This window comes from Halalkalibacter sp. HAAS-P013, assembly GCF_056619925.1.
In genome coordinates, this window is sequence record NZ_JBWQTU010000018.1 from 1 (window position 1) to 56,271 (window position 56,271).

Below are 56,271 nucleotides of genomic sequence, written 5' to 3' on the forward strand. Positions count from 1 at the left end.
TCTTTGAGAGTAAACGCATGCGCGTTCAATCTATTACCCGGTATTAGCACCGATTTCTCGGTGTTATCCCGATCTACAGGGCAGGTTGCCCACGTGTTACTCACCCGTCCGCCGCTAACATCATAAGAGCAAGCTCTTATGATGTCCGCTCGACTTGCATGTATTAGGCACGCCGCCAGCGTTCGTCCTGAGCCAGGATCAAACTCTCCATAAAAATGGCAAGCTGATTAGCTCAAAATGTATCGCTAACGATACTTCATCGTTTTAATAAAAACGATGAGAAAAATTGACGAGATATCATGTATCTCTATTTCGCTTGGCTTTTGTTCAGTTTTCAAAGAACTAATTGTCGGTCATTAGCGACCTGTTTTACTATAACACAAACAGTTTTATTGGTCAACACCACTTTTTAAGAACTATTTGCGGCAAGAAATAATATACCATCCTGCCTACAATGAAGTCAACACTAAATCGAAAATTAATTTAAAAACTAAACAGTCACACCTTTTTGTATTATTTCTAACCCGTAACAATAAGAACCAGCACACAAATTACTGTGTGCTGCGTTTGTTTAGAACATATTTCATGGTTTCCTTAGGAGGTACGAATCGTTTATAGATTTTAAAAACAATCTGGTACTTTTCCTCCATTGCACGTTTTACTACATCATCAATCCGCGGATCAGATAGGTCTAATAGTAACTCTTCCATTTCTCTTTTTAACATATATTCTACTTCTTGTACCTCTTTTTCGTTTAAAATAACCCCTAACAACAAAACCACCTCGACTATTGTGACTAACAACTACAAAAATCTTTCTACATGATGATCTCCAGTTCTTCTCTCAAAAACTCTTTTAAATTATTTTCAATTTGTTCCAATTTTATTCATATCTTCTATGTTTACACCATAGATTGGTCATAACAATGGACAAGGAGGGTAAGAAATGAATTTCTTTTGGATCTTTCATGCCAAACGAATTAAGCAATTATCACTAATTATCATCGCTGCCTTTTTTACGGCTGGTTTACTTTTTGTAGAACGTTCCCAAATAACCGTCTTCTCTACCCCAGATGGACCGCAAGCTTTTTATAAGGCTGAGACTAATGACAAACAGGTAGCGTTAACGTTTAACATAAGTTGGGGAGAAAATCGTATTGGTCCGATTTTAGACATTCTAGACCAAAAAGAAGTAGATCATGCAAACTTTTTTGTTTCTGCTTCCTGGGCAGAGCGCTATCCTGATGTTGTAAAAGAGATTAAAGAAAGAGGCCACACTGTTGGGAGTCACGGTTATCAATATAAAGACTATACAAGTTGGGATGATGAAAAGATAAGAAAAGATATCAATCAGAGTACTCAAATTTTATCTGAACTTATCGGGGATAAACCTACGCTTTTACGTCCTCCGAATGGTTCATTTGACAAGCGTGTATTAAGCTTGGCTGATAAACAAGGCTATAGCGTTGTTCACTGGAGTGTTAACTCAAAAGACTACCAAAACCCTGGTGTTGATGCAATTGTAAATGCAGTCGTACCTGAAACAAGTTCTGGAGACGTCATTTTGTTTCATGCTTCTGATTCTGTCAAACAAACGCATAAGGCTCTACCTATTGTCATTGATCAACTTCGAGGCAAAGGATTTTCTTTCACGACAGTTGAAGATTTAATTGCAAGTACAATATCAGAAAACGAAGAAATCAAATAACAAAGAGGGCACCCTGTATAAAGACAGAGTGCCCTCTTTCGATTAAATTCTACTAATTTTCTTTTTTTGTCAAACGATGTAGGGTTAAGAGTTGCCATGTATTCGCTGTAATTAAAGGAGTAAAATAAAGCCATAACCATTTAGGATCATTTACCGTTAATGCTGGAACCCATTCAATTGAAGTAACGACAACAATAAAGAATAAGGCAGGGATAAACGCACCTTGGTTTGTATCTTTGGCCTTTAAATAAGCAATCAGAAGTCCGTAGATGAGTAACAAGATTGGCATGATCATGTAATGAAAGATCGTTTCACCTGGTTCAGCAAACGCAATGTACCTGAAATAAATTAAATCAAAAACAACAAAACCAACAAGAATCATTTGTACATAATTCCATAGCTTCTGTGATTTAAATAATGCAAGACCAAATCGGTGAACCGTTAAATATGCAAAGAAGCCCATTTGACTAATTAAACTAAACGCGGCACAAATACCAAGTAACCATAGTAACCCAAAAAATAAATTCAAAAACGAACCTTCTGTATATACGTGGAAATCCAATATAAATCCAACAATCGCACCACTAATGCTACCAACTAAAAGAGTGGAAAAAAACAAGTAAACAACTTTTCGACTGTTCACAGACAAATCCCCCATTATTCAATTATGCTTACATGATTGTAACAATCTCCTAAAAAAAATGCTAGAACTTCTCTAATTGTCATGAATAATTACAAGACAAATATCTCAAATTAATGACAAAATGACCGAAAGGAGCCGCACAGCATGAGACAAACTTTATCTGTAATTGTTATTAGTTTCCTTCTTATTACTCTAGCTAGTTGCGCAGCAGCAGACAATAGCGGCGGTAATAACAATCCTGATTACGACACCACAAAAAAAATGATGGTTGATATGCTGCAAACTGATGAAGGAAAAAAAGCAGTACAAGAAGTTTTATCAGATGAAGAAGTAAAAAAAGAAATCGTCATGGATACAGATTTCGTAAAAGAAACAATACAAACAACTCTTACGTCTGAGGAAGGTAAATCATTTTGGCAAGAAGTGATGAAAGATCCTGAATTTGCTCAAACATTCGCAGAAAGCATGCAAACGGAAAATGAAAAAATGCTTAAGAGTTTGATGAAAGATCCAGAATATCAAGCTATGATGATTACCGTGCTACAAGACCCAGAAATGGAAGATGCCTTTTTAGAAACAATGAAATCAAAGGAATATCGCACACAAGTTATGGCTATCATGTCAGAGTCTTTTGAGAGCCCTTATTTTACAGCGAAGATAAACGAAATACTCACAAGAGTCGCCGAGCAACAAATGGAAAAACAAGACCAGCCTGCTGAAGGCGGTGGAGAAGGTGGTGGCGGGGGGGGGTAACTAGCTTCAGAGTTACACATTACCCTCTTTCAACATAATTCCACAACCTAACTTGCTAACTCAACAAAAAAAGCCCAATGAGGAGGCCACTGAAAAAAGGTAAAAACCGTACCTTTTTCAGTGGCCTTACAATGAGTTTTTTTTGTTAGCTTGTTTTTTCAATAACTCTTTTAGAAATCTGTTCATAAATTTGTCCAATTGGATGATCCGCAGCATAGACTGATGGAGCAAAGTCATCTTTATTAATCTCTGGCTGGCCTAAAGGAATTTGTCCTAATAAATCAGTCTTTAATTCCTCTGTTAGCCTTTCGCCTCCACCCGTACCAAAAACATACTCTTTTTCACCTGTTACACGGCTTTCAAAGTAAGCCATATTTTCAACAACACCTAAGATTTCATGATGTGTTTTAATCGCCATTGTTCCTGCCCGTGCAGCAACAAATGCCGCTGTAGCATGAGGAGTAGTTACAAGTATCTCTTTTGAATGCGGAAGCATCGTATGAAGGTCTAATGCTACATCACCTGTTCCAGGCGGCAAGTCTAATACTAAATAATCCAGATCTCCCCATTCTACTTCCGTGAAGAATTGATTTAACATCTTTCCAAGCATTGGACCTCTCCAGATAACAGGAGCATTATCTTCAACAAAGAATCCCATTGAAATGACTTTTACATCGAAACGCTCAACGGGATAGATTCGATCGGCTATAACTTTCGGACGCTCCTCAATTCCCATCATATCAGGTACACTAAACCCGTAAATATCAGCATCTATGATTCCTACTTTTTTACCTAAACGGGCAAGGGTCGTAGCTAGGTTTACTGAAACGGTCGATTTTCCTACTCCGCCTTTTCCGCTTGTTACGGCAATAAATGTTGTTTTGCTACTAGGCGCTAAAATTTGAGGACCTTGAAAAGCAGGTTCATTCACGCCCCCTAACTTTTGAAGCTCCTCATCTGATAGCTCTTCAAATCTAAGACCTACTGAAGTAGCCCCTTCCCCCTTTACAACATTAACGATCTCTTGCTGTACTTCCATTTGTTCAGCAGTTCCTGTTTTTGCTAAGGCAATTTTCAAGCTGACATTGCCTTCCTTTATCTTTATTTCACGGACGCCACCCGTTTCGACAAGATTTTTATTTAAGTCTCGATCTTTTACTCGTTTTAATGCTTCGATGACTACTGCTTCTGTTACCAATACGGACACCTTCCTTTTTCCAGTTATATCCCTAGTATATCACAGGAGTAAAGAAGAACGTGAATCCGGTTCCACATAGTTTATTTTGGAACTTTTTCATCTGTATAGTAACGTAAGATCCCCTGATAAATCGATGCTGCTACCTTCTGTTGATATTCCTCTGTATTTAATAACTCTGCTTCCGTTGGATTCGATAAAAAACCAGCTTCAATCAAAACACCAGGAATAGATGCTTGTTTTATTAAATAAACGTTATGAATCGGCTTAGCTTGTCTTGTCGTATTTTCTAAATTACGAATGACTTCATCTTGGACGAGTTTAGCTAGACGCTCATTTTCTGGAATCGCTCGGTTGTAGAACGTCTGTGCGCCACTCCATCTAGGCGAAGGAATAGCATTTAAATGAAGACTTACAAACATATCAGCATCTGAATCATTTACAATTTCTGCACGCCGTCTTAAATCTTCATTTTTCCTTTGTCTTACCTTTTTTGTTTCTGCATTCGCTAAATCATGATCATCTTCTCTCGTCATCAATACAAGCGCTCCTGCTTCTTGTAAATAGTCTCTAAGCTGCTCACTTATTAATAACGTAACATCCTTTTCAAGAATTCCACTTTTTGAAACAGCCCCGCCATCAATTCCTCCATGCCCTGGATCAACTACTATTATTTTACCTGATAACGGTAAGTTCCAAGTAGACCATGAATCATTACTTACAAATTGATATTGAATAATAAATAACAAACTAACTACACCTAGAGCAAATGCCCCACCTTTTAACCACTTTATCAAATTCACTATCATCCCTCCTCGTCCATTTATATATATTGGGACAAGGAGCAGAATATGAAAGAGGAATACAAAAAGGAGATGTTTTCGAGGGCACTAAAAAAGGCGGTTTTCCCTTTTTCAGTGCCCTCTATGCAATGAGCGAAACCGTTGCAATTTTTTTAAGCCTGCTATGAGTGGGTTTCTCGTAGCAGGCGTGCAACGTGTGTAGCCATTGCCGCTTCCTTGAGTAACATTTAAGAAGTTTTTCAGCGGCCTCATGTTTTTCCCTTTTTTGTATTCCTCTTAATGTAATAGCAAGTATGTTATTTAGAAAAAATCATTTATTAATGCAACCTCAAGCGGTATCTTTTCTCCCCTTCAATAAAACCTTTTGTCCACCAATGATCAACAAAGGCTTCAGTGGCAACCTGTAAGGAATCAAGCAAATAATCAGATTCAATTAACCATCCTTGGAGAAGATTAAAAATACAATGGGTTATTTCTGTAACATCTTCATCACATCTTTGCTTCACGTCTGCAATGGATTCACCTAAATAACCAAACTTTCCATATTCAGCTCCTAATAAGTAAGCATCAATAGCCATATCCATACATGGATCTAATAAAAAAGGGTGGGAAAGAAAATGAAAAGGAACAACATTCTTAAAATGCTCTTTAACATTTGCTTGAAGCTTCTTCAAAGAAAGACTTCGAAGTACACTTCGTTCAAATTTCCATTGCTTTTCCCTTCGTTTTTCTGAAAGCAAAGTTACGGTCATTATCCTCCGCTCCTTTCATTTCATTTTCTTTCTAATTAGTATGAGAAGGAGAAACTAGGAGCATGCAGTGGAAATACTGTCGATATTGTCCAAGTGTTTGATAATTTAAAATCATTAATTCAATGAAGTCTCTGTCTAGTTGCCAATAAATCATCCTCTTCCTTTATCGAAAGAAACACATTGCATTTCCATTTGGTCAAATTCCTCAGACATAATGAGTCAGCTTATCGAATAAAATATTTCTGATGAGTTAATATGTTATGTAGAATGATATTTATCCTACTTGCGCAAGGAAAAGCAAGTACAAAAAAGACCCCCAAGCAAATAGCTTGAGAGCCTTGAAACGTAGATATATTAACGTTTTGAGAACTGAGGTGCACGACGTGCTGCTTTAAGACCGTATTTCTTACGCTCTTTCGCACGTGCATCACGAGTTAAGAAACCTGCAGTTTTAAGAGCAGGACGGTTGTCAGGATCTACTTGAAGTAGAGCACGAGCAACACCATGACGGATAGCACCCGCTTGTCCTGTGTAACCACCACCATCTACATTAACGTGAACGTCGTATTGACCTTCTACGCCAACCTCAACAAGTGGTTGTTTAACAATAAGCTTTAAAGTTTCAAGATTGAAGTATTCATCTAATTCGCGACCGTTAATAACGATACGGCCATCACCTGGTAATAGGCGTACGCGAGCAACAGAGTGCTTACGGCGACCTGTACCATAATATTGTACTTGTGCCAAAATAATACCCTCCTATCGATTAACCACGAAGCGTATAAGCTTCTGGTTTTTGAGCTTGATGTTTGTGTTCTGGTCCTGCATATACATGAAGTTTCATGCCTTGTGCGCGTCCAAGAGTGTTCTTTGGAAGCATTCCTTTGATAGCAAGCTCAAGCATGCGCTCTGGCTTGTTAGCACGCATATCAGCTGCTTTCGTTGCTTTTAAACCACCAGGGTGATTTGTATGACGGTAGTAAATCTTGTCATTTAATTTGTTACCTGTTAGTTCAATTTTCTCAGCGTTAATGATGATTACATGATCACCAGTGTCAACGTGAGGAGTAAAAGTTGGTTTGTTCTTACCACGTAGGATAGAAGCAACTTCTGAAGCTAAACGACCAAGCGTTTGACCTTCAGCGTCTACTACATACCACTTACGCTCAACTTCGTTTGGCTTTGCCATATATGTTGTACGCATGTATTTCCCTCCTAAAGAAACGATCACTTTCGTATTTTCAAAAATAAAATCTAAAATGTTAAAACCAATGTCTAATGTAACATTCCGAACCCGGGGCTAGTGGGTTTTGGAATTACCATCTAACATCATATAATATTCAAAACCCAATGTCAACAAAATGTTACACTAGGCATCGTTGTTATATGATTTTTTTTATAAGCCTAATATATTTCACTAAAAATATGCTCTGCGTAGGATACTTTCCAAAGAAATAGTCCAGTTCCAGGAGCTGTCTTTCCTGCAATTGTTCGATCTTTTGCAGCAAGAATTGAAGCAAGTTCGTTCACTTCTCGTTTGCCTGCACCAACTTCTAACAAAGTTCCCACAATTATTCGAACCATGTTGTACAAAAAACCACTTCCAACCAACTTAAAAACGAGCTCATCATGCTCTTTCTCAATGGAAATAGCAAATAATGTCCGCACTTTGTCTACCACACTCGTATTAGCGGCACAAAAAGACGAAAAATCATGCTTTCCAATAAGCGTTTGAGCCGCATCTTTCATACGAGATACCGAGACCTGATACGGCACATGGTGAGTTACATTCCGTCTGAACACATCGCCTTCTTGCCCAAGTAAAACACGATAGCGATATTCCTTTTTTACTGCATGATAGCGAGAATGAAAGTCCGAAGCGACATAACTAGCTTCTATCACACGGATATCAGCCGGAAGACAAGCATTTAACGCTTTAGGCCAACGAGCAGCAGGGATGGCTAATGTTGAATCAAAATGAACAACCTGTCCTCTTGCATGCACCCCAGTGTCTGTGCGGCCAGATGAATGGATGCGGATCTGCTCGCCTTTATGAATTCGAGAAACTGCCCTCTCTATTTCTTCCTGGACGGTTCGACTATTAGGCTGAACTTGATAACCTGAAAAGTTCGTACCTTCGTATGTGACCCATAAAGCAACTCGCTTCACCTTCATCCTCCCTTTCATATGAAACGTAATAAAATGATTACTGTACCAAAGCTAACACAAAAAAGAAATGCAATTGTATCTCTCCACTTCCAAAGAAGTAATCTATATTTGGTACGCCCCTCGCCTCCACGATAGCCACGTGACTCCATAGCAAGAGCTAAGTCCTCTGCTCGGTTAAAGGCACTAATAAATAAAGGAACTAATAGCGGCAGTAAGGCCTTAATCCGTTGTCCAATAGGACCCGATGTGAAATCGACACCCCTTGCCATCTGAGCCTTCATAATTTTTTCCGTTTCCTGCATAAAGGTTGGGATAAATCGTAAAGCTATTGACATCATTAGAGCTAGCTCATGCGCAGGTAGACGAATTTTCTTTAATGGGCTAAATAAGCTTTCAAGCCCATCTGTAAGATCAATCGGCCTTGTTGTCAGAGTTACGAGTGAAGTAAGCAAGATAATCGTTATTAAACGAATAGCAATTGTAACCCCTTGTCGCAGCGCTTCCTCATAAAGAGTAAAAAAACCTAATCTAAAGAGCACTTCTCCTTCTCTTGTTAAAAAAAGATGAAGAATAAAAGTGAACAAAACTAGCCAAAGAATTGGCCGAATCCCTTTATAAATAAACGAAAGTGGTACACGTGATAAAGTTACCATACCAATTGTAAATAAAATAATTAATGTATTTGTTAGCCAATTATTCGCAAGAAATATAATGAGAACTAATAAAAAAACACTAATTAACTTTGACCGTGGGTCTAGACGATGTAAGATCGAAGAAGTAGATACATATTGTCCAATGATGACATTTTGTAACATTGATCTACTCCCCTTTATGCTTAAATAAATTTCCTAAGAAATGTGAAGTACCTTTTGTATCAAAATGCATAGGTACCTCATCTAAGCCAAACTTCTCTTTTATGCTTTGTAGAAAACGGACAGACTTAGGCAGGTCGAGTCCTATTTCATGCAATCTTGCCGCCTGTTCAAAAATAAGTTCTCGCCCCCCAACCATTTCAATGGAACCATTATGAAGCACAATAATTTGATCTGCATACTTAGCCGCATCCTCCATATGATGAGTGACAAGAACTGTCGTCGTTTCGTTTGTTTTATGATAGTCATAAAACAGCTTCATCATTTGATCCCGCCCCTCTGGGTCAAGACTGGCAGCAGGTTCATCTAACACAAGCACCGCTGGTTGAACAGCTAGCACTCCCGCTATCGCAACTCTGCGCATCTGACCACCGCTTAATTGAAAGGGAGAGGTTGATAGAATGTCTTCTTTAAGACCAACGAGCGGAAGAAGATCCTTCGCCCGTCTGATTGCCTTCTCTTTAGGTAACCCAAAGTTAATAGGACCAAAGCAAATATCTTTTTCTACCGTTTCTTCAAATAGCTGATGCTCTGGGTATTGAAAAACTAATCCTACCCGTTTCCTCAAGCCTCTTAAATCTACTTTCTTCTCGCCAGCTATCAACTCATAGTTACCTACCTTAACTGAGCCAGCACTAGGACGTAGCAATCCATTAATATGTTGAATAAACGTTGACTTACCAGAGCCGGTATGACCGATTACAGCGGTAAAAGAGCCTGACGGAATGGTTATAGAAAAATCTTTGAGCGCTACCTTCTCAAAGGGTGTCCCTTCCATATAGCGATATTCTACTTTGTTGAATACAATGTCCATAACTCATTCATCAGCTCACTTTCACTCAGGCAAGTATTACGTAATGTAATTCCTTCTTCTTCAAGCTTATGCTGCAATTCAACCGAAAAAGGAAGAGATAACCCTAACTCTGATATTCTCTCTTTTTGAGAAAACAACTCTTCTGGGCGCCCTTCTAATGCCAGCCTTCCTTCATGAAAAAGAAGCAACCGACTAGCAAGCACGGCTTCATCCATGTCGTGCGTAATCGATATAATCGTAACCCCTCTTTGATGCAACATTTGAATCGTATCCATCACTTCTTTTCTACCAATCGGATCAAGCATGGAAGTGGCTTCATCAAAGACAATTACTTCTGGCTCCATAGCCATAATCCCAGCAATGGCAACTCTCTGTTTTTGACCACCAGATAAACGATGTGGTTCAGATTCAAGAAGATGAGAGATTCCGATTAATGAGGCGTACTTTGTAATTCTCTCTTCCATGATTTCACGTTTGACACCTAAGTTTTCTAATCCAAATGCTAAGTCATCTCTTACAGTCGTGGCTACGAATTGATGATCGGGGTTTTGAAAAACCATCCCTACTACACTACGAATGGACCAAATGTCACTTTCGTTTTTAGTAGACATTCCAGAGACCATTACCGTACCTTTAGTAGGTAAGTGCAATCCGTTTAGAAGGCGACCAAACGTTGATTTACCTGACCCATTCCGGCCAAGTATAGCAACCCATTCATTAGCTTCAATACTGACAGTAAGATCGATTAACGCGTAATCACCGGCATTTTCATACTGAAAAGTGACTTTGTCTAAAGAAATTAAAGCGGACACATCTTCACCCTCTTAGAAAAATGGGCAAACAAAAAAGGGCCCAGAGTCAGAGCATACGTGCTCAGATCTGATTTGCCCTTTGTCGCCTCATCTATTCACTCATGTATCAATTCAATTATACAAGCTCGATAATAACCATAGGTGCACCGTCACCACGACGAGGACCCATTTTAAGGATACGTGTATAACCACCTTGACGCTCTTCATAACGAGTTGCAATATCAGAGAAAAGTTTTTGGATTGCGTCTTCGCCAGTCTCTTCATTTGCTACTTCTCTACGGATAAAAGCAGCAGCTTGACGACGTGCGTGTAAATCTCCACGCTTTCCAAGTGTAATCATTTTCTCAACGATTGAACGAAGCTCTTTTGCTTTCGCTTCAGTTGTTTCGATACGCTCGTTAATGATAAGATCAGTTGCTAAATCACGGAATAGAGCCTTACGACCAGCGCTATCACGACCTAATTTTGCGTATGCCATGTTCGTTTCCCTCCTTTGTTACCTGCTCGATTACTCGAACAACACTATATAAAACGTAATAGAAAAGTTGAGGGGTAGTACTATTCTTCTTTACGAAGACCGAGTCCTAGCTCTCCAAGCTTCTCTTGAACTTCTTCTAATGACTTACGACCAAGATTACGAACCTTCATCATGTCTTCTTCAGACTTATGAGTTAATTCTTGAACCGTATTAATCCCCGCACGCTTTAAACAGTTGTAAGAACGAACCGATAGATCAAGTTCTTCAATTGTCATTTCAAGAACTTTCTCTTTCTGATCTTCTTCTTTTTCAACCATAATTTCAGCATTTTGTGCTTGGTCCGTCATTCCAACAAAAATGTTTAAATGCTCAGTTAAGATCTTAGCACCTAAAGAAACAGCTTCTTCAGGACGGATGCTTCCGTCAGTCCAGACATCAAGAGTTAGTTTGTCATAGTTGGTTACTTGACCGACGCGTGTATTCTCAACTTGATAATTCACACGTGAAACTGGTGTGTAAATCGAATCAATAGGAAGAACTCCAATTGGTTGATCATCATTCTTATTGCCCTCAGCAAGAACATAACCACGACCACGCTTTGCAATAAGTCGCATACGAAGATGAGCGCCTTTTGCAAGAGTTGCAATGTGAAGATCAGGATTCAGAACTTCAACATCGCTGTCGTGTGTTAAATCATTTGCTGTTACAACACCCTCACCTTGGATGTCGATTTCAAGGGTCTTCTCTTCATCAGAATAGATTTTAAGAGCAAGCTTCTTTAGGTTCAAAATGATTGTCGTTACATCTTCTACAACACCTTCGATTGTAGAGAACTCATGTAATACAGAATCAATTTGAACAGATGTTACAGCAGCGCCTGGTAAAGAGGAGAGAAGAATACGACGTAAGGAGTTACCTAGCGTAGTACCATACCCACGTTCTAATGGTTCTATCACAAACTTCCCATACTTTGCGTCTTCACTTACTTCAACCGCTTCAATATTTGGCTTCTCAATTTCTATCATTAAACAAACCCTCCTTCAAAACGTCGAACTCCGGTAGACTGCAAGGATTGCCTTACCGGATAACCAGCAGGCAATTCCTAAGCTTACACCAATTTTGCCAACAGGACTGTTATCGCTCTATCCAGTATTGACAAAGCCAGGAAAATCTATACAAAGATTTTTTCCGTTATACTCTGCGACGTTTTGGTGGGCGACAACCGTTGTGAGGAACAGGAGTAACATCTTTGATCATGTTAACTTCAAGTCCAACAGCTTGTAAAGAACGGATTGCCGCTTCACGACCAGCACCAGGTCCCTTAACAGAAACCTCGATAGTTTTCATGCCATGCTCCATTGCTGTTTTACCAGCAGTTTCAGCTGCCATTTGAGCAGCGAATGGAGTTGACTTACGAGAACCTTTGAATCCTAATCCACCAGCACTAGCCCAAGAAATTGTATTACCATGCGTATCTGTAATTGTCACGATCGTATTGTTGAAAGTTGAACGAATGTGAGCAACTCCAGTTTCAACATTTTTACGTTGACGACGCTTTGGACGAGTATTCGTTTTCTTAGCCATTTTTTATGCGACCTCCTTTACTACTTTTTCTTATTTGCTACTGTACGACGAGGACCTTTACGCGTACGAGCATTGTTTTTAGAATTTTGTCCACGAACAGGTAAACCACGACGGTGGCGGATACCACGGTATGAACCAATTTCAATTAGACGTTTAATATTAAGTGAAACTTCACGACGAAGGTCACCTTCTACTCTATAGCTTTCAACTGCTTCACGAATGCGTCCTAATTCTTCTTCTGTTAGATCACGAACGCGAGTATCTTCAGATACACCTGCTTTCGCTAGAATTTCAGACGACTTAGCTTTGCCGATCCCGAAAACATACGTAAGTGAAATTACTACGCGTTTGTCACGAGGAATATCGACGCCTGCAACACGTGCCATGTGCAGCACCTCCTTGTTATTTAGCCTTGTTTTTGCTTATGCTTAGGGTTTTCACAAATAACCATTACCGTCCCCTTACGACGGATAACTTTACACTTTTCACAAATAGGCTTGACTGATGGTCTTACCTTCATTTTTTTTACCTCCTATATGGTACGGAGTCCTCTGATTACAACTAATCAGATTAAAGCAGGACAATCAAAGATTATCATGCTAGTCGCTCTCGCAACGTATTATTTGTATCGATATGTGATTCGTCCACGTGTTAAGTCATAAGGAGAAAGTTCAACAGTCACCTTATCACCAGGAAGAATTCGAATGAAATGCATACGAATCTTTCCAGAAACGTGGGCAAGAATCTTATGACCATTTTCTAATTCAACACGAAACATTGCATTTGGAAGAGGTTCAATAACTGTACCTTCTACCTCAATAACATCTTCTTTAGCCATGGGCTCACTCTCCTTCCTTCAGTAAATCAGAATGATGCTCTAAGAAATTCGTTATAGCGTAACGTAATTTTCCATTAGTAACACGTCCTGTTTCAACAAAGCTGCTCTTCACTTCATCAGCAATGTAATCTAATAACTCTAGGTGATTCATGTTCTTTTTCTTCATTCGGTCAACTTTTCTTCTATCACCATCAGCGATTTTCACAAAGCGATCATCAATTAGTTCAACTATAATCCCTAATTGACCTTGATCACGGCCTTTTGTAATCAGAACAATTTGACCAATCTCCGGAGAAGAACCAGAGTCTTGCATAGACATCATCACCTACATTTAAGCTTTCGTTAAGATTTCAAAACCTGACTCCGTAATAGCAATTGTATGCTCAAAGTGTGCACAATTCTTTCCATCAACTGTCACAACTGTCCAGTTATCAGAAAGAGTACGTACATACCGTGTACCAGCATTAATCATCGGTTCAATAGCCAAAACCATTCCTGGTTTAAGTCTTGGACCTTTGCCTGGCGGACCGTAATGAGGAATTTGAGGGTCCTCATGCAAGTCTTGCCCAACACCGTGTCCAACATACTCACGAACGATCGAATATCCTAATGGTTCTGCATACGTTTGAATCGCATGTGAGATATCTGATAAGCGATTCCCTGGTTTAGCAAACTCCAAACCTTTAAAAAGGGACGTTTCTGTAACATCAAGCAATTCTTGATCTTTTTTAGAAATCTCGCCTACTGCATATGTCCATGCTGAATCTCCGTGATAACCATTATAATAAGCTCCGATGTCAATGCTAATGACATCTCCATCTTTAAGCACTCTCTTTCCAGGAATACCGTGTACTAGTTCCTCATTTACCGAAGCACAGATGCTGCCTGTAAACCCATTATAACCTTTGAATGAGGGAGTTGCTCCGTGAGAACGAACCAACTTTTCAGCAATCTCATCCAACTCTTTTGTAGATATGCCAGGCTGAATATGTTCTTTTAACGCTTGATGCGTTAAAGCAACAATTTTACCGGCTTCGCGCATGATTTCAATTTCTCTATCCGTCTTACAAATGATCATGCATGAAGTCCTTTCAACAGCTGATCAATATCTTCAAATACTTTATCTATATCTTGATCACCATTTATATCACGCAGGTAGCCTTTTTCTGTGTAGAAATCTACTAAAGGCTTTGCTTGCTTTTGGTTTACTTCAAGACGCTTTTTCACTGTTTCTGGCTTATCATCATCACGTTGAACTAATTCTTTTCCGTCAACATCACAAATCCCTTCCACTTTAGGTGGATTGAAAATGACATGATATGTTCTACCAGAAGTAGGAGAAACACGACGTCCAGTTAAACGATCCATTAAAAGCTGTTCAGGAACATCAACGTTTAAGACATAATCAATCTTACGTCCAAGAGATACTAGTAACTCTTCTAACGCTTCTGCTTGAGCAACTGTACGAGGAAATCCGTCTAACAAGAAACCATTTTGACAGTCATCTTCTGCTAAACGATCTCTTACAATCCCGATTGTTACTTCATCAGGTACAAGTTCGCCAGCATCCATGAAAGATTTAGCTTTTAAGCCAAGTTCGGTTTCACCCTTAATCGCAGCGCGAAACATATCGCCCGTTGAAATATGGGGAATGCCGTACTCCTTAACAATTCTCTCAGCTTGTGTGCCTTTACCAGCACCAGGTAATCCCATTAAAATTAGATTCATTCCAATCTCCCTCCATCGCTCCGATTTAACAACAGAAGGCGAACGGGAAGAAAACGACTTCCCAGATCCCCTTATTACTTAATAAATCCTTTATAAGAACGTTTAATTAGCTGACTTTCAATTTGCTTCATCGTGTCTAATGCTACACCAACAACGATTAATAATCCAGTACCACCAACCTGTACAGCAGGTGGTAAATCCATCAATCTAGTGAAGAATACAGGAATAATGGAAACAATAGCAAGAAAGAGTGCACCAACAAACGTTAATCGATATAAAATACGTGTTAAGTAAGTCTGTGTAGTCTTACCGGGACGAATGCCTGGGATATACCCACCTTGCTTTTTGAGGTTGTCAGCCATTTTTTCCGGATTAACTTGGATAAACGTATAGAAATACGTAAATCCAATGATAAGAAGTGCATAAACGACCATACCAATTGGTTGAGTATAATCAAATACTCTTGTTACCCAAGCAGCGATCTGATTATCAGTTCCAAAGAAACCAGCAACGGTTGGCGGAAAGATAAACAAAGAGAGTGCAAAGATAACCGGAATTACACCTGCAGCATTTACCTTTAACGGTAAATGTGTAGACTGGCCGCCTACAGGACTACGCCCTACTAAACGCTTAGCGTATTGCACTGGTACTTTTCTTAATGCTTGTTGAACGAAGATAACAACGACGATGATCGCTAATACAGCAAGTGCAATAAGAAGGACGGTAACAATACTTAGGAAAAGTTGCTCCCCAGCACCTTCAATTTGAGTAGCATAGATTTGGTTAACTCCATTAGGGATCCCCGCAGCAATACCTGCAAAGATAATAATTGAAATCCCGTTACCTACACCCTTTGCTGTAATCTGCTCACCTAACCACATTAAGAAAGCAGTACCTGCAGTTAACACTAAAGCGATAAATAAATAAGTTGGAACACTAGGATTAGGAATTAAACCTGGAAATAAGGAGTTAAAGCCAATAGACATTCCTAATGCTTGAATAAAACCTAACACGATTGTTCCATAACGGGTAAACTGAGCTAATTTACGTCGACCAGCTTCCCCTTCTTTCGCCCATTCAGCAAATTTAGGTACGACATCCATTTGTAATAACTGCACAACAATCGATGCAGTGATATATGGCATAATACCCATTGCGAAGATCGAAAAGTTCCCTAAAGCTCCACCACCAAACGTATTCAAAAACCCAAATGCATTCGCTTGATCGTGAAAATTTAGTACATCCTTGTTCGCTCCTGGAACAGGGATAAAACTTCCGATACGAAAGACAATGAGCATAAGGAGGGTGAAAATCACCTTTTGGCGTAAATCACCCACGCGCATAATGTTGGAGATAGTCCGGAACATTAAATCACCTCAGTTTTACCGCCAGCAGCTTCGATAGCTTCTACTGCAGACGCTGAGAACTTATGTGCTTTAACAGTTAAGTTTTTCTCAAGATTTCCATTACCTAGAACCTTGATACCAACTTTTACGTTTTTCACTGTACCCGACTCAATAAGAAGCTCAGGTGTAACCTCAGTACCCGCATCAAAGCGGTTTAGCGTATCAAGGTTAACTACTGTATACTCCTTACGAGTTGGGTTTGTGAACCCACGTTTCGGTAGACGACGGTATAAAGGGTTTTGACCACCCTCAAAACCAGGACGTACTCCACCGCCCGAACGAGCGTTTTGTCCTTTATGTCCTTTTCCTGCTGTCTTACCGTTACCAGAACCGATTCCGCGACCTACGCGGTTGCGAACTTTACGTGATCCTTCTGCAGGTTTCAACTCATGAAGTTTCATGTCGACACCTCCTCGTATTTAAATATTATCAATTAAGCTTCGATCTCTTTTACAGTTATAAGGTGAGATACCTTGTTTACCATACCGCGAATCGCAGCGTTATCTTGTTGAACTACTGTTTGGTGCATCTTACGCAAACCAAGTGTGTTCACAGTAACGCGTTGGTCTTCCGGGCGCCCGATAAGACTACGAGTGAGGGTAATTTCTAATTTCTTAGCCATTTACTTTCCCTCCTTATCCTAACAGTTCTTCCACGGATTTGCCGCGAAGTTTAGCAACCTCTTCAGCACGTTTTAAACCTTTAAGACCTTCCATAGTTGCACGAACCATGTTGATCGGGTTGTTTGAACCAAGAGATTTTGAAAGAATATCACCGATACCAGCTAACTCTAGTACCGCACGTACTGGTCCACCAGCGATGATTCCTGTACCTTCTGAAGCATTTTTAAGTAGGACACGTCCTGCACCAAAATGTCCAACAATCTCATGAGGGATTGTTGTGCCAACAACAGGTACTTCAATTAAATTTTTCTTTGCATCTTCTACAGCCTTACGGATTGCTTCTGGTACTTCTTGAGCTTTACCCATACCGAATCCAACGTGGCCATTTTTATCGCCAACAACAACTAATGCAGCAAAGCGGAAACGACGTCCACCTTTAACTACTTTAGCTACACGATTGATAGCTACTACTTTTTCCTCAAGTTCCAACGTATTAGGGTCAATACGACGCATTCGTTTTCCCTCCTTTTTTTCTTAGAATTGCAAGCCAGCTTCGCGAGCTGCATCTGCTAGTGTTGCAACACGTCCGTGATATAAATAACCACCACGGTCAAATACAACTACTTTATGTCCATTTTCAATCGCGCGTTTCGCAACGAGTTCACCTACTAATTTTGCCGCATCTGTTTTCGTTGCATCTGCAGCTACCTCTGAATCAAGTGTAGATGCAGAAGCAAGTGTAACACCATTTACATCATCAATTAATTGAGCGTAAATATGTTTAGATGAACGGAAAACATTTAGACGAGGACGTTCAGGTGTTCCTGTAATCGCACGACGAACATGTGCATGTCGCTTCTTACGAGCTACGTTTTTATTACGCTTCGTAATCATTGAACGTCATTCCTTTCCGTGAGTTAGTGATTATTTACCAGTCTTACCTTCTTTACGACGAATATATTCGCCTTCATAACGGATACCTTTTCCTTTGTAAGGCTCAGGTAAACGAACAGAACGAATGTTAGATGCTAGTGCACCTACGCGTTCCTTATCAATTCCTTTAACAATTACTTTCGTGTTAGAAGGAACTTCAACCTCAATTCCTTGCTCAGGAACGATTTCAACTGGATGAGAGTAACCAACGTTAAGAACAAGTTTCTGACCTGACTTAGTAGCACGGTAACCGACACCGACAAGTTCAAGTGAACGTTCGAAACCTTTTGTTACACCTTCAACCATGTTATTGATTAAGCTACGAGTTGTACCGTGTAGTGCACGATGTTCCTTGTTATCAGAAGGACGCTCAACCGTCACTTGATTTTCTTCAATATTGATTTTCATATCTTCGTGAAGATTACGCTTCAATTCGCCTTTAGGACCTTTAACAGTCAAAAACGTTCCATCAAGGGAAATAGTAACTTCACTAGGGACTTCTACTGGTTTTTTACCAATACGAGACATTCTTTTGCACCTCCGTTCAATTCAAGGATTGTCTTACCAAACGTAAGCTAAGACTTCGCCACCAATTTGTTGTTGACGCGCATCCTTGTCTGTCATTACGCCTTTTGATGTTGACACTAATGCGATACCAAGACCACCTAGTACACGTGGAAGCTCTCCAGCTTTCGCATAAACGCGAAGACCTGGTTTACTAATACGCTTAAGTCCAGTAATTACACGCTCATTTGTAGCACCATATTTTAAGAAGATGCGGATTACACCTTGCTTGTTATCTTCAACATATTCAAAATCACGGATGAAACCTTCACGTTTAAGGATTTCTGCGATTTCTTTCTTCACCTTAGAAGCAGGTAATTCAAGCTTCTCGTGGTGTACCGTGTTTGCATTACGAATGCGAGTAAGCATATCTGCAATTGGATCTGTCATGACCATATTATTTACCTCCTTCCCGTTCTTGGGATTACCAACTAGCTTTTTTCACACCAGGAATTTGCCCTTTGTGAGCAAGTTCTCTGAAGCAAATTCTGCAAAGTTTAAACTTACGTAATACTGAATGAGGACGACCGCAACGTTCACAGCGAGTATATTCCTGAACTTTATACTTCTGTGTGCGTTTTTGCTTTGCAATCATTGATTTCTTCGCCAACGTTTTCCCTCCTCTTCGAAACGACTTCGATTATTTTTGAAATGGCATTCCCATTTGTGTTAATAGTTCACGAGCTTCTTCATCTGTGTTAGCTGTAGTTACGATAACAACATCCATACCACGAACTTTATCCACTTTATCGTAATCAATTTCAGGGAAGATCAATTGCTCTTTTACACCTAAAGTGTAGTTTCCACGACCGTCGAATGCTTTTTTAGAAACACCGCGGAAGTCACGTACACGTGGTAGTGATACAGAAATTAACTTATCAAGGAAATCATACATACGCTCTCCACGAAGTGTTACTTTCGCGCCAATTGGCATACCTTCACGTAGTTTGAATCCTGCAATTGATTTTTTTGCCTTAGTAACTAAAGGTTTTTGACCTGTAATTTCAGTTAATTCTTCAACTGCTTTGTCAAGTGCCTTTGCATTTGATACTGCGTCACCAACACCCATGTTAACAACGATCTTCTCAAGCTTCGGCACACCCATAACAGATGAATAGTTGAACTTCTCTACTAGAGAAGGAACAATTTCACTTGTATACTTTTCTTTTAATCGACTCATACGATTGACCTCCTTTCACACACTGACTTACTTATCTAAAGATTCGCCAGACTTCTTAGCAATACGTACCTTTTTACCGTTCTCTACCTTATGACCTACACGAGTAGGTTCACCAGACTTAGGGTCGATAGGCATAACGTTAGAAGAATGAATTGGTGCTTCTTGATTCAAGATTCCACCTTGTGGGTTATCTTGAGAAGGTTTAGCATGTTTCTTAACAATGTTTACACCTTCAACAAGTACACGGTTCTTCTTTGGGAACGCCTCAAGGATTACACCTTGTTTCCCTTTGTCTTTTCCAGAGATGACCTTAACAGTATCACCTTTTTTGACATGCATATTTGCCATGTTCGCACCTCCTTGACAGGGCCTTTCAATAATCTTCTATTAAAGAACTTCCGGAGCAAGAGACACAATCTTCATGAATTGGTTTTCACGAAGTTCACGTGCAACAGGTCCAAAAATACGAGTACCACGTGGGCTCTTATCATCACGAATAATTACTGCAGCATTTTCATCGAACTTGATGTAAGAACCATCATTACGACGAGCACCGCTCTTTGTACGTACGATTACTGCACGAACGACGTCACCTTTCTTGACAACGCCACCTGGTGTTGCTTGTTTTACCGTACAAACAATAACATCACCAATGTTAGCCGTCTTACGGCCAGAACCACCTAATACTTTAATACAAAGTACTTCACGAGCACCAGAATTATCTGCAACTTTTAAACGGGATTCTTGTTGAATCATACAAACTTACCTCCCTTCAAAACCAATATTCTATTAGATAATAACCGCTTCTTCTACAATTTGTACTAAGCGGAAACGTTTGTCTTTAGAAAGCGGACGAGTCTCCATGATTTCAACGATATCACCAATTTTAGCGCTATTGTTTTCATCATGTGCTTTAAACTTTTTAGAGTATTTTACGCGTTTTCCATAAAGACGATCTTTCTTGTAAGTTTCAACAAGAACTGAAATTGTCTTATCCATCTTATCAGAAACAACACGTCCTCTGTAAACTTTACGTTGGTTGCGTTCCATTTAAGCAAACCTCCTTTTTAGCCGTTGTTAATTCCAAGCTCACGTTCACGCAAAACAGTCTTTGCACGTGCGATTGCTTTACGAACTTCACGAATACGGGCTGGATTATCTAATTGTCCAGTCGCTAGTTGAAAGCGAAGGTTGAACAACTCTTCTTTAAGTGATTTCGTCTTTTGCTCAATTTCAGCAGTGGTTAAGTTACGAATATCATTAGCTTTCATTTGCGTCACCACCCACTTCTTCGCGTTTTACAAACTTACATTTAACCGGTAATTTATGAGAAGCAAGACGTAAAGCCTCACGAGCAACTTCTTCAGAAACACCAGAGATTTCAAACATAATCTTTCCAGGCTTGACAACTGCTACCCATCCTTCAGGAGCACCTTTACCAGAACCCATTCGAACTTCTAACGGCTTAGCTGTGTATGGTTTAGAAGGGAAGATTTTGATCCAAACCTTACCACCACGCTTCATGTAACGAGTCATTGCAATACGAGCAGATTCGATTTGACGGTTAGTAATCCAAGAAGCATCTAATGCTTGTAAACCGTACTCACCAAAATGTACTTCAGTACCGCCTTTCGCACGACCGCGCATATTTCCACGGTGTTCGCGACGATATTTAACACGTTTAGGCATTAACATAATTAGTTGCCTCCTTCCTCTTTTTTCGTTCCTTTCGTTGGAAGGACTTCACCACGATAAATCCAGATTTTGATACCTAGCTTACCGTATGTTGTATCAGCTTCAGCTGTACCATAATCGATATCAGCACGAAGTGTGTGAAGTGGAACAGTTCCCTCACTGTAATGTTCTGCACGAGCAATATCAGCACCACCAAGACGGCCAGATACTTGAGTTTTAATACCCTTAGCACCAGAACGCATTGTACGTTGGATAGCTTGTTTCATCGCACGACGGAACGAAATACGATTTTCTAATTGACGAGCAATATTTTCAGCGACAAGTTTCGCATCTAAGTCAGCTTGTTTAATTTCAAGAATGTTGATATGAACTCTTTTGCCAGTTAAAGTATTAAGTGCTTTGCGTAACGCTTCAACTTCTGAACCGCCTTTTCCGATCACCATACCTGGCTTAGCAGTAGAAATTGTGATGTTAACACGGTTAGCAGCACGTTCGATTTCTACTTTAGAGACAGATGCATCTTTTAAACGTTTTTCTACATATTCACGAATTTTAATATCTTCGTGTAATAAATCAGCGTAATCTTTATCAGCGTACCATTTTGACTCCCAGTCTTTAATAATACCAACTCGAAGTCCAGTAGGATTAACTTTTTGACCCACGTCTTATCCCTCCTTCTTTTCAGTTACAACTAATGTAATATGACTAGTACGTTTGTTGATTCGGCTTGCACGACCCATCGCACGTGGACGGAAACGTTTCAGTGTTACACCTTCATCAACATACGCCTCACTAATTACAAGGTTGTTTGGCTCCATTTCATAGTTATGTTCAGCATTCGCAATTGCAGAGTTTAAAAGCTTTTCTACAACTGGAGAAGCAGCTTTAGGTGTGTGACGTAGAATAGCCACAGCTTCACCAACTTGCTTTCCACGAATTAAGTCTATAACTAAACGAACTTTACGAGGAGCAATACGAACTTGTTTTGCTACCGCTTTAGCTTGCATAGGATTGACCTCCTCTCTTACTCACCTATTAACGTCTTGTTTTCTTATCATCAGCTGCGTGACCTTTATACGTACGAGTTGGCGCGAATTCACCTAGTTTGTGACCTACCATGTCCTCAGAAACGTAAACAGGTACGTGCTTACGGCCATCATATACTGCGATAGTGTGACCAATAAACTCAGGGAAAATTGTTGAGCGGCGAGACCAAGTCTTGATAACTCGTTTGTCCTTATCAGTTCCTTCGTTCATTGCTTCAACCTTTTTCATCAAATGATCATCGACAAAAGGTCCCTTTTTTAAACTACGACCCATGAGAAAACCTCCCTTCGTGATTACCCACGGTTCTAATTAGAACCGCAGTGCAATCCCGTTATTTTTTACGACGACGTACAATATACTTATCAGATGCTTTGTTCTTCTTACGAGTCTTGTATCCAAGAGTTGGTTTACCCCATGGAGACATCGGAGACTTACGTCCGATTGGTGAACGTCCTTCACCACCACCGTGTGGGTGATCGTTAGGGTTCATAACAGATCCACGAACAGTAGGGCGCTTGCCTAACCAACGTGAACGACCTGCTTTACCAATGTTCACAAGTTCATGCTCTAGGTTACCAACTTGACCGATTGTAGCTCTGCAAGTAGCTAAGATGTAGCGAGTCTCACCAGAGTTTAAACGAACAAGAACGTAATCGCCTTCTTTACCTAATAGCTGCGCTTCAGTTCCAGCAGAACGAACTAATTGTCCGCCTTTTCCTGGCTTAAGCTCGATGTTGTGAATAACAGTACCTACAGGGATGTTTTTAAGTGGTAAAGCATTACCTACTTTGATATCCGCTTCAGCTCCTGATTCAATCATCATATCAACTTTAAGACCTTTTGGCGCTAAGATGTAACGTTTTTCACCATCAACATAGTTGATTAGTGCGATATTCGCAGAACGGTTTGGATCATATTCGATCGTAGCAACGCGGCCTGGAATACCATCTTTGTTACGTTTGAAGTCAATAACACGGTATTGACGTTTATGACCGCCACCTTGGTGACGAACAGTTAATTTACCTTGGTTGTTACGTCCGCCTTTTTTGTGTATAGGTGCTAGTAACGATTTTTCCGGCTTATCCGTTGTGATTTCGGCAAAGTCTAATACAGACATACCACGACGACCGGCACTGGTTGGTTTATACTTTTTAATCGCCATTTTCAGTTCCCTCCTTCGCTAGTGTTTTTATACACCTTCAAAGAACTCAAGTTCTTTGCTCTCAGGTGTTAATGTAACGATGGCTTTTTTACGACGAGCAGTGTAACCCGTGTAACGACCAAAACGTTTTGATTTACCTTTGTAGTTCATTGTGTTTACTTTATCTACTTTAACTTCAAAGATTTCTTCGATCGCATCTTTGATTTGAGTTTTGTTAGCACGTACATCTACTTCGAACGTATATCTTTTTTCACTCATTAGATCTGTTGAACGTTCAGTAATCACAGGGCGCTTAATGATATCACGAGCGTTTGACATTACGCAAGCACCTCCTCTACCTTTTCAACGGCATCTTTCGTAATAACAAGCTTATCATGCTTAAGCACATCAAGCACGCTTACACCGTCGGCTGTAACGAATGTTACACCAGGTAAGTTACGCGCAGATAGAGCAACAGCTTCATTGTAATCAGCAGTTACTACTAATGCTTTACGATCAGCAGATAGGCTTGAAAGAACTGCAGCCATTTCTTTTGTCTTTGGTGCATCAAATGCTAAGTTCTCAAGTACTACGATTTCCTCAGCTTGCACTTTACTAGAAAGAGCAGATTTGATAGCTAAACGACGAACTTTTTTAGGTAACTTATAGCTGTAGCTTCTTGGTGTTGGACCAAATACTACACCACCACCTACCCATTGAGGTGAACGGATCGACCCTTGACGCGCACGACCAGTTCCCTTTTGACGCCATGGCTTACGACCACCACCACGTACTTCAGAACGTCCTTTAGTTTTGTGTGTTCCTTGACGAAGAGATGCTTGTTGCATAACTACAGCGTCATGAAGCACACTTTTGTTTGGTTCAATTCCAAATACAGAATCATTTAGTTCGATATCTCCAACTTGTGAACCTGTTTGGTTAAATAATGCTACTTTCGGCATGATGTGTCCTCCTTTCTTTAATCTTTATTTTACTTTAACCGCACTATGGATAGAGACATAGCTTTTCTTAGCTCCAGGTACGTTACCTTTTACTAATAGAATATTGCGTTCTGTATCTACTTTTACGATTTCAAGATTTTGTACTGTGATTGTTTCTCCACCCATACGTCCAGGAAGTAATTTCCCTTTAAATACACGGTTTGGAGCAACTGGTCCCATAGAACCTGGGCGACGGTGATAACGCGATCCATGAGACATCGGTCCGCGAGATTGGTTATGACGCTTAATAGCACCTTGGAAACCTTTCCCTTTCGATGTTCCAGTTACGTCTACTACATCACCTTCAGCAAATGTATCTACCTTAACTTCTTGACCTACTTCATACTCGTCAAGATTTACGTTACGGATTTCCTTGATGAAGCGCTTAGGAGCCGTGTTAGCTTTCGCTGCGTGGCCTTCAGCTGGCTTATTTGTGTTTGCTTTCTTTTGGTCAGCAAATCCTACTTGGATTGCTTCGTAACCATCAGAGTCAACAGTCTTCTTTTGAAGAACAACGTTTGGTTCAGCTTCAATAACTGTTACTGGGATTACTTCACCATTCTCAGCAAAAATTTGAGTCATGCCAATTTTTCTACCTAAGATTCCTTTGGTCATCCGTTACACCTCCTAATAAAAATCATATTTTTATGCCATTTTTCATATCATAATAATGAGCTAACTACTCATTAGTTAAATTAAATGTAAGTACTAAAGCTTAATTTCGATATCGACACCAGACGGTAAATCCAAACGCATTAAAGCATCCACAGTTTGTGGTGTTGGATTCACAATGTCGATTAGACGCTTGTGAGTACGCATTTCGAACTGTTCACGAGAATCTTTGTACTTGTGAACCGCACGAAGGATTGTGTATACAGACTTCTCAGTTGGAAGTGGAATCGGACCCGATACACTTGCACCTGAACGTTTTGCTGTTTCTACAATCTTTTCTGCAGATTGATCAAGGACTCTATGATCATATGCTTTCAAACGAATGCGAATCTTTTGCTTTGCCATTATAGCCCCTCCTTTTTCGTCCATTTTATAAACAGACATACTCCGTGGAAATTTCCTACACCCTGCCATGGCAATGGGGCCGGGTGTGTCAGCAACCTTCCACATCATCGCTGCCAATGACCAACATTCCACATTATACACAAAAATAAAAATCAGTGCAAGTGGAAAACCTACGCTGATCACACTTTTACTATTATATAGCCCTTTTACATAAAAATCAACTTCTTTATGCAATGTATTGTTAAGTTTCTTATAGCAAATGTTGTAAAGTATTATTGTGTCGTTTTATTTGCATTGATTATAGGAGGTTTTATGGATCGTTCTGTTCGTTTACTTTGGATTTTGTCGTTAGCGCAATTTTTTGTTATACAAGTTTGGTTTAACTATTCTTCTATTATTCCTATAATTGAGGTTGAGTGGGGATTAACATCAAGTCAGTCAGGATTTATTTTAGCTTTCTTTCACATTGGCTATGTCTTGGCTATCGTCTTTTATAGCTTTTTAATAACAGCTTACAATCCTAAGTATTCTTTTGTATTTGGTGCTTTTCTTGCTGGAACCTCGGGGATTGCGTTTTCATTGTTTGCAGATGGCTTTTGGTCTGCGTTGTTACTTCGAACATTGTCTGGTATAGGCGTTGCAGGAATTTACGTTCCTGGAATGAAAATTGTAGCTGAATTATTTCCAGTCAAAAAACGCGGACGAGCACTCGGCATTTATGTTGGATCTTTAGTTGTCGGCTCTGGTAGTTCTCTTCTTATATCTGGTTTATTCATTAATTGGATTGGCTGGCAAGGAGTCATTCTCTTAACATCATCTTTAAGTATCATTGCTGCCATACTTATTCTATCTATTCGAATACCCTCATCTATTAGAATAGAAGGATATAATTTAACGCTCACTAAAATTAGAAGTGTATTTAAGAAGAAGAATCTACTTATTAATGGAGGGTACACCGGCCACTGCTGGGAACTATACGCAATGTGGTCGTGGATCGGCCCGTTTTTAGTTTTTTATTTCAGTAATAAAGGTTATGAAGGAGAAACCGCACTACAGTTAGGCAATACAACCGGTGCTTTAATTATTATAATTGGTGGAATTGCTACATACTTAGGCGGAAGACTTTCGGATAAGTTTGGGCGAGGTCAAATGGCAACTGTGTTTCTTCTTATTAGTATTACTTGCTCACTTTTTATTGGTTGGCTAACGTTTGTTCCTATAGTTATTATGTTAGTGATAGCGTTTATATATGGATTTACTATTGTTGCAGATTCCCCTATCTATAATACGGCAATAACAGAAGTGACTGATCCTGAGTTGTTAGGTATTGCTTTAGGGATTCAATCAGTATTAGGGTTTAGTGCGACAATCTTTGCACCTTTAATCTTTGGAATTATCTTAGATTATTATTCATGGGGAATAGCCTTTACAGCAATTGGGCTGGGTACAATACTAGCTCCGATCTGTATGATTTTTCTAATTAAAGAGCGTAATAGTAGAGTTAAAACATCGTAGTTGAAATGAGGTGTATATAGTCCAAGCTTCCTATACTTTATTTTTTCTACTATATTAAGGGATCGCCTATCACTCTTTTCCCACGTTTCTCATTTCTTGGGTACCCGATTGTCTTTTGGTGTCCTTTACTCTCTCTAATCTCGAAATAGTGACGTCAAAGAAACAATATAATTTATAAGCACAAAAAAACACCTTGGAAAATTCCAAGGTGTTTTTATACATATTATTACTTTTGAATTGATGCAACAACGCCAGCACCAACAGTACGTCCACCCTCACGGATAGAGAACTTAGTACCTTCTTCGATAGCAATTGGAGCGATAAGCTCAACAGTCATCTCGATGTTGTCACCAGGCATTACCATCTCAACGCCTTCTGGAAGTTGAACGATTCCAGTTACGTCAGTTGTACGGAAGTAGAACTGAGGACGGTAGTTTGTGAAGAATGGAGTGTGACGTCCACCCTCTTCTTTTGAAAGAACATAAACTTCAGCTTTGAAGTTAGTGTGTGGAGTGATTGTACCTGGTTTAGCAAGTACTTGACCACGTTGTACTTCATCACGAGCAACCCCACGAAGAAGAGCACCAATGTTGTCTCCAGCTTCAGCATAGTCAAGAAGCTTACGGAACATTTCTACCCCAGTACAAGTAGTTGATTTTGGCTCTTCAGTGATACCAATGATGTCGATAGTGTCACCAACGTTAAGTTGTCCACGCTCAACACGACCAGTAGCAACTGTACCACGACCAGTGATAGAGAATACATCCTCAACTGGCATCATGAATGGCTTTTCTTTGTCACGCTCAGGAGTTGGGATATAGTCATCAACTGCAGCCATAAGCTCGATGATTTTTTCTTCCCACTCAGCATCTCCTTCAAGAGCTTTAAGAGCAGAACCTTGGATAACTGGAACGTCATCACCAGGGAAATCGTACTCAGAAAGCAGGTCACGAACTTCCATTTCTACTAACTCAAGAAGCTCTTCGTCGTCTACCATGTCACATTTGTTTAAGAATACAACAAGGTAAGGTACACCTACTTGACGAGATAATAGAATGTGCTCACGAGTTTGTGGCATTGGACCGTCAGCAGCAGATACTACTAGGATTCCTCCGTCCATTTGTGCAGCACCAGTGATCATGTTTTTAACATAGTCAGCGTGTCCTGGGCAGTCAACGTGTGCATAGTGACGGCTGTCAGTTTCGTACTCAACGTGTGCAGTTGAGATTGTGATTCCACGCTCACGCTCTTCTGGAGCACCATCAATAGCGTCATACGCCATTGCGTTACCTTTACCAGATCTTTTAGCTAATACTGTTGTGATTGCAGCAGTAAGTGTTGTTTTACCGTGGTCAACGTGTCCAATAGTACCAATATTGGCATGCGTCTTGGAACGGTCGAATTTTTCTTTAGCCATGATTCATTTCCTCCCTTAATTGAACATAAGTATAATGTAAGTAATTTTTATGGATAAGAAAGGTGAAATATCGTATTGAAATTCACACCTTTCTTAGCTTACAACAAAAAGACATTAGAAACAATTATAAACAAAAATTATTGTCCAGTTTGTTTCTTGATGATCTCTTCAGCAACACTCTTAGGTACTTCCTCATAATGATCAAAGAACATTGAGTATGTTCCGCGACCTTGTGTACGAGAACGAAGTGAAGTCGCATAACCAAACATTTCAGCAAGTGGAACAAATGCTTTAACGATTTGTGCGTTACCGCGAGCTTCCATACCTTCAACACGTCCACGACGAGCTGTAACATCACCCATTACATCTCCCATGTACTCTTCAGGTACAACAATTTCAACTTTCATTAATGGCTCAAGTAACACTGGAGCACATTTTGATTTTGCATTTTTAAGTGCCATAGAAGCAGCGATTTTAAACGCCATTTCACTTGAATCGACGTCATGGTAAGAACCGTCATAAAGCTTCGCTTTAATGTCGATAACTGGGTAACCAGCGACCATACCATTAACTAGTGCTTCTTCGATACCTTGTTCTACAGAACCAATGTATTCACGTGGTACAGATCCACCAACGATTGCATTTTGAAATTCAAAGCCTGCGCCCTCTTCGTTTGGTGAGAACTCAACCCATACATGACCAAATTGTCCACGACCACCAGATTGACGAACGAATTTACCTTCAACCTGAGCCGTTTGACGAATTGTCTCACGGTATGATACTTGAGGAGCACCAACGTTAGCTTCAACTTTAAATTCACGCTTCATACGATCAACAATGATATCAAGGTGAAGCTCACCCATACCAGAGATGATTGTTTGACCAGTTTCTTCGTTTGTCTCCGTACGGAACGTAGGATCCTCTTCTGCAAGTTTCGCTAAAGCCATACCCATTTTATCTTGGTCTGCCTTTGACTTAGGCTCAACAGATAAAGAGATAACCGGCTCTGGGAAATCCATAGATTCAAGAATAACAAGATTCTTTTCATCACACAGAGTATCACCAGTTGTTGTATCTTTCAAACCTACTGCAGCAGCGATATCTCCAGAGTAAACCGTTGAGATTTCCTCACGAGAGTTTGCATGCATTTGTAAGATACGTCCAACACGCTCACGCTTGTCCTTTGTAGAGTTCTTAACATAAGAACCTGAATCTAGTGTTCCTGAATAAACACGGAAGAATGTTAACTTACCAACGTAAGGGTCAGTCATAACCTTAAACGCTAAAGCTGAGAATGGTTGATCGTCACCAGATTCACGAGTAACTTCTTCATCGCTATCAGGTATAATACCTTTAATTGCTGGTACATCAAGAGGCGATGGTAAGTAATCAAGAACAGCGTCAAGCATAAGCTGAACACCTTTGTTCTTAAACGCAGAACCACAAATTACTGGGTAGAACTCAACGTTACAAGTACCTTTACGGATTGCAGTTTTAAGCTCTTCCTTTGTTAATTCTTCACCTTCAAGATATTTCATCATTAGCTCTTCATCAAGCTCAGCTACAGCTTCAACAAGTGATTCATGTAGTTCTTGAGCTTTATCTTTGTACTCAGCAGGAATTTCTTTTGCTTCTGTACGAGTACCAAGATCATCTTCGTAGAAGTAAGCAACCATATCGACTAAATCGATGATTCCTTCAAACTCGTCTTCTGCACCAATTGGTAATTGGATTGCATGCGCATTTGCTTGAAGACGATCACGAAGAGTTCCTAAAGAGTAAAGGAAATCTGCACCTGTTTTGTCCATTTTGTTAACAAATACGACACGTGGTACACCATAAGTAGTAGCTTGGCGCCAAACTGTTTCTGTTTGAGGCTCAACACCAGATTGAGCATCAAGTACTGCTACAGCTCCGTCCAATACACGTAAAGAACGTTCTACTTCTACAGTAAAGTCTACGTGTCCAGGTGTATCGATGATGTTAATACGGTGATCTTTCCATGATGCTGTTGTTGCAGCAGAAGTGATCGTGATTCCACGCTCTTGCTCCTGTGCCATCCAGTCCATTTGAGATGCACCTTCATGAGTTTCACCAATTTTATGGATACGTCCTGTGTAGAAAAGAACACGTTCTGTTGTTGTTGTTTTACCGGCATCGATGTGAGCCATGATGCCGATATTACGTGTATCTTTTAAGGAGAACTCTCTTGCCATAGGGTATTTCTCCTTCCTATAAGAAACATTTTATTTAGAATGATATAAATCCTACCAGCGATAGTGAGCGAATGCTTTGTTCGCTTCTGCCATCTTGTGAGTATCTTCACGCTTCTTAACTGAAGCACCTGCATTGTTCGCTGCATCAAGAATTTCATAAGCTAGACGCTCTTCCATTGTCTTCTCACCACGAAGACGTGAATAGTTTACTAACCAACGAAGACCTAATGTAGTACGACGCTCAGGTTTAACTTCGATTGGTACTTGATAGTTAGCACCACCAACACGACGTGCTTTAACCTCAAGTACTGGCATAATGTTCTTTAATGCTTGATCGAAAACTTCCATAGGGTCATTTCCGCTACGTTCTTTAACGATTTCAAATGCATTATAAAGAATTGTTTGAGCTTTTCCACGCTTTCCATCCTCCATAATACGGTTGATTAAACGTGTAACAAGCTTTGACTTGTAAATTGGATCTGGTAATACATCGCGACGAGCGACTGGTCCTTTACGAGGCATAATTTACCCTCCCTTCAATATAAATGTGTATTACTTTTTCTCTTTTGGACGCTTAGTTCCATATTTTGAACGACCTTGCATACGGTTTTGAACTCCTGCCGTATCAAGCGCTCCACGTACGATGTGGTAACGTACCCCTGGTAAATCTTTTACACGTCCGCCACGGATAAGAACAACACTGTGCTCTTGAAGGTTATGACCGATTCCTGGGATATAAGCTGTTACCTCGATTTGGTTAGTTAAACGTACACGAGCATATTTACGAAGTGCTGAGTTCGGTTTCTTTGGAGTCATTGTACCAACACGAGTACATACACCACGTTTTTGTGGAGATGAAAGGTTAGTTTGAGACTTTTTGAAACTGTTGAACCCTTTGTTAAGAGCTGGTGAATCAGACTTCTTAACTTTCGCAACACGACCTTTACGAATTAATTGATTAATTGTAGGCATTTTGTTTCCTCCTCTCTTCAAAATATTAAGACCACTGGTCCTGGTGGTTCATCTTTAGGCAAAAGGAAAGTTTTTGCCACGCGGGTGACACCGTATGGCAAAAACAAATTATTTCCTTAAAGCAACAGTGGCAGCACCAACATCAATTCCGCATGCTTTTCCAAGCTTCTTCATTGAGTCGACATATAAAAGTGGTATATCTTTGGTCTTAGCTAATGCTTCTACTTTGTATATCACACGGTATTCTGCATCTTTTGCAATTAAAACCTCGGAAACAATACCATCATCAAGCGCCTTAAGCGTTTGTTTGGTACCTATTATAATTTCTTCTGCCTGTAACACTTTATCATAAGACATCTGTCATCCTCCAAAGCAACAGGTTTCTCAGGCACACTTAGATATATTACCACCCTCATATGTCACTGTCAACTTTTTTATAAAATTATTCGTGAGTAAGTGCTCCTTCAGCGATCGGTTCTTCTGTTGTTTCAGTTTCTACCTGATCATACTCAGATGTGATATTCAAAAGACGATACCTTGGCATACCTGTTCCCGCTGGTACAAGTTTACCAATGATAACATTTTCTTTCAATCCGAGTAACTCATCACGTTTCCCTTTAATTGCAGCATCAGTTAACACACGAGTTGTCTCTTGGAAAGATGCAGCAGATAAGAATGAGTCTGTCTCAAGAGATGCCTTTGTAATACCAAGTAGCACTGGCTTCCCTGTTGCAGGGCGTTGTTGTTCAAGAAGAACTTTCTTATTCTCATCGTTAAACTGTTGAATCTCAATAAGAGCACCTGGCAATATTTTTGTTTCACCAGCATCAACAACACGTACTTTACGAAGCATTTGGCGAACCATTACTTCAACGTGCTTATCACCGATTTCAACCCCTTGCATACGGTAAACCTTTTGTACTTCACGAAGTAGGTACTCTTGAACACCGCTCATGCCTTTTACTTTTAGTAATTCTTTAGGGTCTATGGAACCTTCCGTGATTGGCTCACCAAATTTAATGAAGTCTCCAACAGATACCTTAAGACGAGCGCCATAAGGAATCGCATAGTTCTTCGTTTCCATATCACTCTTAATTGTAACTTCACGCTTATCTCCTTCTTTGAAATCAATAATTTCACCATCGATTTCAGAAATAACCGCTTGACCTTTCGGATTACGCGCTTCAAATAACTCTTGGATACGCGGCAAACCTTGTGTGATATCGTCACCTGCTACCCCACCTGTGTGGAATGTACGCATTGTAAGCTGAGTTCCAGGCTCACCGATTGATTGAGCAGCGATAATACCTACAGCTTCTCCAACCTCTACATCGCTACCAGTTGCAAGGTTACGTCCGTAACACTTCTTACACACACCGTGTCTTGTATCACAAGTAAACACTGAACGAATCGTTACTTCTTCAACACCTGCATCAACAATTGTTTTTGCAATGTCTTCGTGTATTAGTTCGTTCTTCTTAATTAATACTTCCCCAGTCTCTGGGTGCTTAAGTGTTTTAAATGCCACACGACCAACAAGACGGTCATATAAATTCTCAATCACTTCATTGCCTTCTTTAATTGCTTGAACAGCTAAACCTCGGTCTGTTCCACAATCATCTGAACGAACAATAACATCTTGAGCAACGTCAACAAGTCGACGAGTTAAGTAACCTGAGTCAGCGGTCTTAAGAGCCGTATCGGCAAGACCTTTACGTGCACCGTGTGTCGAGATGAAATACTCGAGTACAGTTAGACCCTCACGGAAACTTGACTTAATCGGTAACTCGATAATACGTCCAGACGGGTTCGCCATCAAACCACGCATACCAGCAAGCTGAGTAAAGTTAGATGCGTTACCACGGGCTCCGGAGTCACTCATCATGAAGATTGGGTTCGAGCGATCAAGTGTACCCATTAATTTATTTTGAATAACGTCCTTCGCTTCACTCCAAACAGAGATAACACGATCATAACGCTCTTCCTCCGTAATTAAACCACGACGGAATTGCTTTAAAATCTTCTCTACTTTTTGTTCTGCTTCTGCAAGGATTTCTTTCTTCTCTGCTAGTACGACAATGTCAGCAACCCCAACCGTAATACCAGCTCTTGTAGAATATTTAAATCCTAATTCTTTCATTCGGTCTAACATTTTTGATGTTTCTGCAATCGCAAACTTCTTAAATACTTCAGCGATAACGTTTCCTAAGAAACCTTTCTTAAATGGTAAAACAAGTTCGCTGTTTTCAAATTGTTTGCTTACGTCTGTTGTACTAGGAACAATATACTTCTCAGGAGTCTCTTGCTCTAAGTTATACATTGTTGGCTCATTAATATATGGGAACGACTCAGGTAAAATTTCATTAAAAACTAATTTTCCTACCGTCGTTAATAACAACTTATCGTTTTGATCCTCACGGAAAGTTGGTTTATTTAATGAAGATACAGGAATGGCAACACGAGAATGCAAATGAACATATCCATTTTGATATGCGATTAGCGCTTCGTTTGTATCCTTAAAAATCTTCCCTTGACCTTTCGCGTTATCACGTTCCAACGTTAAATAATAGTTACCAAGAACCATATCCTGTGATGGAGTAACAACAGGTTTTCCGTCTTTTGGATTCAAGATATTTTGAGCAGCAAGCATTAAAATACGTGCTTCGGCTTGTGCTTCAGCAGATAAAGGTACGTGTACCGCCATTTGGTCACCATCAAAGTCAGCATTATAAGCTGTACATACAAGCGGATGAAGCTTGATCGCACGACCTTCAACTAGTGTTGGTTCAAAAGCTTGAATACCTAGACGGTGAAGAGTTGGTGCACGATTTAGAAGAACAGGATGTTCACGGATTACTTCTTCTAACACATCCCAAACTTCTGGCTGTACTTTCTCTACCTTACGTTTTGCACTCTTAATGTTATGAGCAAGGCCTTTGGATACAAGTTCTTTCATAACAAAAGGTTTAAATAGCTCAAGTGCCATCTCTTTTGGAAGACCACATTGGTACATCTTTAAGTTAGGTCCTACTACGATAACCGAACGACCTGAGTAGTCAACACGTTTACCAAGTAGATTTTGACGGAAACGCCCTTGCTTCCCTTTTAACATATGAGAAAGAGATTTAAGCGGGCGATTACCTGGTCCTGTAACAGGACGTCCACGACGACCATTATCGATGAGTGCATCAACAGCTTCTTGAAGCATACGCTTTTCATTTTGAACAATGATATTCGGTGCTCCTAAGTCAAGAAGACGCTTTAAGCGGTTGTTACGGTTAATAACACGACGGTATAGATCATTCAAGTCAGATGTCGCAAAACGACCACCATCTAATTGAACCATTGGACGTAATTCAGGAGGAATAACAGGAAGAACATCCAGGATCATCCAAGATGGTTCATTACCAGAGTGACGGAAAGCTTCTAACACTTCAAGACGTTTAACTGCACGAGTGCGGCGCTGTCCTTGTGCTGTAACAAGCTCTTCCTTTAACAATCCAACTTCTTTTTCTAAGTCAATATCGGAAAGCAACTTACGAATCGCTTCTGCACCCATTTGCGCATTAAACGAACGACCGTATTTGTCGCGGTATGTACGATATTCTTTTTCAGAAAGTAGTTGTTTTTTCTCAAGAGGTGTATCACCTGGATCTGTCACTACATAGGAAGCAAAGTAAATCACTTCTTCAAGTGAACGAGGTGACATATCTAAAACAAGACCCATACGGCTTGGAATACCTTTAAAGTACCAAATGTGAGACACAGGAGCAGCTAATTCAATATGTCCCATACGTTCACGACGTACTTTCGCACGTGTTACTTCTACACCACAGCGGTCACAAACGACACCTTTATAACGGACGCGTTTGTACTTTCCACAGTGACATTCCCAGTCCTTAGTTGGTCCAAAAATACGCTCGCAGAAAAGGCCGTCCTTTTCCGGTTTTAACGTACGATAGTTGATTGTTTCAGGCTTCTTAACTTCCCCTCTTGACCAAGAGCGGACTTTATTTGGTGAAGCAAGACCAATTTTCATATATTCGAAGTTGTTTACATCTAACAAGGGGCTAACCTCCCTTTTCGTTTCCATGTCTATTCGAGCACATATTCATGCCTGATACAAAAGTAATCGTGTTAATAAAGAAAGCTTTAGGGAACTAGCTCTTAACTAGCTCCCAAGCTTATATTACACATTCGATTCGCTTGACTCAAAATTCAAATTGAGTTTTTCACTCGTTTGATCGTCTTCATCATCAAGCTCTCTCATCTCAATTTCCTCTTCGTTGCTTGAAAGCATCTTAACATCCATACCTAACGATTGGAGCTCTTTAATAAGTACCTTGAATGATTCAGGTACACCTGGCTCTGGGACATTTTCCCCTTTAACAATCGCCTCATACGTCTTAACACGTCCAACAACATCATCGGATTTAACAGTTAAAATTTCTTGCAATGTATAAGCCGCTCCATAAGCTTCAAGAGCCCAAACTTCCATCTCTCCAAAACGCTGTCCACCAAACTGCGCTTTACCACCTAATGGCTGCTGTGTTACTAGAGAGTATGGTCCTGTAGAGCGCGCATGTAGCTTATCGTCAACCATGTGAGCAAGTTTGATCATGTACATGATCCCAACTGATACACGGTTATCAAACGGTTCACCCGTACGGCCATCATATAAGATAGTTTTTCCATCGCGTGCCATGCCCGCTTCTTCAATCGTGCCCCAAACATCTTCCTCGTTCGCACCATCAAATACCGGAGATGCAACATGAATACCTAGTTTACGTGCAGCCATACCTAAGTGTAGCTCTAGCACCTGACCGATATTCATACGAGATGGAACCCCTAGTGGGTTTAACATGATATCAATCGGCGTACCATCTGGTAAATAAGGCATATCCTCTTCCGGAAGAATACGAGAGATAACCCCTTTGTTTCCGTGACGACCGGCCATCTTATCTCCTTCGTGAATTTTACGTTTCTGAACGATATAAACACGAACAAGCTGATTTACACCCGGAGGGAGTTCATCTCCATCTTCACGGTTGAAGATTTTTACATCAAGGACAATCCCGTCTCCACCGTGCGGCGCACGTAGAGATGTATCACGGACTTCACGCGCTTTCTCACCGAATATAGCATGTAATAAACGTTCTTCAGCAGTTAATTCTGTTACCCCTTTAGGTGTAACTTTACCAACTAGAATATCTCCATCTTTTACTTCTGCACCAACACGAATAATTCCACGCTCATCTAAATTCTTAAGAGCATCTTCACCAACGTTCGGGATATCGCGTGTGATTTCTTCAGGTCCAAGCTTCGTATCACGAGCTTCTGATTCATATTCTTCAATGTGAACAGATGTATAAACGTCATCTTTTACGAGTCGCTCACTTAAGATGATTGCATCCTCGTAGTTATACCCATCCCATGTCATGAAACCGACCATAACATTACGTCCAAGAGCCATTTCTCCTAGCTCCATGGACGGTCCATCAGCTAAAATCTCACGTTTTTCAACTACGTTTCCTTCAGCTACAATTGGACGTTGGTTATAACTCGTTCCTTGGTTGGAACGGATAAATTTTTGAAGTTTATACTTATCTAAGTCACCTTTAGTTTCTTGGCCATCGACTTCTTCAAGTCTACGAACCCAAATTTCCTTCGCTGTAACACGCTCAACAATTCCTCTTGTCTTAGCAACAATGGCAGCACCTGAATCTCTTGCAGATACATGCTCCATACCAGTACCAACAATCGGCGACTCCGGAACTAGTAATGGCACTGCTTGACGTTGCATGTTCGCTCCCATAAGGGCACGGTTTGAGTCATCGTTTTCTAAGAACGGAATACAAGATGTCGCAGCAGAAACTACTTGTTTTGGTGATACATCCATATAATCTAAGCGTTCACGCGGTACAACTGTGTTTTCCCCGCGGAAACGAGCAATGATATTATCATCAATAAATGAGCCATCCTCAGCAAGGCGAGCGTTCGCTTGGGCAACAACATAGTTGTCCTCTTCGTCCGCAGTTAAGTAATCAATTTGTGTTGTTACTTTCCCTGTTTCAGGATCTACTCTACGGTAAGGTGTTTCCATAAATCCAAACTCATTTACTTTCGCAAAAGAAGAAAGTGAGTTAATTAACCCGATGTTCGGTCCCTCAGGAGTTTCAATCGGACACATACGGCCATAGTGAGAGTAGTGAACGTCACGGACTTCAAAGCCGGCACGCTCACGTGTCAAACCACCTGGTCCTAACGCTGATAGACGACGCTTGTGTGTTAATTCCGCTAATGGATTCGTCTGATCCATGAACTGCGATAATTGCGAGCTGCCAAAGAACTCTTTAATAGAGGCAATCACCGGACGAATATTGATTAACGCCTGCGGTGTAATCATATTCGGATCTTGGATAGACATACGCTCACGAACGACACGTTCCATACGAGATAAACCAATACGGAACTGATTTTGAAGAAGTTCGCCGACAGAACGAAGACGACGGTTTCCTAGATGGTCAATGTCATCCGTGTCACCTACGCCATGTAGTAGATTAAAGAAATAGTTAATTGACGCAATGATATCTGAAGGTGTAATGTGCTTCACATCACGCTCTACCATTCCATTTCCAATAACACGGATTGTCTTTTCTCCATCTTGATCATCTGGAGCGTAAATTTTTATTGATTGTAATGCAATATCGTCATCTTCAACAACACCGCCAGAAGCATGTACGTGACGGAACCCTACATTATTTTCAAGGTAAGGTAAAATACGATCAAGCGTACGACGATCTAGTAGAGTTCCTTCTTCAGCAATCACTTCTCCTGTTTCGGGGTCTACTAATGTTTCTGCTAGACGTTGATTAAACAAACGATTTTTAATATGAAGCTTCTTATTAATCTTATAACGTCCAACATTCGCTAAGTCATAACGTTTCGGATCAAAGAAACGTGAATCTAAAAGACTTTTCGCGTTTTCTACTGTTGGAGGCTCACCTGGACGTAGGCGCTCATAAATTTCTAGTAACGCTTTATCCGTTCCATCGGTGTTGTCTTTTTCTAACGAATTACGAAGGTACTCATCTTCGCCAAGTAAATCAATGATCTCTTGATCAGATCCAAAACCTAATGCACGCAAAAGAACCGTCACTGGTATTTTTCTTGTGCGGTCGATACGAACGTAAACGATATCTTTGGCATCTGTTTCAAGTTCCAACCATGCACCACGGTTAGGGATAACAGTAGCTGTAAAACCTTTCTTACCGTTTTTATCCGTTTTTTGACTGTAGTATACACTTGGCGAACGAACAAGCTGAGATACAATGACACGCTCTGCCCCATTGATAACAAATGTTCCTGTCTCAGTCATTAACGGGAAATCACCCATGAATACTTCTTGTTCCTTTACTTCTCCAGTTTCCTTATTAATTAAACGAACCTTCACACGTAACGGTGCTGCAAACGTCACATCACGCTCTTTCGATTCATCCACTAGATATTTTGGCTCTCCAAGACTATAGTCAATAAATTCTAGAACCAAGTTTCCTGTGAAGTCTTGAATAGGAGAAATATCTTGGAACATCTCTCTAAGGCCCTCATCAAGAAACCACTGATAGGATGCTGTTTGAATCTCAATTAAATTCGGCAGCTCCAATACTTCGTTAATCCTTGCATAGCTTCTTCGCTGGCGGTGGCGTCCATACTGAACTAGTTGACCTGTCAACTGATTCACCCCTCAAATCTCGCGTTATAGTATCTAAAAATGCAACCTATCCACTTAAAAGAACAAAGCCTAAAAGTAAAGCTAGATTAAACATTTTTATAGATTAAGCAGAACTCGCACACTAATTATGTACGGACGTTAAAAGAAAGTTCGATTTCTTTCTTATAACAAGAAATAGATAGATACCTATTTCATAAAATTCAACGATTATACCAGTATAACCACTATCATTCATCGTTATTCATATATTTCCTCTTGACTTTTTCGGAATATACGATCTAAAAATAGGTAGTTATACGCATTAAATAACAATATCACAAAAGACATGCTGGGTCAAACTTTTTTTGCTTTTAAAATAAAATAACCCTTTTTCTTTTCTACTACAGTTACATCTCCAAATTGAGAGTGTAGTTTTTCAATAGTTGAAGGGGCCCCTTGCTTCTTCTGAATTACAACCCAAAGCTCACCTTGATCCTTTAAATGTTCATAAGACTGCTCAAAAATCGTATGGACAACTTTTTTCCCAGCACGAATAGGCGGGTTCGTTAAAATAGCAGCAAAGTCTGTCTTAGAAACACCATCGAGACAATTGCTTTTGTAAATGTTCACATTACTAATAGAGTTCCGCTCGGCATTGCGTTCTGATAAATGTAATGCCCTTTCATTTACATCTACCATATGCACAAATCTATTTTTTTCACTCGCAGCCAGCGATAACCCAATCGGTCCATAACCGCAACCAACATCTAACAGATCCCCATCTAAGGCAGGAAACACAAAAGCATCAATTAATAGCTTACTCCCAAAATCAACCTCATTTTTCGAAAAAACCCCTCGATCTGAATAGAACTTAAACGTTTGACCTCTTAACGCAAATGTCCAATCTCGTTCCTCACTATCTACTGTTGGTTTTTCCGAATAGTAATGGTTAGACATATGATCGCTCCTTTTCTTAACATCGATATACAGTATAACCAAATAAAATCCGAAACAAAAAGGACTCGCAAAAAGCGAGCCCGTTTTATACGGAGGGCACTAAAAAAGGTGAAAACCGACCTTTTCTAGTGCCCTCCTTATGTGCAGATTTATTACTTAACTTCTACAGATGCGCCAGCTTCTTCAAGCTTAGCTTTGAATTCCTCAGCTTCTTCTTTAGAAACGCCTTCTTTAATTGGAGTAGGAGCGCCATCAACAAGTGCTTTTGCTTCTTTAAGACCAAGGCCTGTGATTTCACGAACAACTTTGATTACGTTGATTTTTGAACCACCAGCAGATTCAAGAACTACATCAAACTCAGTTTGCTCAGCAGCACCAGCGTCTCCACCAGCAGCAGCTACAGCTACAGGAGCAGCAGCAGTTACGCCAAACTCTTCTTCAATTGCTTTAACTAGGTCGTTAAGTTCTAAAACTGTCATTTCTTTAATCGCTTCAATGATTTGATCTTTACTCATTTTGTAAATCCTCCCTGTTATCGTTTTGATAATTTATTTGGTTAACGCATTTTGTTTCGTACATACTCTTTGTATGTTCGCATACAAATTTGATGTAAGTATTCACAGCCTATCTACTCAGCGATAGCTTAGGCAGGAAAAATATTAAGCGCCTTGTTCTTCTTTTTGCTCTGCAACAGCCTTTGTAACCAAAGCAAACTGACGAACTGGAGCTTGAAGTACGTTTGCAAGCATTGAAAGTAGTCCTTCGCGTGACGGAAGTTCTGCAAGAGCTTTTACTTCTGCTACTGAAGCTACTTGTCCTTCAATGACACCAGCTTTAATTTCAAGAGCTTCGTTCTTTTTAGCGAATTCGTTAATGACCTTTGCAGGAGCAATAACATCATCTGTACTAAACGCGATTGCTGTAGGACCAACTAATTGCTCATCAAGAGCAGTTAATTCAGCCTCAGCAGTTGCACGACGAGCTAATGTGTTTTTATACACCTTGAACTCAACACCAGCTTCACGAAGTTGCTTACGAAGTTCTGTCACTTCAGAAACGGTTAATCCACGGTAGTCAACAACTACTGTTGATTTACTCTCGCGTAGTTTCGCTGCAATATCTGCTACAACTTGCTTTTTTTGTTCTAATACGCTCATCCTTACACCTCCTATGGTTTTTCACCATACCGCTTAAGAAGCATATATAAAGCCCTCATGTAGACATGAGGGCATACAAACACAGTAAAAAGTTCCTGTATCTATTGCTTACCTCGGTAGGAAATTAAGCGCTAAGCACCCCTACGGTCTACGGTATGACATTCAATTTTATGCGCCTTGCGTAAGACACTCTTAAGAGTATACACACACAAAGTAAATAAGTCAATCATTATCTTGCAAAAACAGATGCGTTCACACGAACTCCAGGTCCCATTGTAGATGCAATCGCTACGTTCTTCATGTACGTACCTTTTGCAGCAGCAGGTTTAACCTTTACAAGAGTTTCAATGATTGTCTTAAAGTTCTCAACTAGCTTTTCAGTTTCAAAAGAAACTTTCCCAATTGGTACGTGGATGTTACCAGCTTTATCAACGCGGTATTCAACTTTACCAGCTTTGATTTCAGCTACAGCTTTTGTTACATCAAATGTCACTGTACCAGTTTTAGGGTTTGGCATTAAGCCTTTTGGTCCAAGGACACGGCCTAATTTACCAACTTGAGCCATCATGTCTGGTGTAGCAACGATAACATCAAAGTCGAACCAACCTTGGTTGATCTTGTTGATGAAATCCTCATCACCTACGAAATCTGCTCCAGCAGCTTCTGCCTCTTTTGCTTTTTCACCTTTAGCGAAAACTAGAACGCGTAGTGTTTTACCAGTTCCGTTTGGAAGCACAACAGCACCACGGATTTGTTGGTCTGCTTTCTTAGGGTCAACACCAAGACGTACAGCTACTTCAACTGTTTCATCGAACTTTGCTGTAGCAGTTTTCTTTACTAATTCAATTGCTTCTTCTACTTGATACGCTGTTTCACGATCAACAAGTTTAAGAGCGTCTGTATATTTTTTACTTTTCTTAGCCATGCTATATTTCCTCCTCGAATGTGGTTTTAGCGGTAATACCTCCCACTATTAAAGGTTGCGAACCTAGTAACTAGGCAAAGAGGGTCATACCTCATCGCAACCTCCGAAAAAACTTACCAATTAGTCTTCGATCGTAATACCCATGCTGCGAGCTGTACCTTCAACCATACGCATAGCCGCTTCAACATCAGCTGCGTTAAGATCTGGCATTTTTGTCTCAGCAATCTCGCGTACTTTATCACGCTTTACTGTAGCAACCTTCTTAATATGAGGCTCTCCAGAACCTGACTCAATCCCAGCAGCTTTCTTTAAAAGAACAGCAGCAGGTGGAGTTTTCGTGATGAATGTAAACGAACGATCTTCAAATACTGTAATTTCAACCGGGATAATAAGACCCGCTTGATCAGAAGTACGAGCGTTGAATTCTTTACAGAATCCCATGATATTTACACCTGCTTGACCTAATGCAGGACCAACTGGTGGCGCTGGATTAGCTTTCCCAGCAGGAATTTGTAACTTAACCATTTTAATTACCTTTTTAGCCACGTGACACACCTCCTTAAAGTCCGTGATGTGGTTATCCGGGTGTATATATTTGCACCCTCCCACTCAAAAAACGGATGCAATGCATCTGCACCCGATGGCTCATTTACTGAAACCATTGTCAACCATGAAGATTCTATCACTTTCAACAAAAGATAGCAAGTTTTTTTAAAAATTAAATCTTTTCCACTTGATTAAAGTCCAGTTCCACAGGGGTTTCACGACCAAACATGTTTACATGAACCTTCACCTTTTGCTTGTCCACTTGAATCTCTTCAATTGAACCAACGAAGTTAGCGAACGGACCCTCTTTTACTTTAACTGACTCTTTCAATTCAAAATCAACTTCCGCCTTCGGTTGTTCCACTCCCATTTGTTTCAATAGAGAGTCTACTTCTTCTTGTAAAAGCGGAGTTGGTTTAGAACCCGCTCCAGAAGATCCAACAAACCCTGTTACTCCCGGCGTGTTTCTCACAACATACCATGAGTCATCTGTCATGATCATTTCGACAATGACATACCCTGGAAATACTTTCTTTGTTACCGTTTTACTTTTTCCGTTTTTCACTTCTGTTTCTTCTTCAACAGGCACAAGCACACGAAAAATCTTGTCCGTCATATCCATAGATTCAACGCGTTTTTCAAGATTTGTCTTTACTTTGTTTTCGTACCCTGAATACGTATGAAGCACATACCAATTTTTTTCCATATTAAATAGGACGGTTTTGTCCTTCCCTCCTCTTCATTAGCGAGGCTGTCCAAGCATGTCTCACTTTAAACGGCCTTTGAAGCTGTTCCAAGATTATACTTTTAAATTACCCGAGTAGGATTCGAACAAGCTCAGAAATCCCGTAATCGACCACAAAGAAGAAAACAGAAATAAAAGCTACCGTTCCTAAAACTACCCAAGTATAACGTGTTAATTCCTTACGAGAAGGCCATGATACGCGTTTCATCTCTTGCACAACATCTCGGAAAAATTTCCCGACACCTCTTTCTCCACCAGCCACCAAAGACACCTCCAGCATCAATCAATATAGACAAATATACGTTCATCTATTCGAAATATTTACATGTGTATAGTCAATTCAAGGATTTCTAATTACTTTGTTTCACGATGAAGGATGTGTTCTTGGCAATTTTTACAAAACTTCTTCATCTCAATGCGATCGCTATGCGACTGTTTATTCTTTTCTGACACATAATTTCTAGAATGACAAATCTCACAGGCTAGTACAACTTTTGTTCGCACAACGCACCTCCAACGCTCAAAGTACATACTATCTAAATCTATCACACGGAAATTCCTGTGTCAATTATTAGAACAATCTGTAAGCTTGTGCGTTACAAAGAGGGTGCCGAATAGATTCCTTCGCCACCCTCTAACTACTTATTAAATTGAAACACCTTTGAGTTCAACATATCGCTCTAGTTTCCGTTTCACGCGCTGCAATGCATTATCGATTGATTTTACGTGTCTATTTAAGTCAGCCGAGATCTCTTGATAGGATCTACCATCTAAGTATAGCATAAGTACTTGTCTTTCTAAATCACTTAGAAGTTCTCCCATTTTTAACTCAATGTCTTCAAATTCCTCTTGGTTAATGAGCAACTCTTCCGGATCGGTTACTCTCGTACCACATATCACGTCTAACAAAGTACGATCTGATTCTTCATCGTATAACGGCTTGTCCAGTGAAACATAGGAGTTTAAGGGAATGTGCTTTTGCCTTGTTGCTGTCTTAATTGCTGTAATGATTTGTCTTGTAATACAAAGTTCAGCAAAGGCCTTAAAGGAAGAGAGCTTGTCCCCATTAAAGTCACGGACTGCTTTGTAAAGACCGATCATTCCTTCTTGGACAATATCCTCATGATCAGCACCAATCAAAAAATAAGATCTTGCCTTTGCACGAACAAAATTCTTATATTTATTGATTAGAAATTCCAGTGCACCACTATCTCCATTTCTTACAAAAATAACTAATTCATCATCTTCCACAGTGTCATAAATTGGTTTTAGTTTAGTTTCTTGAAGGTCCATGCTCACGACAATCCCTCCGACCTTGGCTGTTGTCTAAATTATAGACCCATTATATAGCACAGTTTTCCAGCCGGTCAACCACGTATCAGCGCTGTCGACGCCATTTTTCAAAAATTTCTGCAACTTCTTTACTAAGCGGGATTTTTGTCGAATTTTTCTTCTTTTGCGTATTTTGGACTTCTTTGTCGATTCCTCTTTCTGTCGTTTCAATTTCCATTAATAATTCCCTGGCAGACTTACGCAAAGCTCCACTCCCAAAGATCATCGATTGCTCTGCCATATCAGAGGTAGCAACATGAATCGTTGTATCGATTTGCTTCAATTCAAGAACCAACTTTTCGATTCGTTCGTCGGCTGTCTCATTTTTGCGGGTATATAATACATCAATCCGGTGGTTCTTATAGCTTTTTCCTATCCCCTGAACCATGTGTGCATCAAAGATCACCTTCACCTGATAACCTGTATACGCTTGATACTCAGCCATCATTTCTACAAGACGATCTCGTGCTAAACCAAGGTCTTTGTCTTTTAACTCGCGAAGCTCAGGCCAGGCCCCAATCATGTTATAGCCATCGACGAGCAAAATATCCTTCATCTTACTCACTGCCTACTTCATGACGTCTCCGGTACACTTCATACATGAGCAAACTAGCAGCAACTGAAGCATTTAACGATGTAACATGGCCAACCATAGGAATCCGAATTAGAAAATCGCATTTCTCTTTAACTAAACGGCTAATTCCCTTCCCTTCACTTCCAATGACAAGACCAATAGGCATATCAAATGACGCTTGACGATAATCAGCTGTTCCTTTTGCATCTGTCCCAGCAAACCAGAGACCGCGTTTCTTTAAGTCATCCATTGTTCTTGCTAAGTTCGTCACACGTACGACTGGGACATATTCAATTGCCCCCGTTGAAGATTTCGCTACCGTTTGCGTTAGCCCTACCGCTCGGCGTTTTGGAATAATAACTCCATGAGCACCAACAGCATCTGCTGTACGTAAAATTGATCCTAGATTATGCGGATCCTCCACTTCATCTAACAGTAAGAAAAATGGCTCCTCCCCACGCTTTTCTGCTACTTGAAACAAATCCTCCATCTCTGCATACTCATAGGCAGCAATTGACGCCACCACTCCTTGATGGTTATCTGTGTCCACAAGTTGAGCTAATTTCTTTTTTGGAGCATGTTGAATCAATACGCCATTTTCTTTAGCAAGCTGAACTACCTTGGTCATTTGTCCTTTCTGGGAACCTTCTGCAATCCAAATTTTATTGATTGAATGTCCTGCTTTTAAAGCTTCAATAATCGGGTTCTTACCTACAATAAATTCATGACTCATCTTATTTCCTCCTTTCTATAACCGTGATCTTGCTTCAACAACTTCAACAGCTTTTTTAATGATTTCATCGAGACGATCGTGTTCGCCTTGAAAATAATGATAGCCTAACATCGCTTCAAACCCAGTTGAATAACGATATGTGTTTAAATCTGTGTTTTTAGGTACCGAACCTGATTTGGCATTGCGTCCACGTTTAAACACAGCTACCTCATCTTCAGATAAAAACCCTTCTTCTAATAGCCTGCCCATAATATACGCCTGCGACTTAGCTGATACGTATTTCGTCGCTTCAACATGAAGCCGGTGCGGTCTAACGTTTCCTTGTGCAATTAAATAGTAGCGTACATACATATCGAGCACCGAATCTCCCATGTAAGCGAGTGCGAGCGCATTGAGCTGTTTCAAGTCTGTCTTTGCTTCAATGATCTTCATACTAGCCTCGTTTCCAGCGAACACCTTGAGCTGTATCCTCTAGCACAATCCCTTGTTCTTTTAACTCATCACGAATTTGATCAGCAAGGGCAAAGTCCTTTTGTTTACGTGCTTCATTACGCTTTTCTATTAACTCTTCAATATCAGCATCCAGTAACTCTTTTTGTGAGTGTAGTATAAGACCTAATACATCAGCGAACTCCCTAAATTGCTGTAAAAATGCTTCTAATATTTCTTTTGACGTTTTTTCCTCACGAAGGTAACGATTGGCTTCCTTTGCCAAATCAAAGAGAACAGAGATTCCATTAGCACTATTAAAGTCATCATCCATCTCTTTAATAAACCGATCCTTTAAAGCATGGATTCGCTCTAGCCAATCTCCCTTTTCACCAAACCCAGCTGATTCTTCTAACCTATGTTCTAAACTAGACACAGCTGTCCTCAATCGTTCAAGTCCACTTTTTGCCCCCTCTAATAACTCATCACTAAAGTTAATAGGGCTGCGATAATGAGCCGTCAACATGAAGAAACGGACGACATCTGCTGAATGTTGTCGAATTATATCTTTTGCCAAAACAAAATTTCCGAGTGATTTCGACATTTTTTCATTATCTATGTTAATAAAACCGTTATGAAGCCAATAATTCGCCATTGTTTTTTCTGTTAATGCTTCCGATTGAGCAATTTCATTTTCATGATGAGGGAAAGATAAATCTTGCCCACCTGCGTGAATATCTATTGTGTCACCTAAATATTTTTTGACCATAGCAGAACATTCGATGTGCCACCCTGGCCTTCCCTCACCCCAAGGACTCTTCCATGAGACTTCACCCTCTTTTGCCGCCTTCCAAAGCACAAAGTCTAGAGCATCTTCTTTTCTTTCATCAACTTCAATACGAGCTCCAGATCGTAAGTCATCAATCGATTGAGAGGATAATTTACCATAGTCCTTAAATTTTCTCGTTCTAAAGTACACATCGCCACTTGATTCATATGCATATCCCTTTTGAACTAACGCGTCAATGAATGAAATAATTTCTGGAATTGTTTCTGTAACACGAGGGTGAATGTCAGCCTCTTTCACACCAAGTGCACATGTATCTTGGTGATATGCTTCAATAAAGCGGTTTGCGACTTGAAATACATCTTCACCTAGCTCACTTGCTGCACGAATAATTTTATCGTCAACATCTGTAAAATTCGAAATAAACGTGACATCATAACCACGGTATTCCAAATATTTTCTAACCATATCATACACAATTGGCGGTCTCGCATTTCCAATATGAATGTAGTTATATACGGTCGGTCCACACACATACATCTTTACTTTCCCTTCTTCAATGGGAATAAACGGTTCTTTCTTTTTTGTTAAGCTGTTATAAACATGAATAGACATTGGATCTACTCCCTCTTTCTTATTTCTATTACAGTATGCAAATAGCTAATCTCTTGTTGATGACTTTAACAATTGCTCTCGTTCTTCTTTTAACGCTTTTATTTCATCTTCTAATTCTTTTAATTTATCAGCAATCGGATCGGGTAAAAGATGGTGATTCAGTCCATGTTCAACCTTCACTCCGTCTTGAATGACAATTTTACCTGGAATACCAACAACTGTAGAATTAGCTGGAACTTCTTTTAACACGACGGAACCAGCACCTATACGCGCATTTTCTCCAATTGTAAACGAACCTAGTATTTTTGCCCCTGATGCAATCAAGACACCATCCTCTACTGTTGGATGCCGCTTCCCTTTTTCTTTTCCTGTCCCTCCGAGAGTGACCCCTTGATAGATCGTGACATTATTTCCAATTTCACATGTTTCTCCGATAACCACTCCCATTCCATGGTCAATAAACAAGCGTTGACCAATCACTGCACCAGGATGAATTTCAATACCCGTAAAAAAACGACTAATTTGTGAAATGGACTTAGCTAAGAAATACATTTTCCTTTTCCAAAGCCAGTGTGCCACGCGATGTGCCCATATTGCATGAACACCCGAGTACGTAAAGATCACTTCAAGTCGACTCCTCGCGGCAGGGTCTTGTTCAAATACAACGTCTACATCATTTAATAAAGTGCGAAATTTTTTCCCCATGTGTTCTCATCCCCCTTTTAGGGAACCTGCTGTGCTACGCTTATAGCAAATAAAAAGCGCCTCTGTGCATCTTAGATGCACAGAGGCGCTTTATGCGCGGTTCCACTCTGCTTAGAGAAGGCAATACCTACTCATCTTTACTAGCTTGTAACGAAGCAACTCGCTCTTTCCTACTTAGAATGGAATCGTTCAAAAAGAGACTCAAGGGTGCATGTTCAAAGCGAGATCCCTAAACCACTCTCAGCCATTGATGGTTCTCTCTGCAAGGAATGGCTCACTTCTACTTTTCCCTCTCAACACGGTAACATTATTTATTTAATAAACTCTTAATTCGTGCATTGACAACATCTTTTCCTATAAGCTCCATTGATTCAGGTAAGTCACGGCCATGAGTTTGCCCTGTCGTTGCTACACGAATCGGCATAAACAATTTCTTGCCTTTATGACCAGTAGCTTTTTGAGTTGCTTTCATAGCAGCCTTAATATTACTAGCCGTAAACTCTTCAATCGTTTCTAACTCTTTTATTAATTGAGCTAATACTTCAGGAACTTGCTCTTCACCTAAAACCGTTTGTGCTTCCTCATTATACCCAATTTCTGTTTTAAAGAAAAGTTCTGTTAACTCAACGATCTCAGCACCATATTGCATTTGCTCTTGATACAAAGCAATTAAACGCTTAGCCCAGTCTTTTTGTTCGTCTGGCATGTCTTCTGGCAGTTTTCCAGCTTTGACTAAATGTGGCAACGCAAGCTCAACGACCTGATCAAGTTCAGCATTTTTAATGTATTGATTATTCATCCAAGCTAGTTTGTCTGTATCAAAAACAGCAGGAGCTTTTGCCACTCGATCTAATGTAAATTGTTCTCCTAGCTCTTTTACAGAGAAAATCTCCTCTTCCCCAACAGGAGACCATCCTAATAAAGCAAGGAAATTAACGATTGCTTCTGGCATGTAGCCAAGTTCTTTATATTGCTCAACAAATTGAATAATCGACTCATCCCGTTTACTCATCTTTTGACGGTCTGGATTTAAGATTAATGATGCATGAGCAAACTTGGGTACATCCCATCCGAATGCTTCATAAAGCAATACTTGTCTTGGCGTATTTGATAAATGCTCTTCTCCACGAATGACATGAGAAATTTTCATTAGATGGTCATCGATCACAACGGCAAAGTTATACATTGGAATGCCATCCTTACGCGCAATAACAAAATCACCAATGCCGTCCGATTCAAACGTCACATCGCCCCGAACCGCATCTTGAATTTGAATAAGCTTTCCTTCTGGTACACGGAAACGCACAACCGGTTTAAGACCTTTTGCTTCATATTCTTTACGTTGCTCTTCGGTTAGGTCTCGATCACGACCACTATATTTAGGTAACTCCCCACGTGCTTTTTGCTCTTCACGCTCTGCCTCTAACTCTTCCTCCGTCATATAACAATAGTATGCTTTTCCTTCTTTAAGAAGGTGCTCGAGATACTCTTTGTACAGTCCTACACGTTCCATACAACTATACGGGCCATATTCTCCACCTACATCAATACTCTCATCCCAATCCATTCCAAGCCATTTTAAACTATGTAATAGTTTCTCTTTTGCTTGATCGACATTCCGAGCTTGATCGGTATCTTCAATACGTAAAATAAATTTCCCACCCTGACTTTTCGCAAACAAATAATTAAATAAGGCAGAACGAGCACCGCCAATATGTAAATGTCCAGTTGGACTAGGGGCAAAACGAACGCGAACGTCACTTCCCATAATAAACACCTTCCATTTCTATCATCCTATTATGCATATTAACATGCTTATGTTAATTACCTATATCACTATATCACTACTTTGGTCAACTTAAGCTTTTTTTATGACTGCTCGGCTAAAAGAATCGTTGCCTGTGAAGCAATCCCTTCGCCTCTCCCTGTAAACCCTAATTTTTCTGTAGTCGTTGCTTTTACGTTTACTTGGCTGACATCCGCTTCTAATAGTTCAGCAATTCTAGCTCGCATCGATTCGATGTGAGGAGCCATTTTCGGCTTTTGCGCTATAATTGTACAATCGATATTTCCTAATTTGTACCCTTTCCCCTTCACAAGTTCCCAAACATGTGTAAGGAGTTTAGCAGAGTCTGCGTCTTTGAACGCATTGTCTGTATCAGGAAAGTGCTTACCAATATCTCCTTCACCAATTGCCCCTAGTGCTGCATCTGCAACTGTATGTAACAGGACATCTGCATCAGAATGCCCAAGAAGGCCTAATTCGTAAGGAATCGTAATCCCTCCTAGTATAAGTGGTCTTCCTTCTACTAACTGATGAACATCAAACCCTTGCCCAATTCTCATGAATTTCTCATCTCTCTTTCCTTAAAAATAGCTTCTGCAAACAACAAATCGTCAGGGGTCGTTAACTTAATGTTTTGATAATCACCTTCAACAATTGCGACCTCATGCCCTAACCATTCAACTAGACTCGCATCATCGGTTCCGAGCATGTCAGCAGCTTGTGCCTTTTCATGTGCTTCTTTTACTAACTTTAATTGAAACGCTTGTGGTGTTTGAATTGTCCATAACTCCTCACGCTTCAATGTATTCACGACTCTTTGGGATATGACGCGTTTAATGGTCTCTTTAACTGGTACGGCTACTGTAACAGCACCCATCTCAGTAGCTTTTTGTACTAGAGAACGAATGACCTCCCTAGTAACAAAAGGCCTTGCCCCATCATGGATCAAAACAATCATATCCCCCTCAATAGCGTTAATCCCTTTTCTCACACTATGCTGACGTTCTTTTCCACCTTCTACTACTGTTACTTTAGATAGGGAGTTTTTCTTAGCTAACTCATTCATGATTTCAAGCTCTTCTCGATTGGCTACAAGGATCACCTGTTCACACCACGGATCTTCCTGAAACAAGCGGATGGTATGTACAATAAGCGGTTCTCCTCTTAATTCAAGGAATTGCTTGTTTTTGCCCGCTTTCATTCTTTTCCCTTGTCCAGCCGCAGGGATGACAACACGATACTCCATTTCATTCTCTCCTATCAAAAGCAATATATAATAATCATTTATTATAACTATCAAATGATCTTTACGACTCATATTGGCATTACTTTTTTTAAACCGTATTTATTTTAGCATGATCTCCCATTTAATTGCATATGTTTGTTTTAGTATAGCTTGTACACAATCGGCGAAAAAGAAAAACGCTATCCTCTATTAAGAGTATAGCGCTTATGAAATTCATTTTTTTCTGTTCTAGGTTAACACTCTTTAAAGTGCTTTCTCAAGCAATTTAGGCTTGGCAAAAATCATTCGGCCTGCACTCGTTTGCAGCACACTTGTAACGACTACATCAATTTGCTTTCCAATAAAGTCACGTCCACCCTCTACGACGATCATCGTGCCATCGTCAAGATAGGCAACACCTTGATGCTGTTCCTTTCCATCTTTAATAACTTGAACTTTGAGCTCCTCACCAGGTAAGACTACCGGCTTGACTGCATTTGCTAAATCATTAATATTTAGTACAGCAACTCCTTGCAACTCACACACTTTATTTAAATTAAAGTCATTTGTTACAACCATTCCTGAAGAAACTTTAGCTAATTTGACTAATTTGCTATCTACCTCGGAAGTTTCTTCAAAGTCACCTTCGTAGATTTCTACATTAATCGGTAATTCTTTCTGAATTTTATTTAAAATATCAAGCCCACGACGTCCTCGATTACGTTTTAATACGTCAGATGAATCGGCTATATGTTGTAATTCTTCTAACACAAATCCAGGAATAACAAGTGTTCCTTCTAAGAAACCGGTTTTGCAAATGTCTGCAATACGTCCATCAATAATAACACTTGTATCTAAGATTTTTAATTGCTTGCCTACCGTAACATCGACCTCTTCATCTTTTTTCTTGCCTAAATTTCTTGTTAATGTAAACAAATTAATAAGCTCATCCCGTTTTTTGAAGCCGATTTGGAATCCAAAATACCCAACGAAAATCGTCACAAAAATAGGTAATACCGTACTCACAATCGGAATGTTGATGGCGTTCAATGGAATACCAATTAAATAAGCAACAATTAGACCAACAATTAACCCCATCGTACCAAACAAAACATCTGTGACTGGAGCCCGTACAATCGCTTCCTCTAAAAGCTTCATAAGATTCACGATATAATCAGCCAGCCAAAACGTAGCAAAAAAGAAAATAATAGCACCGATAACTGCACTAGCATAAGAACTTGTAACCCAAATAGGGACTTCGCCAAAATTTAATATATGGATAAGTTCTGGAATGAAGATAAAACCCAAAGTGCCTCCAACTAGAACGAAGAAAAGCTGTACAATTCGCTTTAGCATCCATATTCACCTCCTTTTATTATTATAGACAAGATTGCCGTTTTGAAACCTATCAAACTGTATTTCACATAAATTCTCAAAATTCTTCCGTACTCCTTAAACGTATCAAACACCGAATTGATTGTCAATTTTGAAAACTTATAATTATACAGTGAAGACGTTATGTTTGTCAAGTCATGCTTAAATATGTCGATCTACAAACAATTGTTCTTGAATGCGATTTAACCCATCTTTAATCATCTTTGCCCTCGGTTCACCAATTCCTTCCACTTCGTCTAATTCATTAATACTTGCAAACATGACATTAGACAAGTTCTCATATTTTTCAATTAGATTTTCAATTATGATTGATGGCAGTCTCGGGATACGGTGTAAGATGCGATAGCCTCTTGGTGAAACAGCTTGCTCTTGAATGTTAATGCTTTTGCTATAACCAAGTGCCTTCACAATTTCTTGTTCATCAAATAACTCTTCCGTTTGGAACTTCGTTAGTTCTTTTAAAATTTCTCTTGGTTTTTGATTATCGTTTTTCATATAATCTTTTATTAAATGAATCGCTTCTTTTTCTGTATTTGCTACTAATTCATTTAACTGCATCGTAATTAGTCGACCTTCATTTCCGAGCTCGTTAATATAATTTAGTATCTCACTTTTTATTCTTAAAACCATCTGTACCCTGTGAATTACTTGTGTCACTTCCTGAAGGGTAACGAGTTGTTCAAATTCAAGTGCCCCTAAATTGGTAATGCCTTGATCTAGAACGACTTTATATTTTTCAAGCGTCTGAATTGCTTGATTGGCCTTCGTCAAAATCACCCCAATATCTTTTAAAGAATAGCGGTGATCTCCCTGATAGAGGGTTATCACGTTCCGCCTTTGTGAAATCGAAATCACTAAGTTGCCTGTTTGTTTAGCAACCCGTTCAGCTGTACGGTGTCGTATACCCGTTTCATTCGATGTGATGCCATTGTTTGGCACTAATTGCGTATTAGCATATAAAATCCGTTTTCCATCCTCACTTAAAATGATGGCCCCATCCATTTTTGCCAGTTCATACAAGTAGGCAGGGGAAAAGTCACAATTGATGAAAAATCCACCGTCTACAATGGGAATCATTGCATTGTCATAGCCAATGACAATCAAACCTCCCGTTTTTGCACGAAGAACATTATCAATTCCTGCTCGTAAATCAGTTCCAGGCGCCACTAACTTCAATACATTTTGGATAAAAGTTTGCCGCTTTTTCCCCTCATTCATTTTTTGTTAACCTCCTAAGCCGACCTCTAACGCTCTTTCTAATGTTGGTACACCAATGACTTCAATGTCCTTTGGATACGTCCAGCCCCCCAAATTCTTCTCTGGGATAATTGCCCGCTTAAATCCCAATTTGGCTGCCTCATTCACCCTTTGATCAATTCGTGAAACACGCCTAATTTCTCCCGTTAATCCTACCTCACCAATTGCAACATCTGTAGGACTCGTTATTTGATTACGGAAGCTTGAAGCAATACTAAGGGCAATAGCCAAATCAATTGCAGGTTCATCTAACCGAATTCCGCCAGCAACATTTAAATAAGCATCCTGATTTTGTAGTAAAAGCCCTACTCTCTTTTCAAGTACAGCCATCAACAGCGATACCCGGTTATGGTCAACTCCAGTAGCCATTCGTCTTGGGTTTCCAAAGCTCGTCGGTGATATAAGTGCTTGTAATTCTACAAGAACTGGCCTCGTCCCTTCCATAGAAGCAACAACAATTGATCCGGCTGCTCCTTGTGACCGTTCTTCTAAAAAAATCTCAGAAGGGTTAAGAACTTCTTCTAGTCCAGTTTCTTTCATTTCAAATATACCCATTTCATTCGTGGAACCAAACCGATTTTTCACGGCCCGTAAAATGCGAAACGTATGGTGGCGTTCTCCCTCAAAATATAGAACAGAATCAACCATATGTTCTAACAATTTCGGTCCTGCTATTGATCCTTGTTTTGTAACATGCCCTACAATAAAAATAGCAATTCCCCTTGTTTTGGCAATTCTCATAAAGGCAGCCGTACATTCTCTAACTTGCGCCACACTCCCTGGTGCAGATGTAATATCTTCTTGGTAGACTGTTTGAATGGAGTCAATAATAACTAGTGTTGGTTTCACTTCATCTATCGCACGTTCTATAAAGGAGATATCTGTCTCGGCCAAAACGTATAAATCAAAAGAAGAGACACCTAGCCGTTCCGAACGTAATTTCGTCTGTTTTACTGACTCTTCCCCAGAAATATATAAAACCTTGTGCTTCGTTTCTGCTAATTTAGAAGATAGTTGTAGCAAAAGCGTTGACTTTCCAATTCCAGGGTCTCCACCTACAAGCACAAGCGAACCTGGAACAATTCCCCCACCAAGCACCCGATCGAGTTCCATCATTGTTGTGCTGATTCTTGCTTCTGTTTCGCTTTTTACCGAAATGATCGATTGTGGTTTTGATCCAGTTGTTGCAGATGTAACATAGCTTCGACTCGCTTGTTTAGCACTTGGCTCAAATTCCTCAATCATCGTGTTCCAGCTTTGGCAACCTGGGCACTTGCCCATCCATTTTGCTGATTCATATCCACACTCTTGGCAGACGAACTTTGTTTTCTTCTTTGCCATGTTTCTTTCTCCCTTCTACCTATTACGTCTATTGTAACAGAGTAGAAGAAAAAAGTTTTCTTGTGCGTTTTTCATTAAAGTTACAAGGAATAACTCCTATATTCATTATCGCTCAAGGCGATAGAAAGTTTTCTTACATAAATTAATTTGTACCACCTTTGTTAAACACTCTTATA

Annotated in this window: 72 protein-coding genes, 1 rRNA gene and 2 other annotated features; of the genes, 3 read left to right on the forward strand and 70 right to left on the reverse strand. The window is 40.0% G+C overall.

All coding sequences use genetic code 11. From position 1 onward, the window contains the following. Together AC1FXP_RS19950 and AC1FXP_RS19955 are read right to left on the reverse strand one after the other, a co-directional pair. Nucleotides 1-214: ribosomal RNA gene (locus tag AC1FXP_RS19950) — 16S ribosomal RNA — on the reverse strand; the annotation flags it as partial. Between the two features lie 337 nt (nt 215-551). Continuing rightward, nucleotides 552-773: a hypothetical protein gene (locus AC1FXP_RS19955; RefSeq protein WP_250097930.1), complete on the reverse strand. Its 222-nt coding sequence runs from the start codon at nt 771-773 to the stop codon at nt 552-554. Between the two features lie 172 nt (nt 774-945). On the opposite strand from AC1FXP_RS19955, the gene pdaB reads away from it, so the two are divergent. Then, entirely contained in the window at nt 946-1,707 is a 762-nt protein-coding gene (pdaB, locus tag AC1FXP_RS19960; protein WP_480063750.1) for a polysaccharide deacetylase family sporulation protein PdaB, read from the forward strand. 52 nt (nt 1,708-1,759) lie between these two features. Here pdaB and AC1FXP_RS19965 read toward each other — a convergent pair whose 3' ends face one another. Next, a complete protein-coding gene (locus AC1FXP_RS19965; protein WP_480063751.1) occupies nt 1,760-2,350 on the reverse strand; it encodes a KinB-signaling pathway activation protein in 591 nt (196 codons plus the stop codon). A 144-nt stretch (nt 2,351-2,494) separates the two neighbouring features. On the opposite strand from AC1FXP_RS19965, the gene gerD reads away from it, so the two are divergent. Beyond that, nucleotides 2,495-3,103, forward strand: coding sequence for a spore germination lipoprotein GerD (gene gerD / locus AC1FXP_RS19970; RefSeq protein ID WP_480063752.1), 609 nt, complete (start codon nt 2,495-2,497; stop codon nt 3,101-3,103). A 145-nt stretch (nt 3,104-3,248) separates the two neighbouring features. On the opposite strand, the gene AC1FXP_RS19975 is transcribed toward gerD, so the two are convergent. The 40 genes from AC1FXP_RS19975 to rpsJ form a co-directional block, all read right to left on the reverse strand. Then, nucleotides 3,249-4,301 (reverse strand): Mrp/NBP35 family ATP-binding protein, encoded by a 1,053-nt coding sequence (locus AC1FXP_RS19975; protein WP_480063753.1) that lies wholly within the window; start codon nt 4,299-4,301, stop codon nt 3,249-3,251. 80 nt (nt 4,302-4,381) lie between these two features. Beyond that, nucleotides 4,382-5,107, reverse strand: a complete 726-nt coding sequence (cwlD, locus tag AC1FXP_RS19980; protein ID WP_480063754.1) for an N-acetylmuramoyl-L-alanine amidase CwlD — start codon at nt 5,105-5,107, stop codon at nt 4,382-4,384. 311 nt (nt 5,108-5,418) lie between these two features. Further along, on the reverse strand, nt 5,419-5,853 hold the full coding sequence (locus AC1FXP_RS19985) for a YbaK family protein (protein WP_480063755.1): 435 nt from the start codon (nt 5,851-5,853) through the stop codon (nt 5,419-5,421). 354 nt (nt 5,854-6,207) lie between these two features. Then, nucleotides 6,208-6,600: a 30S ribosomal protein S9 gene (rpsI, locus tag AC1FXP_RS19990; protein ID WP_034631441.1), complete on the reverse strand. Its 393-nt coding sequence runs from the start codon at nt 6,598-6,600 to the stop codon at nt 6,208-6,210. Between the two features lie 19 nt (nt 6,601-6,619). Beyond that, on the reverse strand, nt 6,620-7,057 hold the full coding sequence (gene rplM / locus AC1FXP_RS19995) for a 50S ribosomal protein L13 (RefSeq protein ID WP_034631444.1): 438 nt from the start codon (nt 7,055-7,057) through the stop codon (nt 6,620-6,622). Nucleotides 7,058-7,257: 200 nt separating this feature from the next. After that, nucleotides 7,258-8,022, reverse strand: coding sequence for a tRNA pseudouridine(38-40) synthase TruA (gene truA, locus AC1FXP_RS20000; RefSeq protein WP_480063756.1), 765 nt, complete (start codon nt 8,020-8,022; stop codon nt 7,258-7,260). A gap of 14 nt (nt 8,023-8,036) precedes the next feature. Next, nucleotides 8,037-8,837 (reverse strand): energy-coupling factor transporter transmembrane component T family protein, encoded by an 801-nt coding sequence (locus tag AC1FXP_RS20005; RefSeq protein ID WP_480063757.1) that lies wholly within the window; start codon nt 8,835-8,837, stop codon nt 8,037-8,039. 4 nt (nt 8,838-8,841) lie between these two features. Further along, entirely contained in the window at nt 8,842-9,708 is an 867-nt protein-coding gene (locus AC1FXP_RS20010) for an energy-coupling factor transporter ATPase (RefSeq protein WP_480063758.1), read from the reverse strand. Continuing rightward, a complete protein-coding gene (locus tag AC1FXP_RS20015; RefSeq protein WP_480063759.1) occupies nt 9,684-10,520 on the reverse strand; it encodes an energy-coupling factor transporter ATPase in 837 nt (278 codons plus the stop codon). The genes AC1FXP_RS20010 and AC1FXP_RS20015 overlap by 25 nt, the downstream gene beginning before the upstream one ends. A gap of 115 nt (nt 10,521-10,635) precedes the next feature. Beyond that, nucleotides 10,636-10,998 carry a 50S ribosomal protein L17 gene (rplQ, locus tag AC1FXP_RS20020; protein ID WP_034631456.1) on the reverse strand — a complete coding sequence of 121 codons (363 nt, stop codon included), beginning with the start codon at nt 10,996-10,998 and terminating at the stop codon, nt 10,636-10,638. Between the two features lie 80 nt (nt 10,999-11,078). Then, nucleotides 11,079-12,023 (reverse strand): DNA-directed RNA polymerase subunit alpha, encoded by a 945-nt coding sequence (locus AC1FXP_RS20025; RefSeq protein ID WP_034631457.1) that lies wholly within the window; start codon nt 12,021-12,023, stop codon nt 11,079-11,081. Between the two features lie 166 nt (nt 12,024-12,189). After that, on the reverse strand, nt 12,190-12,582 hold the full coding sequence (gene rpsK, locus AC1FXP_RS20030) for a 30S ribosomal protein S11 (RefSeq protein ID WP_480063760.1): 393 nt from the start codon (nt 12,580-12,582) through the stop codon (nt 12,190-12,192). Between the two features lie 20 nt (nt 12,583-12,602). After that, nucleotides 12,603-12,968, reverse strand: coding sequence for a 30S ribosomal protein S13 (rpsM, locus tag AC1FXP_RS20035; protein ID WP_480063761.1), 366 nt, complete (start codon nt 12,966-12,968; stop codon nt 12,603-12,605). A gap of 20 nt (nt 12,969-12,988) precedes the next feature. Continuing rightward, a complete protein-coding gene (gene rpmJ / locus AC1FXP_RS20040) occupies nt 12,989-13,102 on the reverse strand; it encodes a 50S ribosomal protein L36 (RefSeq protein WP_003322638.1) in 114 nt (37 codons plus the stop codon). A 99-nt stretch (nt 13,103-13,201) separates the two neighbouring features. Continuing rightward, nucleotides 13,202-13,420, reverse strand: a complete 219-nt coding sequence (gene infA / locus AC1FXP_RS20045) for a translation initiation factor IF-1 (protein WP_010896341.1) — start codon at nt 13,418-13,420, stop codon at nt 13,202-13,204. Nucleotides 13,421-13,424: 4 nt separating this feature from the next. Next, the gene (locus AC1FXP_RS20050) at nt 13,425-13,733 is read right to left on the reverse strand and encodes a KOW motif-containing protein (RefSeq protein ID WP_480063762.1); all 309 of its coding nucleotides are present in this window, start codon (nt 13,731-13,733) and stop codon (nt 13,425-13,427) included. An 18-nt stretch (nt 13,734-13,751) separates the two neighbouring features. After that, a complete protein-coding gene (map, locus tag AC1FXP_RS20055; protein ID WP_480063763.1) occupies nt 13,752-14,498 on the reverse strand; it encodes a type I methionyl aminopeptidase in 747 nt (248 codons plus the stop codon). Further along, nucleotides 14,495-15,148: an adenylate kinase gene (locus tag AC1FXP_RS20060; protein ID WP_480063764.1), complete on the reverse strand. Its 654-nt coding sequence runs from the start codon at nt 15,146-15,148 to the stop codon at nt 14,495-14,497. Before AC1FXP_RS20060 ends, map begins: the two co-directional genes overlap by 4 nt. A 74-nt stretch (nt 15,149-15,222) precedes the next feature. Further along, on the reverse strand, nt 15,223-16,515 hold the full coding sequence (gene secY / locus AC1FXP_RS20065; RefSeq protein ID WP_480063765.1) for a preprotein translocase subunit SecY: 1,293 nt from the start codon (nt 16,513-16,515) through the stop codon (nt 15,223-15,225). Further along, nucleotides 16,515-16,955: a 50S ribosomal protein L15 gene (rplO, locus tag AC1FXP_RS20070; protein ID WP_332632884.1), complete on the reverse strand. Its 441-nt coding sequence runs from the start codon at nt 16,953-16,955 to the stop codon at nt 16,515-16,517. Before rplO ends, secY begins: the two co-directional genes overlap by 1 nt. A 32-nt stretch (nt 16,956-16,987) precedes the next feature. Then, nucleotides 16,988-17,176, reverse strand: coding sequence for a 50S ribosomal protein L30 (gene rpmD, locus AC1FXP_RS20075; RefSeq protein WP_480063766.1), 189 nt, complete (start codon nt 17,174-17,176; stop codon nt 16,988-16,990). Between the two features lie 13 nt (nt 17,177-17,189). After that, a complete protein-coding gene (gene rpsE / locus AC1FXP_RS20080) occupies nt 17,190-17,690 on the reverse strand; it encodes a 30S ribosomal protein S5 (protein WP_480063767.1) in 501 nt (166 codons plus the stop codon). Nucleotides 17,691-17,711: 21 nt separating this feature from the next. Beyond that, a complete protein-coding gene (rplR, locus tag AC1FXP_RS20085) occupies nt 17,712-18,071 on the reverse strand; it encodes a 50S ribosomal protein L18 (protein ID WP_315616205.1) in 360 nt (119 codons plus the stop codon). A gap of 30 nt (nt 18,072-18,101) precedes the next feature. After that, nucleotides 18,102-18,638: a 50S ribosomal protein L6 gene (rplF, locus tag AC1FXP_RS20090; RefSeq protein ID WP_480063768.1), complete on the reverse strand. Its 537-nt coding sequence runs from the start codon at nt 18,636-18,638 to the stop codon at nt 18,102-18,104. Between the two features lie 33 nt (nt 18,639-18,671). Next, nucleotides 18,672-19,070, reverse strand: a complete 399-nt coding sequence (gene rpsH / locus AC1FXP_RS20095; RefSeq protein ID WP_480063769.1) for a 30S ribosomal protein S8 — start codon at nt 19,068-19,070, stop codon at nt 18,672-18,674. A 28-nt stretch (nt 19,071-19,098) separates the two neighbouring features. Continuing rightward, nucleotides 19,099-19,284, reverse strand: a complete 186-nt coding sequence (locus AC1FXP_RS20100; RefSeq protein WP_012957149.1) for a type Z 30S ribosomal protein S14 — start codon at nt 19,282-19,284, stop codon at nt 19,099-19,101. Between the two features lie 30 nt (nt 19,285-19,314). Beyond that, entirely contained in the window at nt 19,315-19,854 is a 540-nt protein-coding gene (gene rplE / locus AC1FXP_RS20105) for a 50S ribosomal protein L5 (RefSeq protein WP_480063770.1), read from the reverse strand. A gap of 27 nt (nt 19,855-19,881) precedes the next feature. Further along, nucleotides 19,882-20,193: a 50S ribosomal protein L24 gene (gene rplX, locus AC1FXP_RS20110; RefSeq protein WP_250097988.1), complete on the reverse strand. Its 312-nt coding sequence runs from the start codon at nt 20,191-20,193 to the stop codon at nt 19,882-19,884. A gap of 48 nt (nt 20,194-20,241) precedes the next feature. After that, the gene (rplN, locus tag AC1FXP_RS20115; protein ID WP_332696606.1) at nt 20,242-20,610 is read right to left on the reverse strand and encodes a 50S ribosomal protein L14; all 369 of its coding nucleotides are present in this window, start codon (nt 20,608-20,610) and stop codon (nt 20,242-20,244) included. Nucleotides 20,611-20,643: 33 nt separating this feature from the next. Then, complete coding sequence (gene rpsQ / locus AC1FXP_RS20120) at nt 20,644-20,904, reverse strand: 30S ribosomal protein S17 (RefSeq protein WP_480063771.1); 261 nt, start codon at nt 20,902-20,904, stop codon at nt 20,644-20,646. A 17-nt stretch (nt 20,905-20,921) separates the two neighbouring features. After that, complete coding sequence (rpmC, locus tag AC1FXP_RS20125; protein WP_003322618.1) at nt 20,922-21,125, reverse strand: 50S ribosomal protein L29; 204 nt, start codon at nt 21,123-21,125, stop codon at nt 20,922-20,924. Continuing rightward, complete coding sequence (gene rplP / locus AC1FXP_RS20130) at nt 21,115-21,549, reverse strand: 50S ribosomal protein L16 (RefSeq protein WP_480063772.1); 435 nt, start codon at nt 21,547-21,549, stop codon at nt 21,115-21,117. Before rplP ends, rpmC begins: the two co-directional genes overlap by 11 nt. A gap of 2 nt (nt 21,550-21,551) precedes the next feature. Continuing rightward, on the reverse strand, nt 21,552-22,211 hold the full coding sequence (rpsC, locus tag AC1FXP_RS20135; protein WP_315616209.1) for a 30S ribosomal protein S3: 660 nt from the start codon (nt 22,209-22,211) through the stop codon (nt 21,552-21,554). A 3-nt stretch (nt 22,212-22,214) separates the two neighbouring features. Further along, nucleotides 22,215-22,556 carry a 50S ribosomal protein L22 gene (gene rplV, locus AC1FXP_RS20140; RefSeq protein WP_250097955.1) on the reverse strand — a complete coding sequence of 114 codons (342 nt, stop codon included), beginning with the start codon at nt 22,554-22,556 and terminating at the stop codon, nt 22,215-22,217. 28 nt (nt 22,557-22,584) lie between these two features. Beyond that, nucleotides 22,585-22,869 (reverse strand): 30S ribosomal protein S19, encoded by a 285-nt coding sequence (rpsS, locus tag AC1FXP_RS20145; protein WP_034631491.1) that lies wholly within the window; start codon nt 22,867-22,869, stop codon nt 22,585-22,587. A 58-nt stretch (nt 22,870-22,927) separates the two neighbouring features. Next, nucleotides 22,928-23,758, reverse strand: coding sequence for a 50S ribosomal protein L2 (gene rplB / locus AC1FXP_RS20150; RefSeq protein WP_250097956.1), 831 nt, complete (start codon nt 23,756-23,758; stop codon nt 22,928-22,930). A 27-nt stretch (nt 23,759-23,785) separates the two neighbouring features. Next, nucleotides 23,786-24,076: a 50S ribosomal protein L23 gene (gene rplW / locus AC1FXP_RS20155; RefSeq protein WP_034631495.1), complete on the reverse strand. Its 291-nt coding sequence runs from the start codon at nt 24,074-24,076 to the stop codon at nt 23,786-23,788. Then, the gene (gene rplD / locus AC1FXP_RS20160) at nt 24,076-24,699 is read right to left on the reverse strand and encodes a 50S ribosomal protein L4 (RefSeq protein WP_480063773.1); all 624 of its coding nucleotides are present in this window, start codon (nt 24,697-24,699) and stop codon (nt 24,076-24,078) included. Before rplD ends, rplW begins: the two co-directional genes overlap by 1 nt. 24 nt (nt 24,700-24,723) lie before the next feature. Beyond that, a complete protein-coding gene (gene rplC, locus AC1FXP_RS20165) occupies nt 24,724-25,353 on the reverse strand; it encodes a 50S ribosomal protein L3 (RefSeq protein WP_480063774.1) in 630 nt (209 codons plus the stop codon). A 93-nt stretch (nt 25,354-25,446) separates the two neighbouring features. After that, nucleotides 25,447-25,755: a 30S ribosomal protein S10 gene (rpsJ, locus tag AC1FXP_RS20170; RefSeq protein WP_017729599.1), complete on the reverse strand. Its 309-nt coding sequence runs from the start codon at nt 25,753-25,755 to the stop codon at nt 25,447-25,449. Between the two features lie 312 nt (nt 25,756-26,067). Between rpsJ and AC1FXP_RS20175 the strand changes: the two genes are divergently transcribed. Further along, nucleotides 26,068-27,270 (forward strand): MFS transporter, encoded by a 1,203-nt coding sequence (locus AC1FXP_RS20175; RefSeq protein WP_480063775.1) that lies wholly within the window; start codon nt 26,068-26,070, stop codon nt 27,268-27,270. Nucleotides 27,271-27,496: 226 nt separating this feature from the next. On the opposite strand, the gene tuf is transcribed toward AC1FXP_RS20175, so the two are convergent. The 27 genes from tuf to radA form a co-directional block, all read right to left on the reverse strand. Then, nucleotides 27,497-28,687: an elongation factor Tu gene (gene tuf / locus AC1FXP_RS20180; protein WP_480063776.1), complete on the reverse strand. Its 1,191-nt coding sequence runs from the start codon at nt 28,685-28,687 to the stop codon at nt 27,497-27,499. A gap of 137 nt (nt 28,688-28,824) precedes the next feature. Next, on the reverse strand, nt 28,825-30,903 hold the full coding sequence (gene fusA / locus AC1FXP_RS20185; RefSeq protein WP_480063777.1) for an elongation factor G: 2,079 nt from the start codon (nt 30,901-30,903) through the stop codon (nt 28,825-28,827). Nucleotides 30,904-30,954: 51 nt separating this feature from the next. After that, on the reverse strand, nt 30,955-31,425 hold the full coding sequence (gene rpsG / locus AC1FXP_RS20190) for a 30S ribosomal protein S7 (RefSeq protein ID WP_480063778.1): 471 nt from the start codon (nt 31,423-31,425) through the stop codon (nt 30,955-30,957). A gap of 30 nt (nt 31,426-31,455) precedes the next feature. Continuing rightward, on the reverse strand, nt 31,456-31,875 hold the full coding sequence (rpsL, locus tag AC1FXP_RS20195) for a 30S ribosomal protein S12 (protein ID WP_273846484.1): 420 nt from the start codon (nt 31,873-31,875) through the stop codon (nt 31,456-31,458). A gap of 108 nt (nt 31,876-31,983) precedes the next feature. After that, nucleotides 31,984-32,232 carry a 50S ribosomal protein L7ae-like protein gene (locus tag AC1FXP_RS20200; RefSeq protein WP_480063779.1) on the reverse strand — a complete coding sequence of 83 codons (249 nt, stop codon included), beginning with the start codon at nt 32,230-32,232 and terminating at the stop codon, nt 31,984-31,986. An 85-nt stretch (nt 32,233-32,317) separates the two neighbouring features. Beyond that, complete coding sequence (rpoC, locus tag AC1FXP_RS20205) at nt 32,318-35,941, reverse strand: DNA-directed RNA polymerase subunit beta' (protein WP_480063780.1); 3,624 nt, start codon at nt 35,939-35,941, stop codon at nt 32,318-32,320. 123 nt (nt 35,942-36,064) lie between these two features. After that, complete coding sequence (gene rpoB, locus AC1FXP_RS20210) at nt 36,065-39,607, reverse strand: DNA-directed RNA polymerase subunit beta (RefSeq protein ID WP_480063782.1); 3,543 nt, start codon at nt 39,605-39,607, stop codon at nt 36,065-36,067. Between the two features lie 333 nt (nt 39,608-39,940). Next, the gene (locus AC1FXP_RS20215; RefSeq protein ID WP_480063784.1) at nt 39,941-40,543 is read right to left on the reverse strand and encodes a class I SAM-dependent methyltransferase; all 603 of its coding nucleotides are present in this window, start codon (nt 40,541-40,543) and stop codon (nt 39,941-39,943) included. A gap of 152 nt (nt 40,544-40,695) precedes the next feature. Beyond that, a complete protein-coding gene (gene rplL / locus AC1FXP_RS20220; protein ID WP_480063785.1) occupies nt 40,696-41,058 on the reverse strand; it encodes a 50S ribosomal protein L7/L12 in 363 nt (120 codons plus the stop codon). A gap of 144 nt (nt 41,059-41,202) precedes the next feature. After that, nucleotides 41,203-41,700 carry a 50S ribosomal protein L10 gene (gene rplJ, locus AC1FXP_RS20225; protein ID WP_480063786.1) on the reverse strand — a complete coding sequence of 166 codons (498 nt, stop codon included), beginning with the start codon at nt 41,698-41,700 and terminating at the stop codon, nt 41,203-41,205. Between the two features lie 36 nt (nt 41,701-41,736). Further along, nucleotides 41,737-41,872: a sequence feature (ribosomal protein L10 leader region), on the reverse strand. A 57-nt stretch (nt 41,873-41,929) separates the two neighbouring features. Then, a complete protein-coding gene (gene rplA / locus AC1FXP_RS20230) occupies nt 41,930-42,625 on the reverse strand; it encodes a 50S ribosomal protein L1 (RefSeq protein ID WP_480063787.1) in 696 nt (231 codons plus the stop codon). A 120-nt stretch (nt 42,626-42,745) separates the two neighbouring features. After that, nucleotides 42,746-43,171, reverse strand: a complete 426-nt coding sequence (gene rplK, locus AC1FXP_RS20235; protein ID WP_034631517.1) for a 50S ribosomal protein L11 — start codon at nt 43,169-43,171, stop codon at nt 42,746-42,748. A gap of 172 nt (nt 43,172-43,343) precedes the next feature. Continuing rightward, the gene (nusG, locus tag AC1FXP_RS20240) at nt 43,344-43,877 is read right to left on the reverse strand and encodes a transcription termination/antitermination protein NusG (RefSeq protein ID WP_480063789.1); all 534 of its coding nucleotides are present in this window, start codon (nt 43,875-43,877) and stop codon (nt 43,344-43,346) included. 106 nt (nt 43,878-43,983) lie between these two features. Next, the gene (gene secE, locus AC1FXP_RS20245) at nt 43,984-44,178 is read right to left on the reverse strand and encodes a preprotein translocase subunit SecE (RefSeq protein WP_480063790.1); all 195 of its coding nucleotides are present in this window, start codon (nt 44,176-44,178) and stop codon (nt 43,984-43,986) included. Nucleotides 44,179-44,270: 92 nt separating this feature from the next. Continuing rightward, entirely contained in the window at nt 44,271-44,447 is a 177-nt protein-coding gene (gene rpmG / locus AC1FXP_RS20250; RefSeq protein WP_480063809.1) for a 50S ribosomal protein L33, read from the reverse strand. A 114-nt stretch (nt 44,448-44,561) separates the two neighbouring features. Further along, nucleotides 44,562-45,215: an RNA polymerase sporulation sigma factor SigH gene (gene sigH, locus AC1FXP_RS20255; RefSeq protein ID WP_480063791.1), complete on the reverse strand. Its 654-nt coding sequence runs from the start codon at nt 45,213-45,215 to the stop codon at nt 44,562-44,564. A gap of 79 nt (nt 45,216-45,294) precedes the next feature. Next, a complete protein-coding gene (locus AC1FXP_RS20260; protein WP_480063810.1) occupies nt 45,295-45,804 on the reverse strand; it encodes an NYN domain-containing protein in 510 nt (169 codons plus the stop codon). Between the two features lies 1 nt (nt 45,805). After that, nucleotides 45,806-46,555 carry a 23S rRNA (guanosine(2251)-2'-O)-methyltransferase RlmB gene (gene rlmB, locus AC1FXP_RS20265; RefSeq protein ID WP_480063792.1) on the reverse strand — a complete coding sequence of 250 codons (750 nt, stop codon included), beginning with the start codon at nt 46,553-46,555 and terminating at the stop codon, nt 45,806-45,808. A gap of 15 nt (nt 46,556-46,570) precedes the next feature. Beyond that, the gene (locus AC1FXP_RS20270) at nt 46,571-46,987 is read right to left on the reverse strand and encodes a Mini-ribonuclease 3 (protein ID WP_480063793.1); all 417 of its coding nucleotides are present in this window, start codon (nt 46,985-46,987) and stop codon (nt 46,571-46,573) included. 1 nt (nt 46,988) lies between these two features. Continuing rightward, complete coding sequence (cysS, locus tag AC1FXP_RS20275; protein ID WP_480063794.1) at nt 46,989-48,386, reverse strand: cysteine--tRNA ligase; 1,398 nt, start codon at nt 48,384-48,386, stop codon at nt 46,989-46,991. 45 nt (nt 48,387-48,431) lie between these two features. Then, nucleotides 48,432-49,091, reverse strand: a complete 660-nt coding sequence (gene cysE / locus AC1FXP_RS20280; RefSeq protein WP_480063795.1) for a serine O-acetyltransferase — start codon at nt 49,089-49,091, stop codon at nt 48,432-48,434. A gap of 78 nt (nt 49,092-49,169) precedes the next feature. Further along, nucleotides 49,170-49,397, reverse strand: a binding site (T-box leader). A 1-nt stretch (nt 49,398) separates the two neighbouring features. Beyond that, nucleotides 49,399-50,859 carry a glutamate--tRNA ligase gene (gene gltX, locus AC1FXP_RS20285; RefSeq protein WP_480063796.1) on the reverse strand — a complete coding sequence of 487 codons (1,461 nt, stop codon included), beginning with the start codon at nt 50,857-50,859 and terminating at the stop codon, nt 49,399-49,401. A gap of 101 nt (nt 50,860-50,960) precedes the next feature. Further along, a complete protein-coding gene (gene ispF / locus AC1FXP_RS20290; protein ID WP_480063797.1) occupies nt 50,961-51,437 on the reverse strand; it encodes a 2-C-methyl-D-erythritol 2,4-cyclodiphosphate synthase in 477 nt (158 codons plus the stop codon). Continuing rightward, on the reverse strand, nt 51,434-52,123 hold the full coding sequence (ispD, locus tag AC1FXP_RS20295; RefSeq protein WP_480063798.1) for a 2-C-methyl-D-erythritol 4-phosphate cytidylyltransferase: 690 nt from the start codon (nt 52,121-52,123) through the stop codon (nt 51,434-51,436). Before ispD ends, ispF begins: the two co-directional genes overlap by 4 nt. Before the next feature lie 243 nt (nt 52,124-52,366). Continuing rightward, a complete protein-coding gene (locus AC1FXP_RS20300) occupies nt 52,367-53,458 on the reverse strand; it encodes a PIN/TRAM domain-containing protein (protein WP_480063799.1) in 1,092 nt (363 codons plus the stop codon). Nucleotides 53,459-53,638: 180 nt separating this feature from the next. After that, on the reverse strand, nt 53,639-54,715 hold the full coding sequence (gene disA / locus AC1FXP_RS20305) for a DNA integrity scanning diadenylate cyclase DisA (protein ID WP_480063800.1): 1,077 nt from the start codon (nt 54,713-54,715) through the stop codon (nt 53,639-53,641). A 6-nt stretch (nt 54,716-54,721) separates the two neighbouring features. Then, nucleotides 54,722-56,095 carry a DNA repair protein RadA gene (gene radA, locus AC1FXP_RS20310; RefSeq protein WP_480063801.1) on the reverse strand — a complete coding sequence of 458 codons (1,374 nt, stop codon included), beginning with the start codon at nt 56,093-56,095 and terminating at the stop codon, nt 54,722-54,724. Between the last annotated feature and the right edge of the window lie 176 nt (nt 56,096-56,271).

Coding starts and splice junctions, on each gene's coding strand:
- pdaB (WP_480063750.1), top strand. CDS start 946: ATGAATTTCTTTTGGATCTTTCATGCCAAACGAATTAAGCAATTATCA.
- gerD (WP_480063752.1), top strand. CDS start 2,495: ATGAGACAAACTTTATCTGTAATTGTTATTAGTTTCCTTCTTATTACT.
- cwlD (WP_480063754.1), bottom strand. CDS start 5,107: ATGATAGTGAATTTGATAAAGTGGTTAAAAGGTGGGGCATTTGCTCTA.
- AC1FXP_RS19985 (WP_480063755.1), bottom strand. CDS start 5,853: ATGACCGTAACTTTGCTTTCAGAAAAACGAAGGGAAAAGCAATGGAAA.
- rplM (WP_034631444.1), bottom strand. CDS start 7,057: ATGCGTACAACATATATGGCAAAGCCAAACGAAGTTGAGCGTAAGTGG.
- AC1FXP_RS20005 (WP_480063757.1), bottom strand. CDS start 8,837: ATGTTACAAAATGTCATCATTGGACAATATGTATCTACTTCTTCGATC.
- AC1FXP_RS20010 (WP_480063758.1), bottom strand. CDS start 9,708: ATGGACATTGTATTCAACAAAGTAGAATATCGCTATATGGAAGGGACA.
- rplQ (WP_034631456.1), bottom strand. CDS start 10,998: ATGGCATACGCAAAATTAGGTCGTGATAGCGCTGGTCGTAAGGCTCTA.
- AC1FXP_RS20025 (WP_034631457.1), bottom strand. CDS start 12,023: ATGATAGAAATTGAGAAGCCAAATATTGAAGCGGTTGAAGTAAGTGAA.
- rpsK (WP_480063760.1), bottom strand. CDS start 12,582: ATGGCTAAGAAAACGAATACTCGTCCAAAGCGTCGTCAACGTAAAAAT.
- rpsM (WP_480063761.1), bottom strand. CDS start 12,968: ATGGCACGTGTTGCAGGCGTCGATATTCCTCGTGACAAACGCGTAGTA.
- rpmJ (WP_003322638.1), bottom strand. CDS start 13,102: ATGAAGGTAAGACCATCAGTCAAGCCTATTTGTGAAAAGTGTAAAGTT.
- infA (WP_010896341.1), bottom strand. CDS start 13,420: ATGGCTAAAGAAGATGTTATTGAGGTAGAAGGTACAGTTATTGAACCT.
- AC1FXP_RS20050 (WP_480063762.1), bottom strand. CDS start 13,733: ATGCAAGACTCTGGTTCTTCTCCGGAGATTGGTCAAATTGTTCTGATT.
- map (WP_480063763.1), bottom strand. CDS start 14,498: ATGATCATTTGTAAGACGGATAGAGAAATTGAAATCATGCGCGAAGCC.
- AC1FXP_RS20060 (WP_480063764.1), bottom strand. CDS start 15,148: ATGAATCTAATTTTAATGGGATTACCTGGTGCTGGTAAAGGCACACAA.
- secY (WP_480063765.1), bottom strand. CDS start 16,515: ATGTTCCGGACTATCTCCAACATTATGCGCGTGGGTGATTTACGCCAA.
- rplO (WP_332632884.1), bottom strand. CDS start 16,955: ATGAAACTTCATGAGTTGAAACCTGCAGAAGGATCACGTAAAGTTCGC.
- rpmD (WP_480063766.1), bottom strand. CDS start 17,176: ATGGCTAAGAAATTAGAAATTACCCTCACTCGTAGTCTTATCGGGCGC.
- rpsE (WP_480063767.1), bottom strand. CDS start 17,690: ATGCGTCGTATTGACCCTAATACGTTGGAACTTGAGGAAAAAGTAGTA.
- rplR (WP_315616205.1), bottom strand. CDS start 18,071: ATGATTACGAAGCGTAATAAAAACGTAGCTCGTAAGAAGCGACATGCA.
- rplF (WP_480063768.1), bottom strand. CDS start 18,638: ATGTCTCGTATTGGTAAAAAACCAGTAGAAGTCCCTAGTGAAGTTACT.
- rpsH (WP_480063769.1), bottom strand. CDS start 19,070: ATGGTCATGACAGATCCAATTGCAGATATGCTTACTCGCATTCGTAAT.
- rplE (WP_480063770.1), bottom strand. CDS start 19,854: ATGAGTCGATTAAAAGAAAAGTATACAAGTGAAATTGTTCCTTCTCTA.
- rplX (WP_250097988.1), bottom strand. CDS start 20,193: ATGCATGTCAAAAAAGGTGATACTGTTAAGGTCATCTCTGGAAAAGAC.
- rplN (WP_332696606.1), bottom strand. CDS start 20,610: ATGATTCAACAAGAATCCCGTTTAAAAGTTGCAGATAATTCTGGTGCT.
- rpsQ (WP_480063771.1), bottom strand. CDS start 20,904: ATGGAACGCAACCAACGTAAAGTTTACAGAGGACGTGTTGTTTCTGAT.
- rpmC (WP_003322618.1), bottom strand. CDS start 21,125: ATGAAAGCTAATGATATTCGTAACTTAACCACTGCTGAAATTGAGCAA.
- rplP (WP_480063772.1), bottom strand. CDS start 21,549: ATGTTAATGCCTAAACGTGTTAAATATCGTCGCGAACACCGTGGAAAT.
- rplV (WP_250097955.1), bottom strand. CDS start 22,556: ATGCAAGCTAAAGCGGTAGCAAAACAAGTTCGTATTGCTCCTCGTAAA.
- rpsS (WP_034631491.1), bottom strand. CDS start 22,869: ATGGGTCGTAGTTTAAAAAAGGGACCTTTTGTCGATGATCATTTGATG.
- rplB (WP_250097956.1), bottom strand. CDS start 23,758: ATGGCGATTAAAAAGTATAAACCAACCAGTGCCGGTCGTCGTGGTATG.
- rplW (WP_034631495.1), bottom strand. CDS start 24,076: ATGTCAAACGCTCGTGATATCATTAAGCGCCCTGTGATTACTGAACGT.
- rplD (WP_480063773.1), bottom strand. CDS start 24,699: ATGCCGAAAGTAGCATTATTTAACCAAACAGGTTCACAAGTTGGAGAT.
- rplC (WP_480063774.1), bottom strand. CDS start 25,353: ATGACCAAAGGAATCTTAGGTAGAAAAATTGGCATGACTCAAATTTTT.
- rpsJ (WP_017729599.1), bottom strand. CDS start 25,755: ATGGCAAAGCAAAAGATTCGCATTCGTTTGAAAGCATATGATCATAGA.
- AC1FXP_RS20175 (WP_480063775.1), top strand. CDS start 26,068: ATGGATCGTTCTGTTCGTTTACTTTGGATTTTGTCGTTAGCGCAATTT.
- tuf (WP_480063776.1), bottom strand. CDS start 28,687: ATGGCTAAAGAAAAATTCGACCGTTCCAAGACGCATGCCAATATTGGT.
- fusA (WP_480063777.1), bottom strand. CDS start 30,903: ATGGCAAGAGAGTTCTCCTTAAAAGATACACGTAATATCGGCATCATG.
- rpsG (WP_480063778.1), bottom strand. CDS start 31,425: ATGCCTCGTAAAGGACCAGTCGCTCGTCGCGATGTATTACCAGATCCA.
- rpsL (WP_273846484.1), bottom strand. CDS start 31,875: ATGCCTACAATTAATCAATTAATTCGTAAAGGTCGTGTTGCGAAAGTT.
- AC1FXP_RS20200 (WP_480063779.1), bottom strand. CDS start 32,232: ATGTCTTATGATAAAGTGTTACAGGCAGAAGAAATTATAATAGGTACC.
- AC1FXP_RS20215 (WP_480063784.1), bottom strand. CDS start 40,543: ATGTCTAACCATTACTATTCGGAAAAACCAACAGTAGATAGTGAGGAA.
- rplL (WP_480063785.1), bottom strand. CDS start 41,058: ATGAGTAAAGATCAAATCATTGAAGCGATTAAAGAAATGACAGTTTTA.
- rplJ (WP_480063786.1), bottom strand. CDS start 41,700: ATGAGCGTATTAGAACAAAAAAAGCAAGTTGTAGCAGATATTGCAGCG.
- rplA (WP_480063787.1), bottom strand. CDS start 42,625: ATGGCTAAGAAAAGTAAAAAATATACAGACGCTCTTAAACTTGTTGAT.
- nusG (WP_480063789.1), bottom strand. CDS start 43,877: ATGGAAAAAAATTGGTATGTGCTTCATACGTATTCAGGGTACGAAAAC.
- rpmG (WP_480063809.1), bottom strand. CDS start 44,447: ATGTACTTTGAGCGTTGGAGGTGCGTTGTGCGAACAAAAGTTGTACTA.
- AC1FXP_RS20260 (WP_480063810.1), bottom strand. CDS start 45,804: ATGAAGGATATTTTGCTCGTCGATGGCTATAACATGATTGGGGCCTGG.
- rlmB (WP_480063792.1), bottom strand. CDS start 46,555: ATGAGTCATGAATTTATTGTAGGTAAGAACCCGATTATTGAAGCTTTA.
- AC1FXP_RS20270 (WP_480063793.1), bottom strand. CDS start 46,987: ATGAAGATCATTGAAGCAAAGACAGACTTGAAACAGCTCAATGCGCTC.
- cysS (WP_480063794.1), bottom strand. CDS start 48,386: ATGTCTATTCATGTTTATAACAGCTTAACAAAAAAGAAAGAACCGTTT.
- cysE (WP_480063795.1), bottom strand. CDS start 49,091: ATGGGGAAAAAATTTCGCACTTTATTAAATGATGTAGACGTTGTATTT.
- gltX (WP_480063796.1), bottom strand. CDS start 50,859: ATGGGAAGTGACGTTCGCGTTCGTTTTGCCCCTAGTCCAACTGGACAT.
- ispF (WP_480063797.1), bottom strand. CDS start 51,437: ATGAGAATTGGGCAAGGGTTTGATGTTCATCAGTTAGTAGAAGGAAGA.
- ispD (WP_480063798.1), bottom strand. CDS start 52,123: ATGGAGTATCGTGTTGTCATCCCTGCGGCTGGACAAGGGAAAAGAATG.
- AC1FXP_RS20300 (WP_480063799.1), bottom strand. CDS start 53,458: ATGCTAAAGCGAATTGTACAGCTTTTCTTCGTTCTAGTTGGAGGCACT.
- disA (WP_480063800.1), bottom strand. CDS start 54,715: ATGAATGAGGGGAAAAAGCGGCAAACTTTTATCCAAAATGTATTGAAG.
- radA (WP_480063801.1), bottom strand. CDS start 56,095: ATGGCAAAGAAGAAAACAAAGTTCGTCTGCCAAGAGTGTGGATATGAA.